Annotated in this window: 50 protein-coding genes and 4 pseudogenes (1 of these 54 running past the window's edge); 34 read left to right on the top strand and 20 right to left on the bottom strand. The window is 65.3% G+C overall.

Features of this window, described 5'->3' with window-relative positions; translation table 11 throughout:
- On the bottom strand, nucleotides 1-715 hold the 5' portion of the coding sequence (locus M3I56_RS25510; RefSeq protein ID WP_254356286.1) for a LysR family transcriptional regulator. Its footprint begins 176 nt before the window's first position; 715 of the gene's 891 nt are visible here — the first part of the coding sequence; the start codon lies at nucleotides 713-715; the stop codon falls past the left edge of the window.
- 122 nt (nucleotides 716-837) lie between these two features.
- Here M3I56_RS25510 and M3I56_RS25505 point away from each other — a divergent pair, with 122 nt between their 5' ends.
- Nucleotides 838-1,578: an SDR family oxidoreductase gene (locus M3I56_RS25505; RefSeq protein ID WP_309249183.1), complete on the top strand. Its 741-nt coding sequence runs from the start codon at nucleotides 838-840 to the stop codon at nucleotides 1,576-1,578.
- A 64-nt stretch (nucleotides 1,579-1,642) separates the two neighbouring features.
- A pseudogene (locus M3I56_RS25500) lies at nucleotides 1,643-2,049 on the top strand (NAD(P)-binding domain-containing protein).
- Nucleotides 2,050-2,147: 98 nt separating this feature from the next.
- Here M3I56_RS25500 and M3I56_RS25495 read toward each other — a convergent pair.
- Nucleotides 2,148-2,456, bottom strand: coding sequence for a hypothetical protein (locus tag M3I56_RS25495; RefSeq protein ID WP_254356284.1), 309 nt, complete (start codon nucleotides 2,454-2,456; stop codon nucleotides 2,148-2,150).
- Between the two features lie 419 nt (nucleotides 2,457-2,875).
- Complete coding sequence (locus tag M3I56_RS25490; RefSeq protein ID WP_309249182.1) at nucleotides 2,876-3,466, bottom strand: isochorismatase family cysteine hydrolase; 591 nt, start codon at nucleotides 3,464-3,466, stop codon at nucleotides 2,876-2,878.
- 131 nt (nucleotides 3,467-3,597) lie between these two features.
- Between M3I56_RS25490 and M3I56_RS25485 the strand changes: the two genes are divergently transcribed.
- On the top strand, nucleotides 3,598-4,482 hold the full coding sequence (locus tag M3I56_RS25485) for a helix-turn-helix domain-containing GNAT family N-acetyltransferase (protein ID WP_254356283.1): 885 nt from the start codon (nucleotides 3,598-3,600) through the stop codon (nucleotides 4,480-4,482).
- Nucleotides 4,483-4,550: 68 nt separating this feature from the next.
- On the opposite strand, the gene M3I56_RS25480 is transcribed toward M3I56_RS25485, so the two are convergent.
- On the bottom strand, nucleotides 4,551-5,810 hold the full coding sequence (locus tag M3I56_RS25480) for a LysR family transcriptional regulator (RefSeq protein WP_254356282.1): 1,260 nt from the start codon (nucleotides 5,808-5,810) through the stop codon (nucleotides 4,551-4,553).
- Nucleotides 5,811-5,850: 40 nt separating this feature from the next.
- Entirely contained in the window at nucleotides 5,851-6,591 is a 741-nt protein-coding gene (locus M3I56_RS25475) for a GntR family transcriptional regulator (protein ID WP_254356281.1), read from the bottom strand.
- A 373-nt stretch (nucleotides 6,592-6,964) separates the two neighbouring features.
- On the opposite strand from M3I56_RS25475, the gene M3I56_RS25470 reads away from it, so the two are divergent.
- From M3I56_RS25470 to M3I56_RS25450, 5 genes are all read left to right on the top strand, one after another.
- Nucleotides 6,965-7,810 (top strand): gallate dioxygenase, encoded by an 846-nt coding sequence (locus tag M3I56_RS25470; protein WP_254356280.1) that lies wholly within the window; start codon nucleotides 6,965-6,967, stop codon nucleotides 7,808-7,810.
- Nucleotides 7,807-8,166, top strand: coding sequence for a protocatechuate 3,4-dioxygenase (locus M3I56_RS25465; protein ID WP_028202458.1), 360 nt, complete (start codon nucleotides 7,807-7,809; stop codon nucleotides 8,164-8,166). Before M3I56_RS25470 ends, M3I56_RS25465 begins: the two co-directional genes overlap by 4 nt.
- Nucleotides 8,167-8,360: 194 nt before the next feature.
- Nucleotides 8,361-9,476, top strand: a complete 1,116-nt coding sequence (locus M3I56_RS25460) for a porin (protein ID WP_375541786.1) — start codon at nucleotides 8,361-8,363, stop codon at nucleotides 9,474-9,476.
- A 161-nt stretch (nucleotides 9,477-9,637) separates the two neighbouring features.
- Nucleotides 9,638-10,747: an NAD(P)/FAD-dependent oxidoreductase gene (locus tag M3I56_RS25455; protein WP_254356279.1), complete on the top strand. Its 1,110-nt coding sequence runs from the start codon at nucleotides 9,638-9,640 to the stop codon at nucleotides 10,745-10,747.
- 29 nt (nucleotides 10,748-10,776) lie between these two features.
- A complete protein-coding gene (locus tag M3I56_RS25450; protein ID WP_028202455.1) occupies nucleotides 10,777-11,070 on the top strand; it encodes an antibiotic biosynthesis monooxygenase in 294 nt (97 codons plus the stop codon).
- A 24-nt stretch (nucleotides 11,071-11,094) separates the two neighbouring features.
- Here the strand turns inward: M3I56_RS25450 and M3I56_RS25445 are convergent, their stop codons facing one another.
- Nucleotides 11,095-12,216, bottom strand: coding sequence for a CmpA/NrtA family ABC transporter substrate-binding protein (locus M3I56_RS25445; protein ID WP_254356278.1), 1,122 nt, complete (start codon nucleotides 12,214-12,216; stop codon nucleotides 11,095-11,097).
- Nucleotides 12,217-12,236: 20 nt separating this feature from the next.
- Nucleotides 12,237-12,821 carry an ANTAR domain-containing response regulator gene (locus tag M3I56_RS25440; protein WP_028202453.1) on the bottom strand — a complete coding sequence of 195 codons (585 nt, stop codon included), beginning with the start codon at nucleotides 12,819-12,821 and terminating at the stop codon, nucleotides 12,237-12,239.
- 408 nt (nucleotides 12,822-13,229) lie between these two features.
- On the opposite strand from M3I56_RS25440, the gene M3I56_RS25435 reads away from it, so the two are divergent.
- Nucleotides 13,230-14,996, top strand: a complete 1,767-nt coding sequence (locus M3I56_RS25435; protein WP_254356277.1) for a SulP family inorganic anion transporter — start codon at nucleotides 13,230-13,232, stop codon at nucleotides 14,994-14,996.
- A 59-nt stretch (nucleotides 14,997-15,055) separates the two neighbouring features.
- Here the strand turns inward: M3I56_RS25435 and M3I56_RS25430 are convergent, their stop codons facing one another.
- Both M3I56_RS25430 and M3I56_RS25425 read right to left on the bottom strand, forming a co-directional pair.
- Nucleotides 15,056-16,075 (bottom strand): alcohol dehydrogenase, encoded by a 1,020-nt coding sequence (locus tag M3I56_RS25430; protein WP_254356276.1) that lies wholly within the window; start codon nucleotides 16,073-16,075, stop codon nucleotides 15,056-15,058.
- 150 nt (nucleotides 16,076-16,225) lie between these two features.
- Nucleotides 16,226-17,194 (bottom strand): LysR family transcriptional regulator, encoded by a 969-nt coding sequence (locus M3I56_RS25425; RefSeq protein WP_254356275.1) that lies wholly within the window; start codon nucleotides 17,192-17,194, stop codon nucleotides 16,226-16,228.
- Between the two features lie 108 nt (nucleotides 17,195-17,302).
- On the opposite strand from M3I56_RS25425, the gene M3I56_RS25420 reads away from it, so the two are divergent.
- Together M3I56_RS25420 and M3I56_RS25415 are read left to right on the top strand one after the other, a co-directional pair.
- On the top strand, nucleotides 17,303-17,704 hold the full coding sequence (locus M3I56_RS25420) for a muconolactone Delta-isomerase family protein (protein ID WP_254356274.1): 402 nt from the start codon (nucleotides 17,303-17,305) through the stop codon (nucleotides 17,702-17,704).
- Nucleotides 17,705-17,911: 207 nt separating this feature from the next.
- A pseudogene (locus tag M3I56_RS25415) lies at nucleotides 17,912-18,267 on the top strand (LysE family transporter).
- A gap of 60 nt (nucleotides 18,268-18,327) precedes the next feature.
- On the opposite strand, the gene M3I56_RS25410 reads toward M3I56_RS25415, so the two are convergent.
- Nucleotides 18,328-19,227: a LysR family transcriptional regulator gene (locus tag M3I56_RS25410; RefSeq protein WP_254356273.1), complete on the bottom strand. Its 900-nt coding sequence runs from the start codon at nucleotides 19,225-19,227 to the stop codon at nucleotides 18,328-18,330.
- Nucleotides 19,228-19,416: 189 nt separating this feature from the next.
- Between M3I56_RS25410 and M3I56_RS25405 the strand changes: the two genes are divergently transcribed.
- Nucleotides 19,417-20,193 (top strand): SDR family NAD(P)-dependent oxidoreductase, encoded by a 777-nt coding sequence (locus M3I56_RS25405; RefSeq protein ID WP_254356272.1) that lies wholly within the window; start codon nucleotides 19,417-19,419, stop codon nucleotides 20,191-20,193.
- Here the strand turns inward: M3I56_RS25405 and M3I56_RS25400 are convergent.
- On the bottom strand, nucleotides 20,178-20,789 hold the full coding sequence (locus tag M3I56_RS25400) for a TetR/AcrR family transcriptional regulator (RefSeq protein WP_254356271.1): 612 nt from the start codon (nucleotides 20,787-20,789) through the stop codon (nucleotides 20,178-20,180). The two genes, M3I56_RS25405 and M3I56_RS25400, sit on opposite strands and share 16 nt — an antisense overlap.
- A gap of 180 nt (nucleotides 20,790-20,969) precedes the next feature.
- Here M3I56_RS25400 and M3I56_RS25395 point away from each other — a divergent pair, with 180 nt between their 5' ends.
- The 4 genes and pseudogenes from M3I56_RS25395 to M3I56_RS25380 all read left to right on the top strand — a co-directional run bounded on the left by M3I56_RS25395 (nucleotide 20,970) and on the right by M3I56_RS25380 (nucleotide 23,714).
- On the top strand, nucleotides 20,970-21,740 hold the full coding sequence (locus M3I56_RS25395) for an alpha/beta hydrolase (protein WP_254356270.1): 771 nt from the start codon (nucleotides 20,970-20,972) through the stop codon (nucleotides 21,738-21,740).
- Nucleotides 21,741-21,882: 142 nt separating this feature from the next.
- The gene (locus M3I56_RS25390; RefSeq protein WP_254356269.1) at nucleotides 21,883-22,359 is read left to right on the top strand and encodes a carboxymuconolactone decarboxylase family protein; all 477 of its coding nucleotides are present in this window, start codon (nucleotides 21,883-21,885) and stop codon (nucleotides 22,357-22,359) included.
- Nucleotides 22,356-23,213: a sigma-70 family RNA polymerase sigma factor gene (locus tag M3I56_RS25385; RefSeq protein WP_254356268.1), complete on the top strand. Its 858-nt coding sequence runs from the start codon at nucleotides 22,356-22,358 to the stop codon at nucleotides 23,211-23,213. The genes M3I56_RS25390 and M3I56_RS25385 overlap by 4 nt, the downstream gene beginning before the upstream one ends.
- A 94-nt stretch (nucleotides 23,214-23,307) precedes the next feature.
- A pseudogene (locus M3I56_RS25380) lies at nucleotides 23,308-23,714 on the top strand (DUF2000 family protein).
- A gap of 17 nt (nucleotides 23,715-23,731) precedes the next feature.
- Here M3I56_RS25380 and M3I56_RS25375 read toward each other — a convergent pair.
- The 4 genes from M3I56_RS25375 to M3I56_RS25360 all read right to left on the bottom strand — a co-directional run bounded on the left by M3I56_RS25375 (nucleotide 23,732) and on the right by M3I56_RS25360 (nucleotide 28,148).
- Entirely contained in the window at nucleotides 23,732-25,534 is a 1,803-nt protein-coding gene (locus M3I56_RS25375) for a chloride channel protein (RefSeq protein ID WP_254356267.1), read from the bottom strand.
- Nucleotides 25,535-25,539: 5 nt separating this feature from the next.
- Nucleotides 25,540-25,953: a MarR family winged helix-turn-helix transcriptional regulator gene (locus tag M3I56_RS25370; protein WP_254356266.1), complete on the bottom strand. Its 414-nt coding sequence runs from the start codon at nucleotides 25,951-25,953 to the stop codon at nucleotides 25,540-25,542.
- Between the two features lie 133 nt (nucleotides 25,954-26,086).
- The gene (locus M3I56_RS25365) at nucleotides 26,087-27,241 is read right to left on the bottom strand and encodes an HPP family protein (RefSeq protein WP_254356265.1); all 1,155 of its coding nucleotides are present in this window, start codon (nucleotides 27,239-27,241) and stop codon (nucleotides 26,087-26,089) included.
- 295 nt (nucleotides 27,242-27,536) lie between these two features.
- Nucleotides 27,537-28,148 (bottom strand): hypothetical protein, encoded by a 612-nt coding sequence (locus M3I56_RS25360; protein ID WP_254356264.1) that lies wholly within the window; start codon nucleotides 28,146-28,148, stop codon nucleotides 27,537-27,539.
- A 258-nt stretch (nucleotides 28,149-28,406) separates the two neighbouring features.
- Between M3I56_RS25360 and M3I56_RS25355 the strand changes: the two genes are divergently transcribed.
- A complete protein-coding gene (locus tag M3I56_RS25355; protein WP_254356263.1) occupies nucleotides 28,407-31,985 on the top strand; it encodes an indolepyruvate ferredoxin oxidoreductase family protein in 3,579 nt (1,192 codons plus the stop codon).
- 14 nt (nucleotides 31,986-31,999) lie between these two features.
- Here M3I56_RS25355 and M3I56_RS25350 read toward each other — a convergent pair whose 3' ends face one another.
- From M3I56_RS25350 to M3I56_RS25340, 3 genes are all read right to left on the bottom strand, one after another.
- The gene (locus M3I56_RS25350) at nucleotides 32,000-32,758 is read right to left on the bottom strand and encodes a glycosyltransferase family 2 protein (RefSeq protein WP_028202436.1); all 759 of its coding nucleotides are present in this window, start codon (nucleotides 32,756-32,758) and stop codon (nucleotides 32,000-32,002) included.
- A 240-nt stretch (nucleotides 32,759-32,998) separates the two neighbouring features.
- Nucleotides 32,999-33,715 carry a 3-oxoacyl-ACP reductase FabG gene (fabG, locus tag M3I56_RS25345; protein WP_254356262.1) on the bottom strand — a complete coding sequence of 239 codons (717 nt, stop codon included), beginning with the start codon at nucleotides 33,713-33,715 and terminating at the stop codon, nucleotides 32,999-33,001.
- Between the two features lie 71 nt (nucleotides 33,716-33,786).
- Nucleotides 33,787-34,047 carry a phosphopantetheine-binding protein gene (locus M3I56_RS25340; protein ID WP_028202434.1) on the bottom strand — a complete coding sequence of 87 codons (261 nt, stop codon included), beginning with the start codon at nucleotides 34,045-34,047 and terminating at the stop codon, nucleotides 33,787-33,789.
- Between the two features lie 527 nt (nucleotides 34,048-34,574).
- Between M3I56_RS25340 and M3I56_RS25335 the strand changes: the two genes are divergently transcribed.
- The 10 genes and pseudogenes from M3I56_RS25335 (at nucleotide 34,575) to M3I56_RS25290 (ending at nucleotide 45,089) form a co-directional block, all read left to right on the top strand.
- Nucleotides 34,575-35,231, top strand: a complete 657-nt coding sequence (locus tag M3I56_RS25335; RefSeq protein WP_254356261.1) for a hypothetical protein — start codon at nucleotides 34,575-34,577, stop codon at nucleotides 35,229-35,231.
- A gap of 68 nt (nucleotides 35,232-35,299) precedes the next feature.
- Nucleotides 35,300-37,084 carry an AMP-binding protein gene (locus tag M3I56_RS25330; protein ID WP_254356314.1) on the top strand — a complete coding sequence of 595 codons (1,785 nt, stop codon included), beginning with the start codon at nucleotides 35,300-35,302 and terminating at the stop codon, nucleotides 37,082-37,084.
- Nucleotides 37,081-38,037: pseudogene (locus tag M3I56_RS25325) on the top strand (acyl-CoA synthetase); the annotation flags it as partial. The gene M3I56_RS25330 and the pseudogene M3I56_RS25325, both read left to right, overlap by 4 nt.
- An 89-nt stretch (nucleotides 38,038-38,126) precedes the next feature.
- Complete coding sequence (locus M3I56_RS25320; RefSeq protein WP_254356260.1) at nucleotides 38,127-38,780, top strand: outer membrane lipoprotein carrier protein LolA; 654 nt, start codon at nucleotides 38,127-38,129, stop codon at nucleotides 38,778-38,780.
- Nucleotides 38,780-41,332: an MMPL family transporter gene (locus M3I56_RS25315; protein WP_254356259.1), complete on the top strand. Its 2,553-nt coding sequence runs from the start codon at nucleotides 38,780-38,782 to the stop codon at nucleotides 41,330-41,332. The genes M3I56_RS25320 and M3I56_RS25315 overlap by 1 nt, the downstream gene beginning before the upstream one ends.
- Nucleotides 41,329-42,189: a polysaccharide deacetylase family protein gene (locus M3I56_RS25310; protein WP_254356258.1), complete on the top strand. Its 861-nt coding sequence runs from the start codon at nucleotides 41,329-41,331 to the stop codon at nucleotides 42,187-42,189. The genes M3I56_RS25315 and M3I56_RS25310 overlap by 4 nt, the downstream gene beginning before the upstream one ends.
- A 30-nt stretch (nucleotides 42,190-42,219) precedes the next feature.
- A complete protein-coding gene (locus tag M3I56_RS25305; protein WP_254356257.1) occupies nucleotides 42,220-43,425 on the top strand; it encodes a beta-ketoacyl-[acyl-carrier-protein] synthase family protein in 1,206 nt (401 codons plus the stop codon).
- 5 nt (nucleotides 43,426-43,430) lie between these two features.
- A complete protein-coding gene (locus tag M3I56_RS25300) occupies nucleotides 43,431-44,258 on the top strand; it encodes a beta-ketoacyl synthase chain length factor (protein WP_254356256.1) in 828 nt (275 codons plus the stop codon).
- Nucleotides 44,255-44,773, top strand: a complete 519-nt coding sequence (locus M3I56_RS25295; protein WP_254356255.1) for a hotdog family protein — start codon at nucleotides 44,255-44,257, stop codon at nucleotides 44,771-44,773. The genes M3I56_RS25300 and M3I56_RS25295 overlap by 4 nt, the downstream gene beginning before the upstream one ends.
- Nucleotides 44,774-44,795: 22 nt before the next feature.
- Nucleotides 44,796-45,089 (top strand): hypothetical protein, encoded by a 294-nt coding sequence (locus M3I56_RS25290; RefSeq protein WP_254356313.1) that lies wholly within the window; start codon nucleotides 44,796-44,798, stop codon nucleotides 45,087-45,089.
- A 350-nt stretch (nucleotides 45,090-45,439) separates the two neighbouring features.
- On the opposite strand, the gene M3I56_RS25285 is transcribed toward M3I56_RS25290, so the two are convergent.
- Both M3I56_RS25285 and M3I56_RS25280 read right to left on the bottom strand, forming a co-directional pair.
- Nucleotides 45,440-45,934 (bottom strand): hypothetical protein, encoded by a 495-nt coding sequence (locus tag M3I56_RS25285; protein WP_254356322.1) that lies wholly within the window; start codon nucleotides 45,932-45,934, stop codon nucleotides 45,440-45,442.
- Nucleotides 45,935-45,970: 36 nt separating this feature from the next.
- Nucleotides 45,971-46,348 (bottom strand): ParB/Srx family N-terminal domain-containing protein, encoded by a 378-nt coding sequence (locus M3I56_RS25280; protein WP_254344851.1) that lies wholly within the window; start codon nucleotides 46,346-46,348, stop codon nucleotides 45,971-45,973.
- Nucleotides 46,349-46,797: 449 nt separating this feature from the next.
- Here M3I56_RS25280 and M3I56_RS25275 point away from each other — a divergent pair, with 449 nt between their 5' ends.
- The 7 genes from M3I56_RS25275 to M3I56_RS25245 all read left to right on the top strand — a co-directional run.
- Nucleotides 46,798-47,139 (top strand): hypothetical protein, encoded by a 342-nt coding sequence (locus tag M3I56_RS25275; RefSeq protein ID WP_254356254.1) that lies wholly within the window; start codon nucleotides 46,798-46,800, stop codon nucleotides 47,137-47,139.
- Between the two features lie 207 nt (nucleotides 47,140-47,346).
- Complete coding sequence (locus tag M3I56_RS25270; RefSeq protein WP_254356253.1) at nucleotides 47,347-49,716, top strand: type VI secretion system Vgr family protein; 2,370 nt, start codon at nucleotides 47,347-47,349, stop codon at nucleotides 49,714-49,716.
- Nucleotides 49,717-49,722: 6 nt separating this feature from the next.
- Complete coding sequence (locus tag M3I56_RS25265; protein ID WP_254356252.1) at nucleotides 49,723-51,957, top strand: M23 family metallopeptidase; 2,235 nt, start codon at nucleotides 49,723-49,725, stop codon at nucleotides 51,955-51,957.
- Nucleotides 51,954-52,430, top strand: a complete 477-nt coding sequence (locus tag M3I56_RS25260; RefSeq protein ID WP_254356251.1) for a hypothetical protein — start codon at nucleotides 51,954-51,956, stop codon at nucleotides 52,428-52,430. The genes M3I56_RS25265 and M3I56_RS25260 overlap by 4 nt, the downstream gene beginning before the upstream one ends.
- 10 nt (nucleotides 52,431-52,440) lie before the next feature.
- Nucleotides 52,441-52,701: a PAAR domain-containing protein gene (locus M3I56_RS25255; protein WP_254344856.1), complete on the top strand. Its 261-nt coding sequence runs from the start codon at nucleotides 52,441-52,443 to the stop codon at nucleotides 52,699-52,701.
- Nucleotides 52,701-54,020, top strand: coding sequence for a hypothetical protein (locus M3I56_RS25250; protein ID WP_254344857.1), 1,320 nt, complete (start codon nucleotides 52,701-52,703; stop codon nucleotides 54,018-54,020). The genes M3I56_RS25255 and M3I56_RS25250 overlap by 1 nt, the downstream gene beginning before the upstream one ends.
- Nucleotides 53,986-56,312 (top strand): ImcF-related family protein (locus M3I56_RS25245; RefSeq protein ID WP_254356250.1); only part of this gene is annotated, 2,327 nt, incomplete at its 3' end. The genes M3I56_RS25250 and M3I56_RS25245, both read left to right, overlap by 35 nt.

Raw genomic sequence — 56,312 nt, 5'->3', positions numbered from 1 at the left:
AGAGGCCGATTCCCACACCCGCGAGCACGGCCGACCGGATCGTCTCGACGCTATTCGACGACAGGTTGCCTCGCACCGGTACGCTGAACCGGCCTTGCGGCCCATGAAACGGCCAGTTCGCCGATTCCATCAGACCGCCGTAGACGAGGCAATTGTGCCCGGCGAGATCCGCAGGATCTTTCGGTGTGCCGTGTTGCTCGAAATAGCGGCGCGATCCCACGCAGACCAGCGGGGTGCTGGCGATTTTCCTCACGACCGAATCCGGATCGTTGACGGTTCCCACCCGAATCGCGAGATCGATTCGATCTTCCACCATATCGCGGACGAAATCCGACAACACGAGATCGACCCGAAGCCCAGGATGGCGCGACAGCAGTTCGGGAATGAGCGGAAGAACGTGCAGCCGGCCGAACGTCGAGGCGGCGGCGATGCGGACGAGTCCCGAGACATCGAGCGTGCTGCTGCTCAGCTCATTGTCGGCTACCTCGATCTCGTCCAGCAACGGCTTGGTGCGCTCGTAGTATTTCTGCCCCTGATCCGTCAGGGTCACGCTGCGTGTGCTTCGGTTCAATAGCAGCACGCCCAGGCGCTTTTCCAGCGCGCCGATCGCCTTGCTGATGGCGGACTGTGAATCGCCGGTTCTACGCGCGGCGGCGGAAAAGCCACCCGCTTCGACAACGGCGATGAAGGCGTTCAGTTCGTGAAACCGATCCATTGCATGTCTCTCGTGAGACCCATTCTCTGGAAGAATAAATCTCATGATAACTCCGCTAATTATCATTCGTGGGGGCGGCAATTACGATGTCACTACCGTTCACCAACAGGCAGAAGCTTCCCATGTCCACTCTCACAGGCAAGATTGCCGTCATTAGCGGCGCAACGACGGGTATCGGCTTGGCGATCGCCCAGCGGTTCGTCGCCGAAGGCGCTCACGTCTTTATCTTCGGCCGTCGGCGAGGCCAGCTTGACGAGGCCGTCAAACTGATCGGACGCAACGTTACCGCGATCCAGGCCGACGCTGCGAATCTCGATGACCTCGACCGCGTCGCCGCAGCAGTCAGGGACAAAACGGGTGTCGTCGACATCATCGTGTCGAACGCGGGCTTTACCGAGCAGGCTTCGATCGACACCATCACGCCGGAGCATTTCGACAAGGCATTCAACCTCATGGCGCGCGGCCCCGTATTTCTGGTGCAGAAGCTGCTGCCGATGATGACGGGGGGTGGATCGATCGTGCTGGTTTCTTCGGCCATGCACGTCATGGGCATTCCCGGGCACACCGCCTACGCGGCGACCAAGGCGGCGTTGCGTTCCTATGCGCGCACCTGGGCCGCCGAATTCAAGGATCGCGGCATTCGCGTCAACATGCTCAGCCCTGGCGTCACCGACACGCCGATTCTCGACGCCCAGTCGGCGACACGCGAGGATCTGGTGAGCATGTACCAAAGCATGGTTCCGCTCGGTCGACTTGCCCGGGCCGAGGAGATGGCCAGCGCGGCACTCTTTCTCGCCTCCGAACAGAGTTCCTATATGACGGGCGCGGATTTGATGAATGACGGCGGCATCGGCCAGGTCTGAGGCCGAGGCACGCAGTCCGTCAATGTGATTGTTCTGTTATTCAGGAAGCCGAATGAAGAGTTCAATGAGCTACGCAATCATCGGGCTTGGCAAGATCGGCACGGCCATCGCTCAGGCATTCGCCGATCAGGGCATCAAGGTAGCCGTGGCAGGCAGGCGGCCGGTCGACTCACTCGCAGCGCAGATTGGGCCGTCGCAAAGGCGTTTGCGGGCGCCAAGCTGGTGAAGGCCTTCAACCACCTGCCCGCAGCCACGCTGGCGCAGGGGCCAACGACGCCGCATGGCGGCCGGCGGGTTGTGTTCGTCGCTAGCGAAGACGACGCAGCTAGCGCTTCGGTGTCGGCCCTCGTCGACCGGCTCGGGTTCGCGCCGGTCGAACTCGGGAAGATCGGCGAGGGCGGTCTCCTCATCCAGGCACGCGGCAACACGTGGGCCCAGCTGGTTTTCCAGGATCTGGTCAAGTTCGACTGACCGGCCGCGGCTATCTCGCTTCCGACGATGGCGCTTTCGTGGCGGGCATAGCGTTGCTGGTGGACGGACGCTACCCGTTCGCCATGCGGGACCACGGCTCACTGTATCGAGTCCGGCTGGGCCCGCAGCTTGTCCTTGATTGCAGTCAGGCAGTTCGTGAACTGGGTGCGAAGCCCCACGGAGTTGCCGCTCGGTGCGGCAAGGCTGTCGGTTGTCACAGTCCATCCGTCAGCCGTACGCGAAACATCGAGTTCGAAGTACTCGGCCGATTCGCTATCGAGGACCACCGACTCGCGAAAACTGCCCTTCGCCGAACGAACCACCGCCTCGCAGCCCTGCTGGAGCCGGGCTGGGGCATGAGCGGACAAACCGGGTGAGCCGTCGCGAAAGGGGACTGCGCCGTACATGCGGAACGCCTCGAACTGCGCTGGCATTGCGGCCGTGACGAACTGGATGTCCGAATCCGAAACGGCGTCTCCGCATCCCGCCAGGATGCCGACAAAAGCTGCGAGCGTGATGCGAGCGCAATGACTCCGGAAAGTGATTGTGTGGTTCCGGGCTACCCGTGGTCTTTGCGCAAACGTTAGCGTTCTCATCTCCAACGGGCCAGTCTCGATGTAAGAATCAGTATTACGGCGTGCGTTATGCATATATTTATCGAGGTTAACCCTGGCATTGCGCGTGTCGAGTCGACGAGTGGGGCAATGCATGCGTGTATCGACGCGATTCGAATGACGTCAACGGATCGCTTTTCCGCCGTTGCGTGAACCGTGCGATCGAGGTCACTCGACTGGCCCAGATGGGTTCGAGAGCGGACGCCGAACGTCTAGGCGAGCAGCAGCAAGGCGTCCGCGAGCGAGAGTACCGTGGTGCGCGAATCGAATGCGGTGGAGAACAGATGTTCATGTACCACCGGATCTGGGTCGTAGCAGCAGTCCTTGACCGTGTACAGGCGGAAGTCCGCGTCGCTCGCATACGCGACCGACGACAGCACAACGCCGGTCGATGCAATGCCGACCATAATCAGCGAATCGACACCTTGTGCGAGAAGTCGCGCCTGCAAATCGGTGCCGAAGAACACGCTGGCCCGGTGCGCAACGATGACCGGTTCGCAAGTCCGCTGGCCCAGCTCCGGCGAGGTCTGGTCGTCGACGAAGAGACCGAGTTGCTTGATTCCCTGGCCATTCCTGTTCAATGGGCTGACTTCCGGATAGCCCGGACTGAAGCGGAGGTTGGCGAAATAAACGCCGACGCCTTTGGTCCGCGCCGCGTCGCAGAGCTTGCGCGTATTGGCAAGCAAGGCCGGCGCGACCGAGGGGAAGAGCCCGAGAATGTCGGTCTGATAGTGCATGACGAGAAGCGCGGTTTGCGCCGGCGCGATTGCCACCGCACCATCTAACGCGTTTTCCTGATTCACGGCTGCCCCCCACTCAATATCCGCTGGCAATACTACCGCCTCCATTCCATTCACGGCCGGTCGCGCGGAGAAAGAACCGCATTCCTCGGCTCGAGGTTGACGAACTCATATCTCTGACTAAAGTCAGAGATATGAGTTCGTCAGCCATTCCCCAGATTCGTCGCTTTAACCGCATCGTCGCTGAAAGCATCGGCGCTATCGACGATCATTTCCTCGGACGAGGCCGCCCGATGGGTGAATCGCGCCTGCTGTGGGAGATTGGTGTCGAAGGGGCGGATATTCGTACGCTTCGCGCGCGGCTAAGTCTTGATTCGGGTTATGTCAGCCGTACCCTGGCGTCGCTTGAGCGGCAAAAACTTGTCGCTGTCCTCACTGATTCGAACGACCGCCGGGTTCGCCGGGCCTGCCTGACCGAGGAGGGCCTCATCGAAAGGGCCGAACTCGAACGGCTCTCCGACGCGGTCGCTTTACGCGTGCTCGAACCTCTCGGCGACAAGCAGCGTCGGCGACTGATCGAAGCCATGTCTGAGGTCGAGCGTTTGCTACAGGCATCGCTCGTGCATTTTGCGCTTGAGAACCCTGATAGCGATGACGCGCGCTGGTGTTTTGAACAGTATTTCGGCGAACTCGACCAGCGCTTTGAAGCAGGATTCGACCCGTCCATGAGCCTGTCGGCAGATGCTCTCGAACTGACGGCGCCCGCAGGTGCGTTAATCGTCGCGAGACTCCATGGAGACCCGATCGGCTGCGTCGCGCTGAAGTTTCACAAGAAGTCCCCGGCCGAACTCAAGAGAATGTGGGTGAGTCCTTCCGCGCGCGGCATGGGCGTCGGCCGCCGGTTGATTGCCGAGGCGGAGAAACGTGCCCGGCAGGCCAAAGCGCGCGTTATCCGTCTAGAGACGAATCGAACTCTGCGTGAGGCGATATCGCTATACAGGCAATCAGGATTCGTCGAAGTCGATGCATTCAACGCCGAACCGTATGCCCATCACTGGTTTGAAAAGCGTCTGGCCTGAACGGCCGCAACGCTTTGCACTACGGACTTTCGATTGTCGCTGATGATCGTCTCATGCAGGTTGCGGATTCACCCCGCGCGCCGCCCCTCCACCACGCGCGTTGCGCGCGCAACATCCATCACCGCGAGCCGGATCGCGTCGATCAGCGCGCGTGCCGCAGGCGAGGGCGAGCCCTGCGCGCGCAGCGTAAGCCCGATATCGCGGCGCGTGTGCTGCAGCGGCACGTCGAGAATCACCAACTGCCCCGATTCGATTTCGTAGTGCAACTGCTGCGCCGAGAGCGCCGTGATCATGTCCGTGCCGAGCAGCAGCCCGCGAATCACGGCGAGATCGGCGGTTTCGACGGTGGGCAGGGGCGGCTTGAGCTTCACGCGGCGGAACTGCGCTTCGAGCAGCCCGCGCGAGGGCGAATGCGTGCGCGAAAGTATCCACTGCGCATCACGCAGATCGTTCAGTGTGAGGCCGTGCTTTTTCGCGAGCGGATGATCGCGCCGCGCGAGCACGATCATGTCCTCCGACATCAATCGTTCGTTGCCCAGGCCGCTTGCCGCATCGTTTTCCCGCAGCGCGCCGAGCACGAAGTCCACGTCGCCCGCGCGCAGGCCCGCCACGAGCAGTTCATAAGCGCTTTCGTCGGTCACCACGCGCACGCCCGGATGCTGCGCGGAAAGGCGCGCGATGGCGGCCGGCAGGATCAGCGTGCGGCCCAAAGGCAGCGCACCCACCGTCACCGCGCCCTGGATATTGCCGTGCAGCGCCGCGATATCGTCGGGCACGTGGCGCAGTTCGTTGAGCGCGCGCCGCACGTGCAGCAGGAAGGTCTCGCCCTCGGCCGTGAGCAGCACGCCGCGCGGCCCGCGATGGAAGAGCGTGACACCCGAGCCGCTTTCGAGCACGCGCATGGCGCTGCTCACGGCGGGCTGGCTGATGCCGAATGCATTAGCCGTGCTCGGCATATGGCGGTGCCGCGCGAGAGCAACGAATAGCTGCAGCCGCCGGGTGTTGAGCAGATACGCGGGCAGCGTGCCTTCGCTCAACGCGCGCCGGCGCGCCTGGCGCGCGGCGCACCACTGCGCGAGTTCTTCCAGTTCGCCGAAAATGCGCGCGCAGCGCTCGAGCACCACGCGGCCCACGGCCGTGGGCAGCATGCCCGAGGGCTTGCGCTCGAAGAGCGGCGCGCCCAGCGCCGTCTCCAGTTCCTGCACCGAGCGCGTGACGGCCGATTGCGCGCGATACAGGGCCGAAGCGGCGCGCGTGGCGCTGCCTGTGTCGGCAACGAGGCGAAAAGCACGCAGATGCGCGAGGTTCAGAAGTTCGGGCTGGCTCACGGCTCGATCATGTCGTTTTGGGTGGGATACGCGCCGTGTCTCATGCGGCGACCGTGGCAATCGTGCCAACTGCGGCGGCGACGTTGTCGGCCGCGCTCAGATGCAGCCGGTCGACCGAGAGATTGAGGCTCTCCTTCGAAATATGCGTGTGCTCTTTCATTAGCGCCTCGACGCGCGCGCCTTCGCCGTTCACGAGCGCGCCGACGATGGCGTGATGCTGGCGGTGCGCATACGACAGCATCATGAACTGGCGCTGCTGCGCGGCCTTGTCGAACACCACCGTGCCCGGCGAGACGAATGGAATCTTGTCGTTGAGCCCGAGCGCGGCGCTCACCGCAAGATTGTGCGCCGCTTGCACAATCAGTGCGTGGAAGCGGCCGTTCATCGCGGCGTAGCGCGTTTCCGCTTCGCTGTCGAGCACGCCGGCCGCGAAAATCGCGTCGCCTTCGCGCAGGCAGTCTTCGAGCGCGCGGGCGAGCGCCGCGTCCACGCCGCGCTCGGCAACCGTGCGTGCGGCGAGCCCTTCGAGTACGCCGCGCACGTCGATGGCGTTGAGCACGTCGGTCACCGAAAAGCGCCGCACGGTGTAGCCGCGCGCGCCCGAGCGCTCGACGAGGCCTTCGGTCGCGAGCACACTCAGCGCATAGCGCAGCGGCGTGCGCGAAATGCCGAGTCGCTCGGCGAGCTGCGCCTCGACGAGCCGCTCGCCGGGCTCGAGTTCGCCGGAGAGGATGCGCGTGCGCAGCGCCTGCACGATGGTTTGCTGGGTCGTCCCGTTCATGTCTTGCGTGAATCGCCACGGGCGAGGCGCGCGGCGTATGGCGCGCGTGGCCCTTGCGAGTTCGTTCTTTTGATATCTGTTTCGTTTATGAGGGGGGTGCCGGGCCGGATCGGCCGCAGTTCCCGCAATGGTGTTTCAGGATACCAAAAACCGTTGCGGCGCGCGGGTTTGCGCGATCGGCCGAGTGTGCGCAAGCGCGCACAAGCCTTGAATTCATGAGGGAAAGGGAAAAATTCGTGGTTAACCCTTGCTTACGGTTCGGGCGGCATTTTTGTAATTTCGTATCCCAAGTGCTGGATCGAAGGCGTCCGTCGACGCATCCGGTCCAGCGCGGCGCGAGTGCGCCGCATGAACAGCAGCAGAGGGCAAGATCATGGCAAGAATAGTGGGCGGCATCGGCACATCGCACGTGCCGACAATCGGCATGGCATACGACAAGGGCAAGCAGAACGAACCCGCGTGGGCGCCGCTCTTCCAGGGGTACGAACCGGTGGCGCAGTGGCTCGCCGGGCGCAAGCCGGACGCGCTCGTGATGTTCTACAACGACCACGCCAACAGCTTCTTCTTCGACTGCTACCCGACGTTCGCGCTGGGCGTTTCCGCCAGGCACGAGTTCGCCGACGAAGGCGCGGGCAAGCGGGCGCTGCCGGACATCGCGGGCCACCCCGATCTCGCGATCCATATCGCCGAGCAACTCGTACACGACGAGTTCGATCTCACGATCTTCCAGGACAAGCCGCTCGACCACGGCTGCAACTCGCCGCTTTCGCTCATGCTGCCGCACGAAGGCGGCTGGCCCGCGGCGCTGGTGCCGATCCAGGTGAACGTGCTCCAGTATCCGCTGCCCACGGCCAACCGCTGCTACCGGATCGGCCAGGCGCTGCGCCGCGCGATCGAATCGTTCGAGCAGGATCTCGACGTGGTGGTGGTCGGCACGGGCGGGCTTTCGCACCAGGTGCACGGCGAGCGTAGCGGCTACAACAACACCGAATGGGACATGGAGTTCCTCGACCTGATCGTCGACGATCCGGAGCGCCTCGCACGCATGAAGCACGTGGACTACGTGCGCCTCGGCGGCGCGGAAAGCGTGGAGACGATCATGTGGCTCGCCATGCGCGGGGCGCTGGGCGGCAAGCTCCGCGAAGTCCATCGCAATTACTATCTCGCGACCAGCACGGCGATGGCGGTCACGGTGTACGAGGAAGAGGGCCAGCAATGAATCCGCAACTGGTTGGCATCGAGGAACTGACGGGCACGTACCCCTTCGACATTCGCCAGAGCATGAAGGCCATGCGCCTGAATCGCTTCTTCTGGGAAATGCGCCTGCCGCAAGCGCGCGAACTGTGGCTGCGCGACCGCAAGGCCGCCTACGACGCCGCCGCGCTCACCAGCGAGGAGCGCGCGCTCGTCGACGCAACGGACTGGCTCGGCCTCATTCAATACGGCGTGTGCTTCTTCGTGCTCGAGAAGTTCGCGCGCGTGGTGAAGATCACGAATCTCGGCATGTACGCGAGTATGCGCGGCGAAACCCTCGAAGCGTTCCTGAAGACGCGCAAGGTGCCCGACGCGGTCTGAGCGTTTGCCTGACCGGTTGATGTCCTGAATCGCTTTTGCGTTCGGGCGGGCGCTTCGCCCACTCGAACGCGTTTGACCCGCGCGGCCCCACATGCCGCGCGCTTCTCGTGCGGCTCGCCGGATCTCGGGGCGGCGAGAGCGCTACCCTTCGATGCTCGAATAAACAGGTTTGTTCAAAACAGGAGACTTGGAGAATGCAGGATCATAAGCAGTACAAAAAGATTGCATTGGCGATTACGGGGGCCATCGGTGTGATGGCGTGTGCTGCACCGGCGTTCGCGCAAAGCAGCGTGACGCTCTACGGCATGATGGACACGGGCATTACCTACGTGAGCAACCAGGGCGGCAAGCACAACGTCAAGATGGACGACGGCGTGAACGGCCCGAACCTCTGGGGCATGACCGGCACGGAAGACCTGGGCGGCGGCACGAAGGCCTTCTTCCAGCTCGTCAACCAGTTCCAGGTGGACAACGGCGCCTTCATGCCGAACAAGAGTCTCTTCAGCCGTACGTCGATTCTGGGTCTGAGCAACGACAAGCTGGGCAAGCTCACGCTCGGTAACCAGTACGACTTCATGACGGACTCGCTGTATTTCGCGGGCGACGATCCGGCGGAACTCTCGGGCCACTTCTACGATTTCCGCGCGGGTCCGTTCCAGAAGCTCGCGCTGCCGAACAACCCGACCGGGTCGTTCGACTGGGACCGCATGGCTGGCGAAACCGTCAACAACTCGGTGAAGTATCTGTCGCCGACGTTCGGCGGTTTCAGCGCGGGCGCGATGTACAGCTTCGGTGGCGTGGCCGGTTCGATCGGCACGGCCAACGGCACGAGCTTCGCGCTGAACTACTCGGCGCATGAGTTCGGCGTGAACGCGGCTTATACGAACCTCAAGACGGTCGTGACGGGCGAAGGCGACGTGAGCGTGCGTAACTGGGGTATCGGCGCGCACTACCGTTTCGGCGGCTGGATCACGAACGCGCTCTTCACCACCGTGCACAACTCGGCCAACGGCGGCTCGGTGTATCAGGGCTCGGTGGGCGCGCACTACAACTTCACGCCTGCACTCAGCGCCGGCGCGTCGTACATGTACATGAAGGGCAACGACGTGGTCGACAACAATCACGCGCACCAGGTCGCGGCGATCGTCGATTACGCGCTTTCCAAGCGCACAAGCGTGTACGTGCTGGGCGTGTACCAGCGCGCCAGCTCGGGCGGTCTTGCGCAGATCAACGGCATGAACTCCTCGGATGGCGCTTCGAGCGGTCAGAGCCAGGCGGTTGCGCGCGTGGGCCTGCATACGCACTTCTAATGCACCGCTAGCTTCATCATCTCCGGTAGTTGTTTGACGCCGCCCGATCGACCGATCGGGCGGCGTTTTTTTCATGGTGCGCATCCTTTCACGAAAGGCGAGCGAATTGGGCAAAATAGCGCCAGTCGAAACAGCACTCGCGTGACGAGGAAGGAAGTTTCATGACGGATACGGTGGATTGCGTCGTGATCGGCGCGGGCGTGGTCGGTCTCGCGGTGGCGCGCGCGTGCGCGCAGCAGGGCTGGGAAACGGTCCTCGTCGAGGGCGAGAACGCCATCGGCACGGGCACCAGCTCGCGCAACAGCGAAGTGATACACGCGGGCATTTACTACCCGCAAGGCTCGCTCAAGGCGCGGCTGTGCGTGCAAGGCAAGCACAAGCTCTACGCGTATTGCGAAGAGAGGGGCGTGGAATTCAGCCGTTGCGGCAAGTTCATCGTCGCGACGCACGAAGGGCAACTCGACGCGCTGCGTGCGATTCGCGCGGCGGCGGCCGCCAACGGCGTGGACGACTTGCGCTGGCTCGACCGCGGCGAGGCGCGCTCACGGGAACCCGCGCTCGAGTGCGTGGCGGCGCTCGAATCGCCCTCCACGGGCATCGTCGACAGCCACGGGTTGATGCTCGCGCTGCAGGGCGACTTCGAAGCGGCGGGCGGCATGCTCGCGTTTTGCTCGCCGGTCACGGGCGGCCTCGCGCGGCCGGGCCAGCCGACGCTCCTGAAGGTAGGCGGCGACGAGCCGATGGAATTGCTCGCCACGCGCGTGGTGAACAGCGCGGGCCTTTACGCGCAGCCGGTCGCGGCTTGCATCGAAGGCGTGCCGGCGCAATCGATCCCGCCGGGGCGCTACGCGAAGGGCAATTACTACTCGCTTGCGGGCGCGGCGCCGTTTTCGCGGCTCATCTATCCGGTGCCGGAGGAAGGGGGGCTGGGCGTGCACCTGACGATCGACCTTGGCCACCAGGCACGCTTCGGTCCCGACGTGGAGTGGATCGACACGATCGACTACACCGTGGACCCGGGCCGCGCGGCGAAATTCTACGAGGCGATTCGCACCTACTGGCCCGCGCTGCCTGACGACGCGCTGCAACCGGGTTATGCTGGCATTCGCCCGAAGCTGGCCGCGGGCAAGCATGGCGGCGACTTCGTGATCCAGGACGCGCGCGAGCATGGCGTGAGCGGGCTCGTGAACCTCTACGGCATCGAGTCGCCGGGGCTGACGGCTTCGCTCGCGATTGCGGACGAAGTGATCGACCGGCTGAACACACACTGACTGCACTAGCGAATCACAAGGAGAACAGGATGGTCTACGAGATGGCGCACATCACGGTGAGCGCAGGCAAGAACGCCGAATTCGAGGCAAACGTGGCGCAGGCGCTGCCGCTCTTTCACCGCGCGCGCGGCTGCCGCAGCGTGGAACTGCAGCGCGGCGTGGAAGAGCCGAACCAGTATGTGCTCGTCGTGCAGTGGGATACCGTCGAGGATCACATGGTGCACTTTCGCGAGTCGGATGACTTTCAGGAATGGCGCCGCCTCGTCGGTCCGTACTTCGAGAAGCCGCCTGTCGTGGGGCACACGCAGGTCGTCGTGAAGTGACAGGCTGAGCGCGGCCAGCCGCGCTTACGCCTTGATACCGAACCCCTCCACATACCCCACCGCGTCTTCTCCGTCCCAAACGCGTCCATCGACGAACGGCGCGGTAGCCGTCCCGGCGGGCAGCGCGATTCCCATCGCCGCCGCCGCTTGCCCGTACAGCGCCGTCTGGTTCAAGCCGCGCGCGATCTCGCCGTAGTCGCTTCGGCGCGCGAGCATGCCCCATCGTTCGAACTGGGTCAGAAACCACACGCCTTCGGATTCGTGCGGATAGTTGACGCGGCCTTCCTCGAAGAACTTCATGCCCGGCGTGCGTGATGCCGCGTCCGCTTCGAGCCGCGCGGCGATCAGCGCGGCGTCTACACCCAGCATCTCCGGGCGCGCGAGCCACTGCGCAATCTCGCGCCGATTGCCTTCGCCGTCCAGCCAGCGGCACGCTTCGAGCATCGTCTGCACGAGCGCGCGAGACGTGTTCGGATGGCGTTCCACGAAATCGCGCCGGCAGGCCAGCACCTTCTCGGGATGATCCGGCCAGATCGCCCCGCTCGCGATGATCGTGCGTCCCACGCCGCGCTGCTGCGCAAGCCCTGGCCACGGCTCGCCCACGCACAGGCCGTCGAGGCGATCTTCGGCGAGCGCGGCCACCATCTGCGGCGGCGGTATCACCACGCTCTCGATATCGCGCAGCGGATGCACGCCCTGCGAAGCGAGCCAGTAGTACAGCCACATCGCGTGCGTGCCGGTGGGGAAGGTCTGCGCGAACACGGGCTTGCGCGCTAGCGTCGCGAGCGCGCGCGGCAGCGAGCCGTGTTCGGCGAGCGCATCCGCGAGACGGTTCGAGAGCGAAATTGCCTGGCCGTTGCGGTTGAGCACCATCAGCACGGCCATGTCGGTCTGCGGGCCGCCCAGGCCGAGCTGCACGCCATACACGAGCCCGTAAAGCGAATGCGCGGCGTCGAGTTCGCCGGACAGCAGCTTGTCGCGCAGCGCGGCCCACGAGGGCTGGCGCGAGAGTTCGAGCGTGAGGCCGTGCGCGTGGCCGAACTCCAGCAGCTTCGCGGCGACGAGCGGCGCGGCGTCGGCGAGCGGCACGAAGCCGATCTTCAGATGGGTCTTCTCGGGCGCGGCGAGGGTGGGGGTGGCGTTCATGGGCGGCGCTTCGTTCCTGCTCAATCGGGTCGTTCCTGGGCTTGCGCGAGCGCGACGATCTGGCGGGCGACCTCGGCGAGCTTCACGCTCTGGTTCATCGCGCGCTTGCGCAGCGCCGCGTAGGCGGCGGGCTCGGTCAGCTTCTGTTGCTCCATCAGGATGCGCTTCGCGCGGTCGATCAGCTTGCGCTCGGCCAGTTCGTTCTCGGCCTGCGTGAGACGCTCGCGCAACTGCGCTTCCTGGGCGAAGCGCGCGAGCGCGACTTCGAGGATCGGCGCGAGGCGCTCGCTCGCGAGCCCTTCCACGAGGTACGCGGTCACACCCGCGTTCACGGCCGAGCGGATGAGCTGCTGGTTGGCGTCGTGGCTGAACATCAGCACCGGGCGCGGCGCGGTGGCGTTCATCACCGCGAGCTGTTCGAGCGTGTCGCGCGAGGGCGACTCGGTATCGATGATGATGACGTCGGGCCGCTCGCGCTCGACGACGCGATGCAGCGCCTGCGGCGTCGCGGGCTCGGCGAGCATGTCGTAGCCGAGCTTGGCGAGCGCGTCGCGCAGGTCGCCGATAGGCTTGTCGGTGTCGGTTACGAGTAGTACGCGCAGCATGGGGATTCGGTGGTCGTCGGCGTGACGTCTTCGACGGTTAATCGGTGCATTGCGCGCCATCGCTGGGCGCGCATGAGGATTCAGCAAGGTGCGTGCCAGTTTGTCCGTTGGCCGCAAAGCCGTGCCGGATGGGGTTTCGGGCGCGCCGTGCGGAAATGCGGCGCGCAACGCGTTGTGCACCGCAGCAGTGCGGGAGTCGATGCGGCGCACCCGGTTGGCGCAGCGCCGGCGGGCGATGCCCGAAAAAGTGCGGCAGGACGGCCTGAATGCGCGCCCAGGATCCCGAAGTCAAGGCAGCGGAGCGCGGCTTTTGTGACACGCCTATTTCAACTATGCTTTTTAGCGCACGCCGTCGGCTCCACGATTCCCAGCGCCAGCATTCCCACGACAATTAACCGGCCAATGGAAATGGAAAGACCCGCTTCCCCCCACGCGCAGCCCGCCAGTGCAAGCGCAAGTCGGCCCTGGCTGCGCTGGCTGCCCGGCGTCACGTTGTTCAAAACCTATCAACGCGCCTGGTTGCTCAACGATCTCGCTGCGGGACTGGTGCTGACCACCATGCTCGTGCCGGTCGGCATTGCCTACGCGGCGGCGTCGGGCGTGCCCGGTGTCTACGGTCTCTACGCCACGATCATTCCGCTGCTGGCCTACGCCATTTTCGGGCCCAGCCGCATTCTCGTGCTCGGCCCCGACTCCGCGCTTGCCGCGCCGATACTCGCCGTCGTGGTGCAGGTCGCGGGCGGGGACCCCGCACGCGCCATCGGCGTGGCGAGCATGATGGCGATCGTTTCCGGGCTCGTCTGCGTCGTCATGGGGCTGTTGCGCCTCGGCTTCATCACGGAACTGCTGTCCAAGCCCATTCGATACGGCTACATGAACGGCATTGCGCTCGCCGTGCTCATCAGCCAGTTGCCGAAACTCTTCGCCGTCTCCATCGACGAGCAGGGCCCGATGAGAGACCTGCTCAGCCTCGTTCAGGGCGTCGCGCGCGGCGAGGCCAACTGGTACAGCTTTGCCGTGGGCGCGGGAAGCCTCGTGCTGATCCTCGTGCTCAAGCGCTTCGACAAGGTGCCCGGCATCCTGATCGCCGTGGTCGTGGCCACGCTCACGGTCAGTCTCTTCCATCTCGACGCCATGGGCGTGAAAGTGCTGGGCACGATTCCCCAGGGCTTGCCTGGACTCTCGCTGCCGTGGGTCGCCAACGCGGACCTGGTCAAGATCGTCCTGGGCGGCGCGGCCGTCGCGTTGATCGCCTTCGCCGATACGAGCGTGCTCTCGCGCACCTATGCGGCGCGCTTTCACGCGCGCGTCGACCCGAACCAGGAGATGGTGGGACTCGGCGTGGCGAACTTCGCGGCCGGCTTGTTCCAGGGCTTCCCGATCAGCAGTAGCTCGTCGCGCACGCCGGTTGCCGAAGCCGCAGGCGCCCGCACGCAGCTAACCGGCGTAGTGGGGGCACTCGCCGTGGCGGCGCTGCTGTTGGTCGCGCCCAATCTGTTGCGCTATTTGCCCAATAGCGCGCTCGGCGCCGTGGTGATTGCCGCCGCGCTCGGGCTGTTCGAAATCACGGATCTCAAACGTATCTACCGGATCCAGCAGTGGGAGTTCTGGCTGTCGATCGGTTGCTTCGTGGCCGTCGCGGTTTTCGGGGCGATTCCCGGCATTGGCCTCGCCGTCCTGATCGCCGTGATCGAATTCCTCTGGGACGGCTGGCGGCCCCACTTCGCGGTGCTCGGCCGCGTGGAAGGGGTGCGCGGGTATCACGACATCGAGCGCTATCCCGAAGCGGTGCGTATGCCGGGACTCGTGCTGTTTCGCTGGGACGCGCCGTTGTTCTTCGCGAATGCCGAGTTGTTCCAGCAGCGCCTGATGGAAGCGGTGGAAGCGTCGCCCACGCCGGTGCGGCGGGTCGTGGTGGCGGCGGAGCCCGTGACGAGTGTGGACGTCACGTCCGCCGACATGCTGCGCGAACTGACCCATGCGTTGCGCGAGCGCGGCATCGCGCTGCATTTCGCGGAGATGAAGGACCCGGTGCGCGACAAGCTCAAGCGCTTCGATTTGCTCGAAGACATCGGCCCGGACTGCTTCGATCCTACCGTAAGCAGTGCTGTCGATCGCTATGTCGACGAAGCCTGCCTCGCGAAGGACGAAGCCGGGCCTCAAGCGGGACGGTAGTGCAAAGCCGATGCGGCGCCGGCCTCGCAGCACCGCACCGCACTTCGCTTCGATGCCACTCAGGCGCCGGGCTTGAGCACCACGCGAAAGCGCGCCTTGCCGCTCATCATCCGCTCATAGGCTTCCGCCGCGCGCGACAGCGGATATTCCTCGATCATCGGCTTCACGCCCGAGAGTGCGCTGAATGCCAGGGTCTCCTGAGAATCGGCGGCGGTGCCCGAGGGCCAGCCCTGCACCGAGTGGCGACCCATGATGAACTGCGTGATCGGCACTTCCACGGGTTCCTGCGACACGCCGATCATGATCAGCTTGCCGTTCAGGCCGAGCCCGCCCAGCGCAGCGCTCATGGCCTTGCCGCTCGTGGCCGTGGCGAGGATCACGCGCGCGCCGCCCAGCGCGAGCAGGGCTTGCGCGACGTCCTGCGAGGAACTGTCGATGTAGTGATGCGCGCCGAGCTGTTTCGCGAGCGGCGCCTTGTCCTGCCCGCGCGCGATGGCCACGGTGACGAAGCCCATTTTGCGGGCGTACTGCACGCCGAGATGGCCGAGACCGCCAATGCCGAGAATCGCCACGACATCGCCCGCGCGTGCGCCGCTGTGGCGCAGCGCGTTGAAGGTGGTGATGCCGGCGCACAGGAGCGGCGCGGCATCGACGTCGGAGAGGTCGTCGGGCATGCGTGCGAGCGCTTCCTGCGGCGCCACCATGTAGTCGGCGTAGCCGCCGTCGTAGCTGATGCCGGGAATCTGGCCGTTCTTGCAGAGCACGAAGTCGCCGTGGCGGCAGTGTTCGCAATGGCCGCAGTGGCCGCCGTGCCAGCCCACGCCGACGCGCTGCCCGACCTTCCATTCGTCGACGCGCGCACCGACCTTTTCGATCACGCCTGCGATCTCGTGGCCGGGCACGCGAGGAAACTGCAGGCCGGGCCACTGGCCTTCCTTCGTGAGCGAATCGCTATGGCAGATCCCGCAGGCCTGCACCTTGACGAGGACGTGTCCCTCGGGGGGCTCGGGAATATCGCGCTCGACCAGCTCGAGAGGGGCGCCCGGGTTTGCTACCTGCACTACGTGCATCTTTGGCATCGTCTGCTCCTGGGAAAGTGAGGTTTCCGCCGATGATGTCGTGGCGACGTGTGGCGACTGCGTCATTGTAGGACGATGCTGCAGGCGCATCGCGCTGCGCGGCGTGGGAGATGTTTGTTAGCGTTTGGCGTTTGTGAAGGCTTTGCGGAATCAGCCTTCTTGTTGCGTCCCCGCGCGTTTCGCGTCAGCTTGTACGCGGACTTTTCCATCGGCCGCCGTGCGGCTCTTCATATGATCGATGAATGCGCGCAGTTTCGGCATGACCTGCCGGCGGCCCGGATAGCAGAGAAACACCCCCGGCCTCACCGGCGCGTAGGCCTCTAGCACCTCGATCAGTTCTCCCGATCTCAATCCGCCAGCGGCCAGAGGCTCGGGTACCTGGGCGAGGCCCAGGCCTTCTAACGCAGCGCCAAGGACGGTGGGAAAGTCACTGGCAATGAGGGGGCCGGATACGGCGATCTCGATCGGCTGGTTGTCGTCGTCGAACGACCATAGGGCGAGCGCGCCGTTGGACCGCCGCCATCGCAAGCAGGCATGCTGGCGCAGGTCGTTCGGGTGGGTGGGCGGACTGAACCCGGCGAAGTAGACAGGGCTGCCGACGACGATGAGACGGAATGGCGGCGTCATTGGCACCGCGACCATATCGGGAGCAACGAGATGCCCCTGCCGGACGGCGGCGTCGAATCCTTCGGCAGCAAGGTCGGTCACCTCCTTGCTCGCAGCAAGCTCCACCTCGACCTCGGGATAAGCCCGGCAGAACGATGTGACTAGTTCCAGCAGAGTGGGGATCACCGCGCGCGGCGCCGAGAGACGCAGCAATCCAGCCGGTCGCTGGCCGAGTCCACGCGCCACCTCACTGGCGGCGACCAGTTCCTCGAAGGCGGGCTTGGCGCGCGCGAAAAACTTTTCGCCGGCTTCGGTCAAGCCGACACTGCGCGAGTTGCGGATGAAGAGCGCCGCGCCAATGCGCGCTTCGAGTACGCGCACCGTCTGACTGATAGCCGAGGGCGTCACACCGAGCTCCGCGGCCGCCTTGCGAAAACTGCGATGCTGGGCAACGCGCAGGAACACCTCCACGCCGTCCAGCGCGCCCTGCCTGACTGTGAAGTTCTGCTTCATGGCCCGTCAACCATGTGATGAATAGCCGCTTGCGAATAGCGATGATACCTTGGCACCAGCCATTGGGCCGGAGCATCAGCGGCTCACACCACGGTAACGGGACGCTGAATGAAACGCCTTCTCCTTAATTTGACCATAGCCGCTGTGCTGGTCGCTTTTGCTGGAGTTTCCATGTCGCAAACCACGCCTATGCCTGCCACGCCAATCACGAAGATTCTGGCGATTGGCACTTTCCCGCCGGGCACGGACATGCAACTTGTCCAACGCATTCTTCCGACCGAAGTGCGCGAGACGGCGCAGCTCTACCTCGAGGGCAAGATTGACCAGTGGTATTCACTGCAAGACCGGACTGGGGTGGTGTTCATCCTGAACGTGACGGACGTCAATCAAGCGCATGAAATGCTCGAGGCGCTGCCCTTGGGGAAAACGCACTTGATGACATTCTCGCTCCTCCCAATAGGCCCGCTGAAGCCGTTGAGCAAACTCTTGAATCCGCCTTCCCCCCAGTAGCAAGCGCTCGATCGTGCCGGGCTGCAGCGCCGTTGGTTGATGAATAAACTCGTTGTCGGGATCGAACATGAAGCTTTATTACTCGCCGGGAGCATGCTCGTTTGCGTCGCATATCGTTGCACGCGAAGCGGATATCGCGATTGAACTCGAAAAGGTGGACATGGCGTCGCGACGCACCAGCCATGGTTGCTGGGACATCTTCCGATCATGACTGGAAACGCCTTCTTCTCGACCAACCTGCTGCTTGCCGATGCAGCGTATTTCGTCGGCACCGCGAGTCCCGGGCCGAGCAACCTTGCAGTCTTGTCCATCGCGGCCAGTCACGGCCGTAAAGCGGCGATGATGTTCGCACTCGGTGTTATCTCGGGATCGATGTTTTGGGCGACAGTGGCCACGCCAGGCGTGTCGGCTGCCCTGATCGCCTGGTCCCAGTTGGTTATGCCGTCCTCTTTTCGACGGATTCGGCTCGCAGGATGTACGTGCGGACCCGTCGCGCGCTGGAAGGATGCCTGGCCGTCGTATTCGGTATCGCCGGGATCAGACTGCTGGCGACGCGTGTCTAGTCTGGTTTCAGTATTCGCTTTCGTGTTGAGCTGACGTTCGTTCTTCAGGGCGCGCGCCAGCTACTCACGCAACGTTGCCACGGGAAGTCTGGCGACCAGCTCGTCGAATACGACACGAATTCGCCTCGATACCGGGCCGCGTTGGGGACGGTAAACGTATAGCTTCCAGGGCTCGGGATCGAAGCGGGGTAGAAGCCGGACGAGTTGACCTCGCTGAACGTAAGGCCGAATCAGATATTCGGTACATTGGCTGAAGCCAATTCCCGCGCACGCCGCTTCGACTTCCACAGAAGTGTCATTGGTTACGAATGCGGGCGCAGCAGGCTGGAAGTGACGTTCTCCGCGGAACATCCATGGCCACGGACGACCGCTTGCGGAGTCGATCAGGCACGTAACAGGCAGCGCTTCGAGGTCCTTCAGGTTCCGTGGTTCTCCTACTCTCTGGATCAATGCCGGTGAGGCGACTGTCCATACCGGTAGTGGACCGATAGCACGCGCGACAAACCGGTTGTCGCCAATTGCGCCCACGCGCACGCCTACGTCGATCTGCTCGTCCACGACGGCCGAGGGGGCGTCCGAGAGTCTGAGGTCGGCAATCAGACCGGGATGACGGGCCATCAATTCCATCAGGATCGGCTGTACGTAGTAGCGACCCAGGGCTGACGGCGCGGTAATGCGCACAACGCCCATTGCGTCGTCACTCATGCTTGCCTGGCCAAACAGACTGTCGACGCCCGTGAGCGCAGCCTGAGCATGGGCGGCGAACGACTGGCCGAACGTCGTGATCTGCACGCGTCGCGTATTCCGATGGAACAGGGTTTCTCTCAGTTGCTCCTCCAGCTCACGCACCGCGCGCGTGACCACTTGCGGCGAAACGCCAAGTCGCGCGGCGGCTTCGCGAAAGCTCGTACATGACGAGGCGGCCAGGAAGATCCTCAGGAGATCAAGGCGATTGAGCATGATTGTTCCTGCACTGAGAGTGATGAGCCATTGTGGTGGAAAATTCCCAAATGAGGAATTGTGAATGCACGATTATTCCATTCATATTCGAGCGCCGGCTGTCCATACTTCGTTCCAGGCGTGAGGCAAGGTAGCCGTGAACAGCGCGCCAGACCCTGCGCAATCTCCACTGGAACAAAGGACGACATCATGAACATGACCAATACACAACGGCAGCTCGAAGGCAAGATTGCGCTCGTGACCGGCGCAAGCTCAGGTATCGGCCGCGCTTCGGCTGTCGAACTCGCCCGCCGCGGCGTAAAGGTCGTCGTGGCGGCTCGCCGCAAGGACGAACTCGACCAGCTCGTGCAGCAAATTTCGGCCGAGGGTGGCGAAGCGTCGGCCTTCGTGGCGGACGTTTCGAAAGAAGCCGACATCAAGCACCTCGTCGACTACACGGTGCAGACCTATGGGCGCCTTGACATCGCCTTCAACAATGCGGGAACCGAGGGCGTATTTGCACCGCTCATCGAACAGGACTCCGAAAGGTTCGACATGGTCTTCGAGCTGAACGTGCGCGGCGTGCTGAACTCGATGAAATACGAAGCGCGGGTCATGCTCGAGCAAGGCTCGGGCAGCATCATCAACAACGCCTCAATGGGCGGGCTGATCGGCTTCGGGAACGCGTCGGTGTATATCGCCAGCAAGCACGCGGTAGTCGGCATGACCAAAACGGCGTCGATCGAATGGTTCCGCAAAGGCATCCGCGTGAACGCACTGTGCCCGGGGTTGATCGAGACGCCGTTCCATCATCGCGGCATCTGGCCATCGGCCGAAGTGCAGCAGCAGTTCGCCGCCGGCACGCCGGCCGGCCGCTGGGGCTCGGCGCAAGAGATGGCGACGATCGTGGCGTTCCTCGCGTCCGACGACTCGAGCTACGTTTCGGGCCACGCTCTGGTCGCCGACGGCGGCTACTCGATCGCCTGACGCGTGCGTTTGCGAGGCTTCACCAGTCTTTCGACCGCGCCCTCGGTCACCTGCTTGAACAGCTCGACGTTCGCATACGCCCGCGCAGCGAGCATGGCGCCGTAGACCAGCGAGACGAGCGTGGCCGCTTCGGCGTGAACCGACGAATCCAGTTTGAGGAGATCGCCGTTCACGCCGGCTTCGAGCACCCGTTCAAGCCACGCAGTCAGGTGATCGAAGAACGTCTTCACCCCTTGAGCCACTTCGTCGGGCAGCGAAGGGAGCTCGGCGCCCAGCATGCCCGCGACACAGAACGGAGCCGTGTCGTCCGCAATGCAGCGCTCCCAATGGCCGATGTAGGCTCGCAGCTGTGCGATGGCGTCGGCGCCGCTCGCCTCCAGCGCCGCCACATCGGCGTCGAGCGCTTCCTGCCACTCGTTCAGCACGGCGACGACGAGATCTGTCTTGGCCGGGAAATGGTGGTGAATGCTGGCCTTGCGAATGTCGATCGCATCCGCGATGTCGGCATAACTAAACCCGTTGTAGCCGCGCCGCATGATGAGTTGCCGTCCCGCCACAATGATCCTGTCGGCCGTCAGTTCTCCACTTACTGTCATTTTGCCTACCATCTAGTCGGTTGAATTACCGATAGCTTACGCGGAGCCGGGACCCATTGCCACCCCCAAGCCACTCCAACAATTTTCTTGCCTTTATACCATCCTACTAGTAGGATTGCTACGTCGAACAGGCAATGCCCTGTCGAGTTCTCAAATCACCTCACTCCCCGGAGCATCAAAATGAAGATTTCCTCATACGTAACCCGCATCGCCGCCGCTGTTGCCCTTTCCGCCGCCGCGCTCGGCGCGCAGGCCGCCACGGCCGCGCCGGTCAGGAACATCGTGCTCGTGCACGGCTACTTCGCCGACGGCTCGGGCTGGCAGGCCGTGTCGAAGATCCTCACGCGCGACGGCTACAAGGTCTCCGTGGTGCAGGAGCCGGAAACGTCGTTCGACGACGACGTGAAGGCGACGACCCGTGTCGTCGATGCCCAGGACGGCCCGAGCATCCTCGTCGGCCATAGCTACGGCGGCGCGGTCGTGACCGAGGCCGGCAACGACGACAAGGTCGCAGGTCTCGTCTACGTGGCCGCGTTCCAGCCGGATACGGGAGAATCGCCGCTCGAACTGACGAAGAAGACGCCGCCGGCCACCCAGGCGATCAAGGCCACTGCCGACGGCCACCTGTATATCGACCCGGCGAATTTCCACGCGGATTTCGCCGCCGACCTGCCCGCCACCGAGGCCCGCTTCATGGCCATCTCGCAGGTGACGCCCGCCGCACAATCGTTCGGCGTTCCGATCGCGCACGCCGCCTGGAGAACGAAGCCGAGCTGGGCCGTCGTGGCGACGGCGGACCGCGCGATCAATCCCGATCTGGAACGCTTCATGACCCAGCGTGCGGGCAGCAAGACGGTCGAGATCAACTCGAGCCATGTGGTCTACATGTCGCATCCGGCGGAAGTGGCCAGGGTCATCGAGCAAGCCGCGGCGCAGTCCGGCAAAGAGTGATGCAGCGTGATTCGCCGCCTCCGGCCGCGCTCCCGGTCGAGGCGGCACAATTGCCGCGCCGAAACTTTTTTCGCCCCAATGTCACACGCGGCCCAGGCTGTCTCGTCATGTCATGGCAACCCAACCGAAAGGAGATGAAACCATGACTGCCAAGCTCGACCTGTTCGCCGCCGCCCCGACCCTGATGAAGTCCTGGATGGGCACTTCGCTCGCCGTGTCCGGGAGCCTCGAGCCGAGCCTCATTGCGCTGGTGGAGGTGCGCGCGTCGCAAATCAACGGCTGCGCGAATTGTCTTAACATGCATACCGCCCACGCACGCGAGGAAGGCGAGACCGAACAGCGTCTCTACCTGCTATCCGCGTGGAAAGATGCGCCGTGCTACACCGACCGCGAACGCGCGGCGCTCGGCTGGACCGAGGCCCTCACGCGCCTTTGCGAAGGTCATGCGCTGGAAGAGGCGCGCGCGGCGCTCGCCGGCCACTTTACCGAGGAGGAGCAGGTGAAGCTCACGCTGATGATCAATGTGATCAACGGCTGGAACCGCCTTGCGGTCGGCTTCGGCCTGTGGGTCGATCCGGCGGCGGCGAAGGCCATGGCCAAAAAGATGGTCGCCGCATGACGGACCCGGGCCTGAGGGACGCCGCAGCGAGTTTCGATCCGCTGCGGCGCAAGCTGATCCGCGTGGCGTACCGCATGCTCGGCTCGGTCGCCGACGCCGAGGACATCGTGCAGGATGCGTTCATCCGCTGGGCGGACGTGGAGCGCGACGAGGTGCGCGTGCCCGAGGCCTTCCTGCGCCGCATGGTGATGCGCATGTGTCTTGACCAGCTCAAGTCGGCGCGGCATCAGCGCGAAACGTATGTCGGTCCGTGGCTGCCCGACCCGGTCGTCGAAGAGGACGAGCAGGAGGACGTCACGCTGCCGCTCATGCTCGCGCTTGAGCGCCTTTCGCCGCTCGAGCGCGCGGCGTTCCTGCTGCACGACGTGTTCGGGCTGGAGTTCGACGAAGTCGCGGCCACGATCGGGCGGGAGAGCGCCGCATGCCGCCAGCTCGCGGCGCGCGCCCGCGCTCACGTGAGAGAAGCGCGCCCGCGTTTTCATGTGGAGAAAGCGCGCGGGCTCGAACTGGCGCAGGCGTTCTTCGCGGCGTCGCGCAGCGGCGACATGAGCGCGCTGGGCGCCATGCTCGCCGACGACGTGAGCCTGCATGCGGACGGAGGCGGCAAGCGCCCGGCGCTCGGCCACCCGGTGTTCGGCTTCGAGAGTGTGATGAAGCTGCACGCGCAGCTAGCCGACCTGTTTCGCAAGAATGGCTCGACGTTCGTGCGCGCGGGTTTCATCAACGGACTGCCCGGCTTTGTCACGCGCGAGGCCGATGGCGAGTTGCAGACCACCGCGCTCGAGATCGAAGGCGGCAAGGTCACGGCCATCTACGTGATGCGCAATCCGGACAAGCTGCGGCATCTGCACTGAGACGCGCGCTTTCCGGGCGCCGCCGCCGTGCACAAACGTTCCAGACTCGCAGCCGCGTCTCGCGGATCATGACTGCCTCGAAAAAGGAGGCAGCATGTTCGATACGAAAGTCGCGCTGGTCGTGCGGGAAAACCTCGCGGTCTGGCAGAAGCTCAATGTGACCGCGTTTCTCGCCACGGGCATTGCGGCGGCAGTGCCCGAAGCGCTTGGCGAGCCCTACGAAGACGCGCGCGGGCAACGTTACGGCAGGATGCTGGGCCAGCCGATGATGATCTATGGTGCGGACGTGGGGGGCTGCAGGCGGCGCTGCGGCGCGGCGTGTCGCGCGAACTCACGATCGTGCCGTATGTGCACGCCATGTTTTCGACGGGCCACGACGCGGCGAACCGCGAGGTCTTTCGCGCCGAGGACCCGGAGAATCCCGATCTGGTGGGAATCGCGCTATACGGTCCGAAAAACGCGGTGGACAAGGCCGTGAAGGGGTTGGCGCTGCATCAGTAGACGCGCGCGCGTCTGCCTCACCCAGCCTTGCGTACCGGCGGAAAGCGCCGCTTGCTGTTGCCCATGGGAATGCGGCGGAAGCGCTCCTTCTTGTGCTCTTCCTCGAAGTGCGAGAGCGAGAGCTTGACGAGGTCGCTGCGCGAGACGATGCCCACGAGTTGCCGCGATTCGCGGTCGGCCACCACGGGCAGGCGTTCGAGCCCATGAATCGCGAGGCGCGTGGCAATCTGGCGGCAGGTCTCCGCGGGCAGCGCCATGTCGGGGGAACGTTGCGCGAGCAACGAGCCGAGCGGCGTGTCGAGTTCCTCGATCGCGGCGCTCGCGCGCACGGCGTCGAGCATCGCGCGATCCACCACGCCGAGCACGGCGCCGTCGCGCAGCACCGGGAAGGCGCGGCGCTGCTGCGTCGAACCGAAATAGCGGTCGAGGGCTTCGCGCACAGTGACGTTCGCGTCGATCGTATCGACGGTGCGGGTCATCACTTCATCGACGTAATGGCGTTCGAGCGGATCGACGCCGTACTCGCGATAGATGTGATAACCGCGGCGCGCGATCTTCTCGGTCATGATCGAGCGCTTCATGACGACCGTCGCGAAGCCGTGCGCGACCAGCGTGGCCGTGAGCAGAGGCAGCAGCGCATTGGTGTCGTGGGTGAGGCCGAATGCGAACACGATGGCCGTGAGCGGCGCGCCGAGCGTGGCGCCGAGCGTCGCCGCCATGCACACGAGCGGCCACAGCGCCGGGTCGGTGCCGGGCAGCACGTGGCTGAGCACCGAGCCGAGCCCCGCGCCGAGCATGAGCAGCGGCGCGAGCACGCCGCCCGAGGTGCCGGAGCCGAGCGCCACGACCCAGATCACGGCTTTCACCACCAGAATCGCAATGGCGACCTGAAGAATGATGTGCTGATGCAGCAGATCGCCGATCACGTCGTAGCCCACGCCGAGCGCGCGCGGCTCGATGAAGCCGCCGATGCCCACCACGAGTCCGCCGATGGCCGGCCACCACGACCAGTGCAGCGGCAGATGGCCGAACAGGTCCTCGACCTTGTAGAGCGCCGCCGACAGCCCCGACGCGAGCGCGCCCGCCAGCAGCCCGGCGATGATGCACGAAAAGAGCGCCACCGCGTGCGGCGGCAGGGTCTGCATGGGGAAGAGCGGCGCCGTGCCGAAGAACACGGAGCGTGCGAAGCCGGCCACCGCGCACGCCAGCGCCACGGGCAGGAAACTGCGCGGGCGCCATTCGAACAGCAGCAGTTCCACGGCGAGCAACACGGCTGCGACCGGCGTGCCGAACACGGCGGTCATACCCGCGGCCGCGCCCGCCACGAGCAGCGTCTTGCGCTCGGCGGAGGTCACGCGCACGCACTGCGCGAGCAGCGAGCCGAGCGCGCCGCCCGTCATGATGATCGGACCTTCCGCGCCGAACGGGCCGCCGCTGCCGATCACGATGCCCGACGAAAGCGGCTTGAGCACGGCCACCTTCGGCGACATCTTGCTCTTGCCGAACAGAATGGCTTCGATGGCTTCGGGAATGCCGTGGCCGCGAATTTTCTCGGAACCGAAGCGCGCCATCATCCCGACGATCAGCCCGCCGATCACAGGCACGACGATGACCCACGGTCCCAGCGTGTTGAGCGCCGGCGAGCGGTCGGCGAACGAGAACTGGCCGAAGAAGAACAGGTTCGTGAACCAGTGGATCAGGCTCAGCAGCACGAACGCCGCGAGCGTGGCCAATGCGCCGATCACGGCGGCCAGCACGCTGATGCCGGGCAGGCGTGCGTTCGCCGAAAAGTCGCGCTTGTGGGAATCGTCGGAATGCATGGTCTTTAAAGATCGATATGCGGAATGGTGAATGCGCCGTCGAGCGATCTCAACTCGGCGCGATGCAGTTCGGCCAGGCGCGCGAGCAGCTTTTCGCCGGCGGGGAGCAGATGCACTTCCACCTGGCGGCGGTCACGCTCGCTCACGCGGCGCTCGACGAGTTCGATCGCCTCGCAGCGCGAGACGAGCGCCACCACGCCGTGATGCTGCGCCTGCAAACGCTCGGCCAGCTCGCCGATGGTCGCCCACATGCGGCCGGGGTAGCCCTTCACATGCAGCAGCAGCAGGTATTGCAGCGGCGTGATGCCCTCGGCCTGAGCGGCCTGCTCCGAAAAGCGCTCGAAGCGGCGCATCTGGTAGCGAAATTCGGACAGCTGTTCAAAGTCGACCTTGTCGAGGTCGCGCACGCTTTTTTTCATCGGGAGTCCCTGGAACGGTTTAGTCTCCGAATATATCACGATGTGACATTTCTTCCCGACAACGCCCGCCACATCAGCATCGCGGCCAGGTGTATGGCCGCGAAGCCGGCCACAAGTCCGGCCGCTAGTCGGCTCAGGCCGGCGCCTGCTGCGGTGTCTTCGCCTGGTGATAGAGCCCCGAGATCAAGTCGGCCTGCGTGATGATGCCCGCGAGCCTGCGTTCGTGATCGACCACCGGCACATGATGGTGCCCGCGGCCCGCAAAAATACGCACGAGTTCGACGATCGGCGTCGTGTTCGCGACGGTCAGCACATGCGTGGTCATCAGCGTGCCGACGTTCTGGCCGGACTCGGCGTGCGGCCGGAACAGGCGCGCGATCGCATAAAGCATGAGACGCAGCGGATGCCGTTCGCGTCCGTCGGCGGCGAGGTCGGCGCGCGTGACGATGCCCTTCACCTGATGATGCGCGTCCACCACGGGCAGCGCCTTCACGTCGTGGCGCTTGAGCAGCGAGCGCGCTTCGCCCACGGTCGTCGCGGGCGTGATGCTCACCACATTGGCCGACATGACATCGGCGCACGTCAGTTCGCCGAAGCTGCGCGCGTACGCGCGGATTTCGGCGTCCTGGAGCACGGCTTCGAGGTCCTCGGTGTCGATGTCGAGCATTTCGTCGCGCTCGCGCAGCACGGCTTCGAGGTCGGCGCGCGTGAAGCCGGCTTGCGCGGGGGCGGGACCTGCTACCCGCGGCCGCGCGGCGTGCGGGTAGCGATGCCCCGTGGCGGCGTGATAGACGAGCGCGCCGCCGAGCAGCAGGAACGACTGGAGCGCGACGGGCACGAACACGAATTCATAGCCGAGCGCATGTACGGCCGGGCCGCCCAGCACCGCGGTCAGCGCGACCGCGCCCGAAGGCGGATGCACGCAGCGCAGCGTAAACATCGCGATGATCGCTATGGCAATCGCCACGGCGGCGGCTGGCACGGGGTCATGTATCCACATCGCCGCGGTCACGCCCACGGTGGCGGAAACGAGGTTGCCGCCGATGATCGACCAGGGCTGCGCGAGCGGGCTGGCGGGCACGCCGAACAGCAGCACGGCGGAGGCGCCCATGGGGGCGATCAGGTACGGGATGGCCGGATCGCCGCCAAGCAGCCGGTGCGCGAGCGCGCCCGTCAGAGCGATGCCGACCAGCGCGCCGCCGCCCGAGCGCAGGCGCTCGCGCCATGTGATGGTGACCCTGGAGGGGGTGAAGCGGGTGAGCCAGCGAAGGACCTTGAAGCGTGACACGATTCGGAACGGATTTGAAACGGATGGGGAGCGCAGACGGCTCGGCGCCGCCCAAAGAAAGCGGATTATATCGCGATGTGATATATATCGCGACACTTAGTCGCGGCGGTGTTGTACCGAGGATGCGCGTCAGGCGGGAATTTTGGGGCCGCAACTGTAACCGTGCAGCGGGTGGTGGCAGGGGAGGGAAGAGAGGGAGCGCCGCCACAGGGGAGCGGCGACGCCTTTAAGGCCGACCAGCGAACGGTGGCCGACGGTTCGAACTACAGCCGGTCTTGGCTGGCACTAGCCAGCATCAGCCAGCATGCGGCGGCTGGCCCGCGAAACGCGGCGCAGGCGCGCCGTTGGGATGGCCATCGGGGTGGCGGTGATGGCCGGCATTCGCATTCGCATTGGCGTTGGCGTTCGCGTTGCGGTTCGGCGCGGGCGGCGGACGATGGGCAGCGGTGTGCGCCGGCGGATGCCCGCCCGGCTGCGGCCGGTAGCCATGGGGCGGCGCGCCGTGCGGCTGCATCGTCACGCGCACGCGCTGGGGCTCGGGCATGCGCGCGTGCTGCATCGGCAGATGGCCTTCGTTGTGCGCCATCACCACGCGCAGTTCCGCGCGGCGATGCAGGACTTCGCCGCGCAGGTCGCCGCGGCCATAGTAGCGGCGCTGGCGGTGGCCGTCCGGTCCCGCGATCCAGATATACGTGCTGCCGCCGGCGTAGACCACGTCGCGGTCGAGCACGACCGAAACATAAGCGTCGTAAGGCTGCGGCACATAGACGGGTTGCGCGACGACGACAGGCGGGGGCGGCGGCGGGGGAGCGACGACCACGGTCGTGGGGCGCGCGGGTGCGGTGGCGACGCGGGGGCTTGAGACGCAGCCGCTGATCAGCACGGTTGCGGCCAGGGTTCCGAACAAGACAGATGCAGATGGCAGAGCGCGTGGTTTCGCGTGCAAGCGGGACTCCGGAATGAGGGGTTGCTGGTCCCGTGTGTTAACGGCAAATGCCCGAGGCGCTTGAGCAAGCGCCCCTTCGGTGCGCGACCCCATCGCGTTCAGCCATCCGTTTTTCGCATACCAGCGTTGCCAATTTGTGATTTTACGATGGCATATCGGCTTCCTATACTCGCCCGGAAAACGTACCGATGAAGTACCGATTCCGGAGACAGCCCCGCCATGAACGCCCCAGACCGTGCCGCCGTAGACGCCGCATCGCTAGCCGCATCCGTTTCGCTCGACGATAAATACACGCTGGAAAAAGGCCGCGTGTACATCAGCGGCACCCAGGCGCTGGTGCGCCTGCCCATGCTGCAACAGGCGCGCGACCGCAAGGCCGGCCTGAATACCGCGGGCTTCGTCTCCGGCTATCGCGGCTCGCCGCTCGGCGCGCTCGACCAGTCGCTCTGGAAGGCGAAAAAGCATCTCCAGGCCCACGACGTCGTGTTCCAGCCCGGCGTGAACGAGGACCTCGCCGCGACCGCCGTGTGGGGCACGCAGCAGATCAACCTCTGGCCCGGCGCACAGCGCGACGGCGTGTTCGGCATGTGGTACGGCAAGGGCCCCGGCGTCGACCGCACCGGCGACGTGTTCAAGCACGCCAACTCCGCGGGCAGCGACGCGCGCGGCGGCGTGCTCGTGCTCGCGGGCGACGACCACGCGGCCAAGTCGTCCTCGGTCGCGCACCAGTCCGAGCACGCGCTTATCGCGGCGGGCATTCCCGTGCTCTATCCCGCGAACGTGCAGGAGTATCTCGACTACGGGTTGCACGGCTGGGCCATGAGCCGCTACTCGGGCTTGTGGGTCGCCATGAAGTGCGTGACCGACGTGATCGAATCGACCGCCTCGATCGATCTCGACCCGGACCGCGTGGAAATCGTCACGCCGGCCGACTACACCATGCCCGAAGGCGGCCTCAATATCCGCTGGCCCGACACGCCGCTCGCTCAGGAAGCGCGCCTGCTCGACGAGAAGTGGTATGCCGCGCTCGCCTATGTGCGCGCGAACCGGCTGAACCGCGTGGTGATCGATTCGCCGCGCGCACGCTTTGGCATCATGACCGCGGGCAAGGCGTATCTCGACGTGCGCCAGGCGCTCACCGACCTCGGCCTCGACGACGAAACCTGCGCGCAGATCGGCGTGCGCGTGCTCAAGGTGGGCTGTGTGTGGCCGCTCGACGCGCAGGACGCGCGCGGCTTCGCCACCGGGCTCGAAGAAATTCTCGTGGTGGAGGAAAAGCGCCAGATTCTCGAATACGCGCTCAAGGAAGAGCTATACAACTGGCGCGAAGACGTGCGCCCCAAGATCTACGGCAAATTCGACGAGCGCGACAACGAAGGCGGCGAATGGTCGGTGCCGCGCGGCAACTGGCTGCTGCCCGCGCACTACGAACTCTCGCCCGCGCTGATCGCCAAGGCGATTGCGCGGCGTCTCGCGCGCGCCGACGTGCCCGAGGAGGTGCGTGCGCGCATGCTCGCGCGCGTGGCGATCATCGAGGCGAAGGAGCGCGAGGCAGCGAAGCCGCGCGTGACGGTGGAGCGCAAGCCATGGTTCTGCTCGGGCTGTCCGCACAATACCTCGACGAACGTGCCTGAAGGCTCGCGTGCGCTGGCGGGCATTGGCTGCCACTACATGTCGATGTGGATGGACCGCAAGACCGAAACGTTCAGCCAGATGGGCGGCGAGGGCGTGGCGTGGCTCGGCCAGATGCACTTCTCGGGCGACCAGCACGTGTTCGTGAACCTCGGCGACGGCACCTACTTTCACTCAGGACTGCTGGCGATTCGCGCGGCCATCGCATCGAACGCCAACATCACCTACAAGATTCTCTACAACGACGCGGTGGCGATGACGGGCGGCCAGCCCGTGGACGGCGTGCTCACCGTGCCGCAGATCGCGCATCAGGTGCATGCCGAAGGGGCGAAGCGCATCGTCATCGTCACGGACGAGCCGCAAAAATACGACGCGAAGATCGTATTACCGCCTGGCGTGGACGTTCACCATCGCGACCAGCTCGATAGCGTGCAGCGCACGTTGCGCGAAATCGCCGGCACCACCGTGCTGATCTACGACCAGACCTGCGCCACCGAAAAGCGCCGCCGCCGCAAGCGCGGCGCCTATCCCGACCCGGCGCGCCGCGCGTTCATCAACGACGCCGTGTGCGAGGGCTGCGGCGACTGCTCGGTGCAGTCGAACTGCCTTTCCGTCGAGCCGCTCGATACGCCGCTCGGCACGAAGCGCAAGATCAACCAGTCGTCGTGCAACAAGGACTTTTCGTGCGTGAAGGGCTTTTGCCCGAGCTTCGTGACGGCCGAGGGCGCGCAGTTGCGCAAGCCGCGCGCGGCGAACGTGTCCAGCGCCGCATCGATCGATTTCGACGCGTTGCCCATGCCGGTGCTCCCGCAACTGGCGAAGCCTTACGGCATTCTCGTGACGGGCGTGGGCGGCACGGGTGTCGTGACGATCGGCGGCCTGATCGGCATGGCCGCGCATCTTGCGGGCAAGGGCGTGACCGTGCTCGACATGGCCGGGCTCGCGCAAAAGGGCGGCGCCGTGCTGAGCCACGTGCAGGTGGCGGCGACGCCAGCCGCCTTGCACGCCACGCGCATAGCCACGGGCGAGGCGCGCCTCGTGATCGGCTGCGACGCGATCGTCTCAGCTTCTGGCGACGTGCTCTCGCGCACCCAGCATGGCGTGACAGTCGCGGCGATCAACAGTGGTGCGACGCCGACTGCGGAGTTCGTCAAGAACCCCAAGTGGACGTTCCCGGGCGCACAAACCGAGGCTGAACTGCGCGCGAGCATCGGCGAGGGCTGTTCGTTCGTGGACGCCAATGCGCTCGCGCTGGCCTTGCTCGGCGACACGATCTACAGCAACCCGCTGCTGCTGGGCTACGCGTGGCAAAAGGGCTGGCTGCCGCTCGAACTCGCGCATCTGCGTCGCGCGATCGAACTCAACGCCGTGGCCGTGGAGAAGAACCAGCAGGCGTTCAACTGGGGGCGCTACGTCGCGCATCATGGTGAGGCGGTCGTGCGCGCGCTCACCAAAACACCGGCAGAAGCGCAAACCATCGTTCTGCGCATGCCCGAATCGCTCGACAAGCTGATTGCCGCGCGCGAAGCGTTGCTCACCACGTATCAGAACGCCGCCTATGCGGAGCAATATCGCCACGTCGTCGAGCGCATTCGCGTGAAGGAGACGGCGCTCGGCGGCGACGTGAAGCTGCCGCTCACGCGCGCCGTGGCCGTGAATCTCGCGAAGCTCATGGCCTACAAGGACGAATACGAGGTTGCGCGTCTGTATGCCGATCCTGCGTATCTGCAGAAGCTGCGCGAGCAGTTCGAAGGCGAGCCGGGACGCGACTACAAGCTGAACTTCTGGCTCGCGCCGCCGCTGTTCGCGAAGCGCGACGAGCACGGTCATCTCGTGAAGCGCCGTTTCGGTCCGTGGGTGCTGCCGGTGTTGCGCACGCTGGCCCGCATGAAGGGGCTGCGCGGCACGGCGTTCGACGTGTTCGGCAAGACCGAAGAGCGTCGCGACGAACGCCGCTCGATTGCGCAATACGTGGCGCTCGTGGACGAATTCTGCGCGAGCCTCGACGCGCAGCGCCTGCCCGCCGCGCTGCAGCTGGCGGCGCTGCCCGACGAGATTCGCGGCTTCGGCCACGTCAAGGCGCGCAATCTCGCTGCGGCCGGGAAAAAGCAGGAGCGCTTGCTGGCCGACTACCGCACGAGCGCCACGCAGCGCGCCACGGCGTAACCCGCCAACAAGGATCAGGGCAGCAGGCGCCTGCCGATCAAGCGCGGCAGGCGCAGCGCCAACCCGCTCACGAGTCGAAGATGCATGCCCGCGAGCAGCAGGTTGTCGCGCACGTAATTGAAATGCGAAACGCCGCCTTCATCGGCGCCGAAGTAGCGCACCGGTGCTTCGATCTGGATCGGCCGCACGCCGGCCCAGCACAGGCGCACGGCGGCCTCGGGATCGAAGTCGAAGCGGCGCATCCACGTCTGGCTGTGCATGATCGCCTTGAGCGGCGCGATCGGATACACGCGAAAGCCGTAAAGCGAATCGCCGATACCGGCCCACAGCGTCTCGAAGTCGGCAAAGAGGTTCGAGAGGCGTCGTCCCTGCACGCGCAGTTGCGGCGCGCTCGCGTCGAATTTCGGCAGGCCCAGCACCATGGCTTCGGGCGCGGCCTGCGAGGCGGCCATGAATTCGGGAATCAGCGCGGCGGGGTGCTGGCCGTCGGAGTCCATCGTCAGCACGTGCGTGAATCCGCGCGCCGCGGCGGCTTCGAGCCCCGCGAGCACCGCGCCGCCCTTGCCCCGGTTGTCGGGCAGCACGATGACGTGCAGGCCGGGGTCGTCGTTGGCCATGGCCTGCAGGCGCGCGGCGCTGCCGTCCGTGCTGCCGTCCACCACGACCCACACGGGGTTCCATTGCGCGCGTGCGCCGCGCACGGTCTCGTCGAGCTTGGCGCCCGGGTTGTAGCTCGGGATCAGGACGAGATGCGTGGACGAAGGCGTGGACATGGCAGCGGGCGCTTCCACCGCGTGAGACCCTGAAAAAATTTTAGGTCGCGCCGCTGCGCGCGCATAACCGCCGGGGCGGAGGTCCGGCGCATCGTGCGCGGGGACTTCGTATCCGGATGCTTCGGCGCTCGCGCCCGTGCTCGTGCCGGGCGCGGAGCGCGACTGCCGCTTTGCGTCGAAGGGTTGCACAGACACTCGTATTTCCTCAGAGGATGCAGCAGCGGAAAACGCGCCGCGTGTTCAGGCCAGGCCGCCGTTGATCGAGAGCACTTGCCCTGTCACGTAGGCGGCCGCGTCGGACACCAGGTACGCCACCATGGCCGCGACTTCCGCGGGCTGGCCGGCGCGCCGCGCGGGCACGAGCTGCTTGATGCGCTCGGCGGGAAACGCGTGCTCCGACATCGGCGTGGCAATAATGCCGGGCGCCACGGCGTTCACGGTAATGCCGCGCGAAGCCAGCTCCAGCGAGAGCGATTTCGTCGCGCCGATCAGGCCGGCCTTCGCCGCCGCGTAGTTCGCCTGGCCGCGATTGCCCATTACACCCGCGAGCGAGGCGATGTTGACGATGCGTCCGCGGCGTGTGCGGATCATCGGCATGAGAAGCGGCTGCGTCACGTTGAAAAAGCCGTTGAGCGAGACGTCGATCACGCGATGCCATTGCTCCCGCCGCATGCCGACTAGCGGGGCGTCGTCGTGAATGCCCGCGTTGTTCACCAGGATCTGCACGGGCGCGTCTTCCACGAGCCGTGCGAGCGCGGCTTCGGCCGCGTCGGCGTCGGTCACGTCGAAGGCAATGGCGTGCGCGCTGCCGCCCGCCGCGACGATGCGCTGCACGATGGCCTCGGCCTCCGCCAGCCGCCGGTTCGCGTGCACCCAGACCTCGTGGCCCGCCTGCGCGAGCGCAACGCTGATGGCCTGCCCGAGTGCGCCGCTGCCGCCTGTCACGAGTGCACGCATGGGGTTTCCTCCCTCAATCCTGGCCAGGTCCTGGCCAGCGCCGGCAGTCATGGCACCGCGCGCCGCGCACGTCAGCGCACGCGGTGCGCCGCGACATAGGCGGCCAGCGTGCCGAGCGTCGCGAAGATCTTTTCGTTTTCCGGATTGTCCGAGCGCAGTTCGAAGCCGTACTTCTTCGAGATCAGCAGCGCGATTTCCAGAATGTCGATCGAGTCGAGCCCGAAGCCTTCGCCGTAGAGCGGGGTGTCGGCGCTCACTTCGTCGAGCGAGACATCTTCGAGATTCAGCTCTTTCACGATCTGCGTGGCGAGCTCTTGTTCCAGTGCGTTCATCATGCGTGGGCTCTCCGGGCGTGCAGGCCGAAAGCGCCGGCCGCCCGTTTTTAGGGTTCGTTTGATGTAAAAGTTACCAGGATTCTAAGTGAAGGGTATCGGTGCGTATACCGTGCTCCCAGACGAAAGGGTTACAGAGGGTCGGTGCCAGGCGGCGCGCATTTTTGGGATCGGAACGCGCGAGACGCTTGCACGGCTTCGGGCCTGTCTGGATCGGACAAAAGCCCTGCCTGGCGCGATTCCGAACATTCAGTTACAAACCGGCGTCTGGCGGGACAGGTGATCGGGTCCCGCCAATCTTAAAATGTGCGTGCCCGAACAGGCTTGCAAGAAACCGGCCCGATACTTGCATTTCTTATGATGTTTCGTGGCGCTTGCCACACCCTACGATTCACTTACGACTTCATTTGCGATATTTGCCAGATGCCTTCTTCGCTCAGCCAGACCGCCCTGGGGCACACCGGGGCCATACGCCCCCCGGTGCCGTGCGCACGGCAGGCTGGCGCGCGCGTACGCGGAGGCGGGCGGTGAGCGCCGTGGCTGCGGCGGCGCGCGCGGCGCTTGGCGTGGCGGCGGTGGTCGCCTGGCAAGTCGGGGCGCACTACGCGGTGGCGACGCCGGGCGCGCACGGCTTCGGCCTTGCCATGGCGCTCGTGCCCCCGCTCGCGATCGCGCTGGCCGCCGTCGCGCGCTCGCCGCGCCGGGCGTGGCTGCTGCCGCTCTGGACGCTCGTGGTGCTCGCGCTATGGTTCATGCGCACGCCGCTTGCTTTGCACTTTGAATGGGGACTGTATCTGGAGCATGTCAGCTTCAACCTCGCGATGGCGCTGCTGTTCGGGCGCACGCTCGCGGCGGGGCGCGTGCCGCTTTGCACGCAGTTCGCGTCGATGATCCACGGCGGCACGCTGACGCCGGCCGTCGCGCGCTATACGCGCCAGATCACGCTCGCGTGGACGCTCTTTTTTGTCGCGATTGCCGGCGTTTCGACGCTGATGTTCGCGGTTGCACCGATCGTCGCGTGGTCGACGTTCGCCAACTATCTGGCCTTGCCGCTCGTGGCGGTGATGTTCGTCGCCGAGCACGCATGCAGGCGTTTCGTGCTGCCTGGCGAGCCGAATGCCGGCATGCTCGACGCGATCCGCGCATACCGGCAGACGACCCAGGCGCACGCGGAGCAATCCTGATCATGGATGCCGCTCGCCAGCCTGAATCAAAGCAGGGAACAACGCAGGAATCCGTATTGACTGAAGTTATGCAGACTCATCCGCTCGTTTTTCATACGTCGCCCGACCAGGTCATTGCCTGGCGCGACGGCGCGCCCGTCACGGTGCGCGCGTTCCTCGCCGATGTCACGCGTGTGGCCGCGGCGCTGCCGGCGGGCGGCCACGTGTTCAACGTCTGCCGCGACCGCTACCGCTTTACCGTCGGCCTGTGCGCGGCGCTCGTGTCCGGGCGCATCAGCCTGCTGCCCTCCACGCAGACGCCGGAAACGGTGCGCCAGCTGGCCTCGTTTGCACCCGACGCGTTCTGCCTGCACGACGCGCCCGATTGCGCGATCGATCTGCCGCGTTTCGCGTATCCCGAAGCCCAGCAGGAAGCCGACGAGCACGTGCCCTTCGTCGTCCCGCAGATCGACGCCTCGCGCGTCGTGGCTTACGTGTTCACGTCGGGGTCCACCGGCGCGCCGGTGCCGCATGGCAAGACGTGGGGCGTGCTGGTGGCGGGCGTGCGCGCGGCGGCCGAGCGGCACGGCCTTGTGGGCGCGCACGACTGCACGATCGTCGGCACGGTGCCGCCGCAGCACATGTACGGCTTCGAAGTGACCGTGCTGCTCCCGCTGATCGGCGGCTTCGCGTTCAGCAACCGGCTGCCGTTCTATCCCGTCGATATCCGCGATGAACTCGAAGCGGTGCCGCACCCGCGCGTGCTCGTGACCTCGCCGATCCATCTGCGTGCGCTGCTCGCCACCGATCACGCGCTGCCGCAGGCCGAGCTGGTGCTCTCCGCCACCGCGCCGCTCTCGGAAAAGCTCGCGCTCGAAGCGGAAGCGCGCCTGAAGGCGCCGCTGGTCGAAATCTACGGCAGCACCGAAACCGGCCAGATTGCCACGCGCCGCACCGCGAAGGGGGCGACGTGGCAACTGTTTCCGAAGGTTCGTTTCGAAGCGCGCGAAAGCGCGGCTCCGGACGATGAAGGCCCGACGATGTGGGTCTCGGGCGGCCACGTGGAAGCGCCGGTGCCGATGGGCGACGCCATCGAACTGCTCGATGCGCAGCGTTTCCTGTTGCACGGGCGTAAGGCTGACCTCATCAACATCGCGGGCAAACGGACCTCGCTCGCCTACCTCAACCATCAGCTCAACGCGATTCCGGGCGTGGTGGACGGCGTGTTCTTCATGCCTGACCACCTCGAGCACGACGCGCACACGGGCCACGACGTCGTGCAGCGCCTCGTCGCGCTCGTGGTCGCGCCGACGCTTGCGCTCGCCGGGCTGCAGCGCGCGCTGCGCGAGCGCATCGATCGCGCGTTTCTGCCGCGTCCGCTCCTGTTCGTCGATGCGCTGCCGCGCAACGACACCGGCAAGCTGTCGCACGACCTGCTCGCGGCGTTCGTCGCGCGGCAGATGCGCGGCGGCCTCGCGCCGGCCGCGAAGGACGCGGGCGACCGTTTGTCCACACCCGCGTCCACGCTTTCGTTCACGATTCCCGCCGATCATCCCGCGCTGCCCGGCCACTTCCCGGGGCACCCGATCGTGCCCGGCGTCGTGCTGCTCGATCACGCCATCGACGCGATCGGCGACGCGCTGAACCGGCCGTTCACCACGTTCAAGCTCAGCACCGCGAAATTCCTGAGCCCGGCCGCGCCCGGCGAAACGCTCGACCTCGCCTGGGACGCGGCGGCGAGCGGCGCGGTCCGCTTCACGCTGCGCGCGGGCGCGCGCGATGTCGCGAGCGGCGTCATCAGCGACGAACCCGCCGACGCACCCGGCGCCGAGCCGCTCACGCGCGCGAGCGCGCAAACCGGAGCGCAGCCATGACGAAGCGCACCGACTGGGCGAACCAGCAGGAGCGCAGCAACACGCTGCTCCTGCGCGTCATGACGTGGCTCTCGCTGCGCCTCGGCCGCCGCGCGGGCCGCGCGCTGCTGCATTTGATCGCGCTGTATTTCGTGCTGTTTTCGCCGCGCGCGTGCGCGTCCTCGCGCGACTACCTGCGCCGCGTGCTGGGCCGCCCGGCGCACTGGCGCGACGTGTACCGCCACGTGTTCACGTTTGCCTCGACGATCCACGACCGCATCTATCTGGCCAACGCGCGCTTCGACATGTTCGATATCCGCCCGCACGGCCATACGCTCGTGGACGAGACGCTTGCCAAGGGGCGCGGCGTGTTCCTGATGGGCGCGCATCTCGGCAGCTTCGAGATCGTGCGCGCGCTCGGCCGCACGCGGCCCGACCTGCGCGTGGTCGTGACGATGTACGAAGAGAACGCGCAGAAGATCAACGCGACGCTCGCCGCCGTGAATCCCGCGGCGAAGCCCGAAGTGATCGGGCTCGGCCAGGTCGGCTCGATGCTGAAGGTGCACGAGCGTCTTGACCAGAACTGCATGGTGGGCATGCTCGCGGACCGCACGCTGCTCGCCGGCGACAGCGCCACCATGCGGCGCATGGCGTTTCTCGGCGAGCCGGCGGCGTTCCCGCTCGGGCCGCTCTACATGGCGGCGATGCTCAAGCGCCCGGTGCTCTTCATGACGGGCCTGTATCGCGGCGGCAACCGCTACGACGTGCATTTCGAAACGCTGGCGGACTTCACCGACGTGCCGCGCGAATCTCGCCAGCGCGCCATCGACGCGGCGCTCGTGCGCTACGTCACGCTGCTCGACCGCTATTGCCGCATGGCGCCGTACAACTGGTTCAACTACTACGACTTCTGGCAGGGCGGCATGCAGGGCGCGAAGGCTGGCGCACCGGCACCCGCGCCGGCACCGGCAAGCGTTGCGCCCCGTGCGCCGGCGCCGGCCCCGCTGCGCCGCCGCGAGACGCGCCCCCATGCCGAGCTTCCCGTGCGCGAGGTGACCGACGCATGAGCGCGAACCGCCGTTTCGCAACCTTGCGCGCGCGCTGCCTGCGTGTGCTGGCGAGCGCCGCTTTCATCGCCGCTTCCATCATGATGGCGGCCGCGCCTGTCGTGCCGGCACAGGCTGCCGAAACCGCGCAGCCCGCCTGGACGCTCGACCGCCTGATGTCCACGCTCGCGCAGCACAAGTCCGGCCGCGCGAGCTTCACCGAGACGAAGTACCTCTCGATCGCCACGCGGCCCGTGGAGTCGTCGGGCGAACTCGTGTTCGTCGCGCCCGATCATCTGGAAAAGATTACGCAGAATCCGAAGCCCGAGCACCTCGTGGTGGACGGCGACATGCTGACCGTGCAGCGCGAGAACCACAAATACACGCTGGCGCTCGCGCGCTATCCGGAGCTGGGCGCGTTCATCGAGAGCATCCGTGCGACGCTCGCGGGCAACCGCTTCGCGCTGGAGCAGGTGTACAAGGTCGCGCTCACGGGTGAGGGCGATGACTGGACGCTCACGCTCACGCCGCTCGACTCGCGCATGCGCAAGGTGGTGAGCACGATCACGATAGACGGCACGCGCGACGCGATGCGCAGCGTCGCGATCCAGCAGGCAGACGGCGATCATTCGGTGATGCGCCTGCACGCCCTTACCGCGGACGCGAACTGATGGACCCGCGCGCCCATCCGGTCCTTGCGCGCGGCTTCGCGCTCGTGCAGCGCCGCGCCGTTGCGGTGTGGCTGCTGTGCCTCGTCGCGTGCGCGGTGGCGATCGGCCGCGCGAACTTCACCGCCGATCTCTCGGCGTTTCTGCCGCGCTCGCCGAGCCCCACGCAGCAAGTGCTCGTCGATCAACTGCGCGACGGGCTGGCTTCCCGGCTCATTCTCATCGGTATCGACGGCGGCTACGAGAGCACGCGCGCGGAGCTTTCGCGCCGCGTGGCGGCGAACTTGCGCGCCGACCCGCAATTCGTGGCGATTCACAACGGCTCGGGCCAGAACGACGCGCGCGACGAGCAGTTCATGTTCGCGCACCGCTATGTGCTGAGCCCCGCGGTCACGCCGCAACACTTCACGGAGCAGGGGCTGCACGAGGCGCTGGGCGAGAGCCTCGATCTGCTGACTTCGTCGGCGGGGCTGGTTGCCAAGGACCTGCTGCCGCGCGACCCGACGGGCGAAGTGGCGGCGATGGTCGGCCAGCTCGACAGCGCGGCGCAGCCTGAGAGCCGCGGCGGCGTATGGGCCTCGCGCGACGGCCGGCGCGCCGTGCTCGTGGCGCAAACGGCGGCGTCCGGCTCCGACACCGACGCGCAGGCCCGCGCCATCGACGCCGTGCGAGCCGCCTTTGCCGCCGCCACGCGTACCTTGCCCAATGCTTCGGCCTACCAGGTATCGCTGACGGGGCCAGGCGTGTTCGGAGTCGACACGCGCGACGCCATTCGCCACGACGTGGAGCGCCTCTCCACCCTGAGCCTCGTGCTGATCGTCGCGCTGCTGCTCACGCTGTACCGTTCGCCGCGCACGCTGGGGCTCGGGCTCTTGCCGGTGTTCTCGGGCGTGGCGGCGGGCATTGCCACGGTTTCGCTCGTGTTCGGCACGGTGCATGGCTTGACGCTCGGCTTCGGCACGACGCTGATGGGCGAGGCGGTGGACTACTCGATCTATCTGTTCGTGCAGTCGTCGCAGGGCGGCCCGCGCGGCGCACCTCAGGGCCGCGAGACGATGCGCGCCTGGCTCGCCGCTTACTGGCCGACCATCCGCCTTGGCGTGCTCACCTCGGTGTGCGGCTTCGCGACGATGCTGTTCTCGGGCTTCCCCGGCCTCGTGCAACTCGGGCTCTATTCGATTGCGGGCCTCGTAAGCGCCGCGCTCGTCACGCGCTTCGTGCTGCCGCAACTGTGTGGCGGCGCAGTCGCGATCCGCGATGTGTCGCGCATCGGCGCGGCGCTCGCGCGCCTGGCTCACGCCGCGCCGCGTCTGCGCTGGCCGCTCGCGGCGCTCGTGCTCGCCGCGGTGGCGTCGCTCTGGCTGCATCGCGACGACCTCTGGAGCCACGAGCTTTCCTCCTTGAGCCCCGTGCCCGCTGCGAGCCAGGCGCTCGACACGCGCCTGCGCGCGGACGTGGGCGCGCCCGACGTGCGCTATCTCGTGGTGATTCCGGCCGCGAGCGAGCAGGCCGCGCTCGAAGGCGCGGAGAAGGTCGGCGCGCAGTTGCAGCCGCTGGTCGAGCGTGGCGTGCTGGGCGGCTTTGAGAGCCCTGCGCGCTACCTGCCGAGCGACGCCACCCAGCGTGCGCGTCTCGCGAGCCTGCCCGGCAAGGACGTGCTCGCGGCGCGCCTGCAGGCGGCGATCAGGAACCAGCCGGTGGACGTGAGGCCCGACGCCTTCACGTCGTTCCTCGCCGACGTCGAGGCGGCGCGCAACGCGCCGCTCATCACGCGCGCGGACCTCAAGGGCACGTCGATGGCGCTCGCCGTCGATGCGCTCCTGACCCAGCGCGACGGCCAATGGAGCGCCATGCTCGCCTTGCGCGCGCCGCGCCACTCACAAAGCGCACAGGCCGCACAGGCCGTGAATACGCCGAGCCTCAACGCCAGGTCCGTGAGCGACGCCGTCGCCCGTGCGGACGTGCCGGGCGCACTCTTCGTCGACATGAAGGCCGAAGCCGACCGCATGTACGTCGACTATGTGCACGAAGACATTCGCCTTTCGCTCGCGGGTTTCGTCGTCATCGTCGCGCTGCTGGTCTTCGCACTGCGCTCGGTCTCGCGCGCGGCGCGTGCGCTCGCGCCGCTCGTCGCGGCGGTGCTGGTCGTGGCGGCGGGATTCGCGCTGGCGGGCGTATCGCTCACCATTCTGCATCTGGTCGGCATGCTGCTCATCGTCGCGGTGGGCTCGAACTATGCGCTGTTCTTCTGCAAGCGCGACGGCGAAGCGGGCATCACGCCGCGCACGCTCGTCTCGCTGCTCGTCGCCAATCTCGCGACGGTGGCGGGCTTCGGTCTGCTCTCGCTGTCTCATGTGCCGCTGCTCGAAACGTTCGGGCTGACGGTCGGGCCGGGCGCGATGCTCGCGCTCGTGTTCGCGGCGATTCTCGCGCCGCCGCTCGTGCGCAGCAGCGCTGAGGTGCACGTGGCTGCCGATACCCCTGAGCAGCAGCGGCCTGCGCGCCCGCGCACCGAACGCGCACAGATGACCCACCCGCACGGAGGCCGCGCATGAACTCGGCTTCGTTGCCCGCTACGCGTGTGACGCCCGCGTCCGCCACGGCGCGCCGCTGGAAGCCGTCGCCCTTCATTGGCGGCGCGGCGGCGCTGCATGCGGGCGCCGCCGCCGCCCTGGTCGCGCAGCCGCACGCGTGGCCGTGGGCCGCGGGCAGCGTGGTGGCCTCGCATCTCGCACTGACCGCCGCGGGGCTGTGGCCGCGCAGCGCGCTGCTCGGCCCGAACTGGACGCGCCTGCCCGAACACGCGGGGCAGCGCATCGCGCTCACCATCGACGATGGTCCGGACCCCGAAGTGACGCCGCACGTGCTCGACCTGCTTGACCATTTCGATGTGCGCGCAACGTTCTTCTGTATCGGCGAGCTGGCGCAACGCTACCCGCATCTGGTCGAAGCGATCGTGGCGCGCGGCCACGCCGTGGAGAACCATAGCCAGCGCCATCGGCATACGTTTTCGCTTTCGGGGCCGCTCGTGATGAAGCGCGAGATCGCGGCGGCGCAGCGCACGCTCACCGAAATCGCGGGTACGCCGCCGCGCTTTTTCCGCGCACCGGCGGGCCTGCGCAATCCGTTCCTCGAGCCGGTGCTGTGCGGCCTCGGCCTGCACCTCGCGAGCTGGACGCGGCGCGGCTTCGACACCTGCGCGAAAGAGGCCGGCACGGTCACGCACCGCTTGCTCGATGGCCTCGCTGCGCGCGATATCCTGCTCGTGCACGACGGCCACGCGGCGCGCGACGCGCGCGGCAAGCCGCTCGTGCTCGACGTGCTGCCGCCGCTCCTGCGCGCCACCGCCGAACGCCAGCTGCAGTGGACCACACTGCGCGCGTGCCTCGACGGCGAAGCCGGTCAACCCTGATTCCACCGCTGCGCCAACGGAACGACTGACGTGAAACCACTGATCCTTTCGCATTTCACCGCTACCAGCTGCCTGGGGCGCGGGCTCGACGCGACGCTCGACGCGCTGCGCGGCAAGCGCGGTGGGCTCGCGCGCTGCGACTTCGCGCGCGCGGACCTCGATACGTGGATAGGCGAGGTGGCGGGCCTCGAAAGCGAGACGCTGCGCCCCGATCTGGAGGACTACGCGTGCCGCAACCACCGTCTCGCGCAGATCGGCTTCACGCAGGACGGTTTCGCCGAACACATTGAGGCCGCCGTCGCGCGTTATGGCGCCGAGCGCGTGGGTGTGTTCGTCGGCACCAGCACCTCGGGCATTCTCGAAACCGAGAACGCCTACCGGCAGCGCGACCTGGAAAGCGGCGCGCTCAAGCCGGGCTTTCATTACGCGCAGACGCACAACCCGTTCGCGCTGGCCTCGTTCGTGCGCGCATACTTCGGCCTGCGCGGGCCGGCCACTTCGATTTCTTCCGCGTGTTCTTCGGGCGCGAAGGTGTTCGGCTCCGCGCGCCGCATGATCGAAGCGGGGCTGATCGATGCGGCCGTGGTGGGCGGCGTCGATTCGCTCTGCTTGACGACGCTGTACGGTTTCAACTCGCTCGAACTGCTTTCGCGCGATCCGTGCCGCCCGTTCGACGTGAACCGCAACGGCATTTCGATTGGCGAGGCCGCGGCGTTCGCCTTCCTCGAGCGCACGCCCGATACGCTGGACGACGACGCCATCCTGCTGCTCGGCGTGGGCGAATCGAGCGACGCGCATCACATGTCGTCGCCGCATCCCGAAGGGCTCGGCGCGCGCGCCGCGATGGCGCAGGCACTTTCTACCGCGGGCGTGGCCGCAAGCGAAATCGGCTACATCAATCTGCATGGCACGGCCACGCCGAGCAACGACGCGGCCGAAAGCCGCGCGATCAACGCACTGTTCGGGCGCACGCCGTGCAGTTCGACCAAGGGCGCGACGGGGCATACGCTTGGCGCGGCGGGCGCGCTCGAAGCCGTGATCGCGGCGCTCGCGCTGCGCCATCGATTCGTACCCGCCGGCGTCAACACCACGCAGCCCGACGCCGCGCTCGGCCTCGACTACGTGCTGGAGAGCCGCGAGGCGCAAGTGGGCGCCGCGCTCAGCAATTCATTCGGTTTTGGCGGGACGAATTGCAGCCTCCTGTTCGGCCGCGCGGACCGCGCACATCACGGATGACCGCCATGAAACTTTCCGCATTCATCGAAAGCGTTGGCGTGATTGGCCCGGGTCTCGCCAACTGGCCGCAGACGGCCGACGTGCTCGCCGCGCGCACGCCCTACGCGAGCGCACGCACGGTGCTGCCGCCGCCGGAGGGACTGCCGGCGGCCGAGCGCCGCCGCACCGGGGCCGTCGTCAAGACCGCGCTCGCCGTGGGCCACGAAGCCGTTGCGGCGAGCGGCCGCGACGCGACGACGCTTGCCGCCGTGTTCGCGGCCTCGGGTGGGGATGGTCAGAACTGCCACATAATCTGCGACGCGCTTGCCGGCGACGACCGCCTGCTTTCGCCCACGCGTTTTCACAACTCGGTGCATAACGCGCCTGCGGGTTACTGGAGCATCGCGACGCGCGACCGCGCCACGTCGAACGTGCTGTGCGCGCACGACGGCAGCTTCGCAGCGGGGCTGCTCGAAAGCGCGTGCCAGGTGGCCGTGGATGGCGTGCCCACCTTGCTGATCGCCTACGACGCCGACTATCCCGAGCCGCTGCACGCGTTGCGTCCCGTGGCCGATGCATTCGGCGTCGCGCTCGTGCTCGCGCCGCAGGCGAGCGCGACGACGCTCGCGCGCCTCGACGTGACGCTCACCGAAGCGCTCGCGACGCCGCTCGCTTCGCCCGAACTCGAAGCGCTGCGCACCAACAATCCCGCCGCGCGCGTGCTGCCGCTGCTCGAAGCGCTCGCGTGCGTGGACGAATCCGGCCAGCCTGCTAGCGTGGTGATCGACTACATGCCCGAGTTGCGCGTGCAAATCGACGTCACGCCCGTGGACGCGTCTGGAGAGGGCGCATGACGACGCAAGCCACCCTCCCGGCTACGCTTGCGGACGTCATCGCGAACGCCGCGCCGAGCGCGCCGCTCGACCGCGCATGGATCGCCGCGCGCATCCCGCACAGCGGCGCGATGTGCCTGCTCGACGCGGTACAGGCGTGGGACGAAACGCGTATCCGCTGCGTGGCGACCAGCCATCGCAATCCGCACAACCCGCTGCGCTCGCGCGGCCGCCTTGCGGCGGTGTGTGGCGTGGAGTACGCGGCGCAGGCGATGGCGGTGCATGGCGCATTGCTCGGCGCGCTGGATGGCGCAGCGGCGGGCCGCCCGCGCGCGGGTTTTCTTGCGAGCGTGCGCAACGTGGTGGCGCATATCGAGCGCCTCGACACGCTCGCCGCGCCGCTCGCGATCGAAGCCGAGCGCGTGAGCGGCAGCGGCAACACGATCCTCTATGGTTTTACGGTGCGCGGCGAGGGCCGCGTGCTGCTTACGGGACGCGCGGCAGTCATGCTCGACGCGTCCGCAATCATTCGATGACACTACAAAAGGGAGCCCGATGATGAAATCCAAACGGTTCATACTTGCCGCGCTTGTGCTGGGCATGGCCAGTTCGATGGCGCACGCCGACCTTCACGAAGTGAAGGAGAACATCAAGCACGACTCGAAGGAAGCGGCCACGAAAACCGGCCACGCCGCGCGCGACTTCGGCCACGCCACCGCGCACGCGGCGAAGACGGTGGGCCACGGCATCGCGCATGCGTCGCGCGAAGGTTACGAGGCCACCAAGCGCGCGACCAAGCGCGTGTTCCACAAGGATGGCAGCGGCGAAAGCAGCGAAAAGAGCCAGGCGTAAGGCGGTATTTACCGCGTGGCGGCTCGCGTAGGCGTTTACCCTCGCGAGTGCCAACGCGCCGCGCACCCACGTCCACCCGCCGCACCTTCCCGTCCGCGCCCGTTATCCGGCTCGCCGCCGGCCCCGCGCCTTTCCCTCCCAACGCTTCAAGATAGCGCCGCCCTTGCCGTTAATGCAGGGGCGGCGTAGTGGCTCGCCTGGCGGCGGGCGGTTTGCCGCGCACCACACTTGAGATCAAGACGGCCGCGGGCGCTACGTTGCACCACACGCGCCGCGGCAACAAGAGGGGAAGAAGGTATGGCCTATTCCCACGCGGCGGGAGCGTTCGGCGCAGCGGGATCACGGGGCGGTCAGTCGGAGGTGTCGAAAGAATCGGACGGGGCAACAAACGGGGCCGATGAAGCGCTCGCACAGGAGCGCAGCGTATTGCGGCTGGTGTCGCGCAGCATGCCGCTGCCGGAACTGCTGGCGGAGGTCTGCGGCCGCGCCGGGCGGCTGCTGGGCGCGGGCGCCAACTGCGCGATCCTGCGACTGGACGGCGACGGCCGGCGCCTGCGCATCGGCAGCGCGCCGTCCTTCGTCTCGCTCGCCTTGACCGTTTCGACCGTTTGCTCCGCTTGTTCGAGGGCGACGGCGTTTTTCTGATCGAGAACCGCCTTTACGGCGCTCGCGGCTTTCTTCGTCGCCGGGACCGATTGAACGGCCTTGGTCGTTTTTGTTGCGGCAACGGTACGCGTCGCGTGCTTGTTCGCGGCCTTCTTTGCCGGGGCCTTGCTGGCGGGCTTGTTCGCAGCAGCGTTACGGATTGCGTTAGCGGTTTTTGCGGTGGTCTTGGTCGTTGCCATTTGTTTCGTACTCCAGATAATTAACTTGAGGAGTCGCTACTTTGAGGTGGACCACCCGGAGAGTTCGGCGAGACGGTTGTCGGCGATCAGGTAGGCGCGACGCTGCGCGTCGCTCCAACCTGTACAGTCGATAACGGGAATCGTCCTCTCGGGGATCGGCGTACCGTCGGGCAGGCGTATCGTTTGTCCTGCCTCGTAGAGCTTGCGTACGCCGAGGACGCGTCCGTGACCGGCAACGACGCCCTGCGCGTCGGCGAGGACGGGACTCGTAAAGCCCCACTCGGCAATGGACGCCGCGATACGCGCGACGTTCGCCTCGTCGTGCAGGCGTGGATTGATCGCGCTCGGGATCAGCGTATCGAGCGGAACGAAGGCGATCTGCCGTCCCGCCGCCTCGGTGCGTGAGTGACGCATGCCACACCTCACGGGTCGGACGAAGCGATGCGCGCGCGAGACGCGCGGGCATGGCAACAGGCGTAATGGTAGTCCGTTCGGCGCGCCGATTCACTACGCATAGAGTGATTGCGGCTTGACACTTGTTAACGATGCGATGTCGCGTAATGGAGCGACCATGCGGTAAATTCGGACGTGCCGCCAGCAGTACGGCGGCTTGGCTTTGGCAGCCTGAGAGTCGTGTTCCGCTCATCCGCAAGGGTAGGTGGTGACCGGTGCGCGTCCTTCGTGAAAACGACGGACGAGCGGCTGCCTTTGCGCGTCTATGGTTGTTCTTCCATAGGCGGGCCCTGGCGGGGAGACCTTCGGGTCTGCCGGTTCGTCACGACACCGGCTCGCCAACCCCGTTATGTGCCCGCGCACTGCGCTTTGTCGCTCAGTGCGCGGGCCTGTCTCCAGGACCCGCCTCCATGATCGACGACGATCTCGCCGTGCCCGTTCCGGGCGCGACCCGGCATAACCTCCTCCGCGATCACGATCATCTTCAGAGCCTGGCCATGCTGGCGGTCAGTCATGCCGATACGCGCTTGCAGGACATTCAACGGCTGCGGTGTCTGATGCGCCTCGCGATCCGGCCCGGTCCGAACGAAACGCGGGAGGACGTGCTCGCCATGCTTGAGCAGATTGCCGAACGCCTGGAGGCGCGCGCCCGCGATGACGCGGCACTCCTTACCACCGCCTTGCGCCATCACGAGCAGCGGAGCTGGCCGTTTCCTGCGCGCGATCCTCTCGCACCTCTCCAGCGTCACTAGATTCGCTGAGCCCAATACCACTAAATTTCATCGCGAAAAATAGGATAAATCTGATTTGTCATTTGTTGACAAAATCCGTTGATAAATACAGACATTCCAGTTCGATTCGATTGACGTATTTTCGTTGCCAACCCCTAAATTTCGGAACCGATAGCTGCGAACGCAACGATCTCACCTCTTGCCTTTCAACCGGACAGGGATACGTGAATGAATGCTGTGACCAAGAGCTTTACCGATGCGCTACGTCATCCGAGCGTACGCCTGACCCAGCATCTCCGGATATGGATCGGCAAGGAGGCACTCGATCTTGATGTGCTCGACTTCAAGGTGCGCGGCGGTCTCTGCAAGGACTACGTCGTCGACGTGACGGTCACGTCCCCCCGTCTCGATATCGACGGCAAGGACTACGTCGGGCGGCGTGCGGGCCTGCACGTCGACGAGCGCGCCGCAGTGCCCTCGGCGAGCTGGACAACGCCCGTCGACCATGCGGCGGCCACCTTCAACGGGATAGCGACGCGCTGGAAGCGCATCCGCACAAGCCGCGACGAGGCCGCGTACAAGGTACGTATTGAGCCGCGCTTTGCCGCGCTCGGCAAGCGCATGGTCCACTCTGATGTGCTCGACGACGTCACGTTCGAGGAGATGGTCCGCAAGAAGCTGGTCGACGGGAAAAATTTCGACGCCTTTGACGTCGAGTTCCATCTCGAAGGGCCGCAGGAAAAGATGCAGCAGATCGTCATGTACGAGGAGTCCGTCTGGGATTTCATCGCACGTCACGCGAAGCGCAAGGGGATTTTCTGGTTCTACCGGCAGGAGCGCGGCGAGAACGGGCTGCTCGATATCCTCGTGTTCGCGAACAATCCGCGAGCCTATATCCGCTCGGTCAACCTGCCGCTGCTGGCCAGTTCGGGCCTGCATAGCAATTCGCACGAAGCGGCGCAGGAGGTTCACGAACAGCGCGCCCTCGTACCGGCGACGATTGAGCTATGGGAGCGAAATTACCGGACGCCGGAGGACCCGCTACGGGCGACGGCGAACGTTTCCGACGACGCGGACGACCGCTCGGTATTCGGGCAGATCAGCCGCAGCGCCGAGTTCCATCTGACGCAGCAGCAGGGCGAGACGCTTGCGCAGACGCGATGCGACGAGCAGATTGCGCGTCAGGTGACGCTCGCTGGCGCGAGCGACGCGAAGGGCATCGCACCCGGCGTCGTTATCAAGCTGACCAATACGAAGATGCCGAGCGCCGAATACGGCTTCGTGGTGACTTCGTTCAGGATGAAGGGGAGCCGCACGAAGGCGGCCTATACGCGATTCAAGGCAATGCCGGCGCACCTGACCTACCGGCCCAAATTTGACTACGAGCGGGATTGGAGATTTCTGTCCGGTCCCGTCGTTGGCGTTGTCGGAACGTTGGATTCCGCGCCATACGCGTACGTTGACGAGTTCGGGCGTTATCCCGTTTGGCCGAAGTTCCTGCAAGGTTCGGCCAATACCAACAACAAGCTGCTGAACCTGCGCTTGGTGCGTCCTTCGTCGTCCTACCAGGGCGGTTTCCATTCGCCTCTGCTACCGGACACCGAGGTTTTGATCGACGGGGCGCATGGCGATGTGGATCGCCTTCATTTAACCGGAGCCCTTCACGATTTTTCGCACCCTGACGTAGTCCGAAGCACCGATGCGCTCTTTAGCTATGCAATTTGGCGCTCGCCGCTCCTCGGGGCCGAGATCGTTTTCAACGACCTGAAGGGTAAGGAAAGCGCGCGTATCGCGACAGTCTACAGCCAGTCTGCGATCAATCAAGGATACCTGCTCAACAGTAAAAAGCTCCCTCGCGGTACGGGGACCGAAATTACGACCCGGGACTGGGCGACGATGCGCGCGGCGAAGGGGCTGTTCTTCACGGCGGACGCGGCGGCTGGACCCGATACGCCGCACCTTGAGATGCCCGCCGCCGTCGCGCAATTGAAGGCCGCGCTACAGCGCGTAACGGACCTCGCGGCGGCGACGACGCAGGCCGGGGCCGATCCTGCCGACCGGGCGACGCAGGCGACGCTCCAGGGCGGCCTGAACCAGCTTCGCGACGCGGGGCTGCTCGCGAGCGCCCCCGGCGGCATGGCGTTCGTGACACCGAAGTCGGTGCAGCACTCGGCGGGCGAGAACCTGATCGCGACCGCCCGGGATATGGACGTCAGCATAGCGAAACGTCTGCGCATGGCGGCGGGCGAGCTGATCTCGCTCTGCGCGCACAAGCTCGGTATCAACCTGACCGCCGCGAAGGGGAAGTTTACGGCCTCGGCGCTCACGGACGGCATGGACCTGTTCGCGCAGAAGCAGCTCCGCATCGCGAGCGAGAGTGCGGACGTCCAGGTCTCGGCGAAGTCGAAAATCACGCTCAACAGCGGCGGAGCCTCGCTCGTCATCGAGGGCGGCAACATGACCTTCCTCTGTCCCGGCGCGTTCACCATCAAGGCTGGCTCGTTCACGTTCGTCGGACCCGACAACGTACCGGCCCAGCTACCCGTCCTGCCGAAAAGCGACCTGAACCTCGACGACCAGCCCCCCCATACGAACTGATACGCCATGATCATCAGCCCTCCCTTTCTGCCCAAATCGGGCCTTACGTCTGACGACAAATCGAAGACGGACCCCATGATGGACGCTGTCGACGAGTTTGAACTCGCGCACGGCATCTATCCGGTTGCGGCTGACCGGAGCTGGCATTGCGGCGTCCATCTGGCGCCGGACATGCACGGTGCGGTGTATGCAATCGCCGATGGCGAGGTCGTCGCGTACCGGGTCTGCCAGCACGCCATTAATTCTGGCAGTGGTAACGCGGGCTTCATTCTGCTCAAGCATTCGACCGAAACGGGCGATGGTCGCACGCTAACGTTCTATTCGCTCTATATGCACCTGATGTCGCTCGCCGAGGCCCATAAGCTCGGGCATAACGGATCGGGCCTCGCCGACTTCCTGCAGAAGCCGTCCGGTGCGGATGCCAAAGGACAGGTGACGCCTGCCGCGAAGGGAAGCGGCCAGAGGGTCCGGCGCAAGGATATCTTGGGTTATGTCGGGCAGTATCAGGGGGTCAAGTATCTGCATTTCGAGACCTTCATGCTGCCGGGCGATTTCGAGGCGTACTTCGGACATACGCAGCTCGGCAATGCTGCGCCCGTGACGCCGACAACTTCGGACTGCTGGGGGCATACGTACTACACGATCCCGAAGCGACAGACATTTCTTGCGCTGCCGCTGCAAACCGGAGCGGACCACAAGCTACACGGCATCGAGTTTAACCCGGGACAGCCTGGACCGAATGAGCTGCCGCTCGCAGTCGAGACGTATTTCAGCAAGGGTACGAAGTACACGAACGTGTGGAGTGTTGCCGACGACGGGACGCGTACGCTGCTGACGCCAGAGCCGGTACCCGAGGCCGATTACGAGTACGACCTGTACAAGCGCGCGACGGCGCTCTATTCAGCCTGTCCGAGTGACGGTTACGAGATGCTGCGTTTCGGGCGCGTCCTGTCTTCGAATACAACACAGCCGACCTGGGTAAAGGTGACCTACGCCGTCGGGAAACAAGGGTATATCGACATCAGCAAGGCGGCTATCCAGAAACTGTCCGACGCGGATTTCCCGTCGTTCATGGGCTGGCAGAAGATTACGGACGGCAATACGCCTTTCGGCAGCGATGGATTGTGCGATATCGACGCACTCAGGAAGCTCCTAAAGGATGAAGCGGACAGCCCACATGAGCAGACGGTAGTGAAGGAAACGGCGGAGGTATGGAAGGCGAACGAGCTTTCGGCCTACGTGCGGGGCCACGAACAGGTACGCAAAGCGCTGCGCGGGTTCATCTGCAACGCGCCTAGCGAATGGGATAGCACGGACAATGAGACGCGCTGGGCGAAACTGCTCGACAAGGATGGGTTCTACGAGGGCAATGAGCCGGGTTATCAGGACTTCCTCAAGTACCTCAAGGAAATCCAGTTCTGGGACGTGACTGGTCTGCCCGCCGGGCAGAAGCTCTGGTTCTTCCATCCGCTCGCGTTTATCCGGCAGTTCAGGAGGTGCGGATGGTTGAACAAGGGGGAGTTGTCACAAATCTATGATGAGTCAAATTACACGGCCTTGGGTAAGACGGGGGAGGAATATCGCGAACACTATCGCAATGCCATCAATATGGTTTTTAGAAAATATAGAATTTGCGACCCGATACGCAGTGCTCATTTTTTTGGGCAAAGCGCAATCGAATCGGCCCATATGATGGTTGTGCGAGAATGTTCGGTTGCCATCTCTACGGCAATTAAGACGAATCATGTCTCAATTATGCCGGAGCTAAATGGTTATTTGCGCTCGCCCCCTGCGGCTGCGAAAGATGTTGCGTATTTTGCGAAATATGATGGCAACATTGGGTTGGGTAATACCGATGCAGGCGATGGCGTTAAATTCCGTGGGAGAGGCTTTAAGCAACTTACCGGGCGATATAACTATGCAGAATACTGGGTGTATCGGGGGTGGCTTGATAGAAATTCGTATGATCATGCTTGGTTCAAGAAAAAGGAGGGCGGGCATTTCAAGGCTGGTCCCAAGGTGGATAATCCTGAGATTCTCGGGAATGATGCCTATTCCTGCGTAGATGCAGCAGGTTTTTTCTGCGTGCATACTGCGCTCGAAAAGGCGGCGGATAAGGGGGTTTCTGAGAGTTCGTCTCGCGCGGTGACCAAGATAGTCAACCCGTACGATGTAAAAAGTCCGCCGTTGCGTTGGAATGAGACGAAAAAAGCATATCAAGTATTGGGCGATCAGTTATGAAAAAGTACTTGCTTCTGGCTTTGATGGCCATGTTCATTGGCGATGTGCGAGCGGCAGTTGTTAGTTCTTGCGATGGAGGTTATTCAGCAAAAACTGATGGTCGCGGCCAAATGATAGTGGAGCATGACGGGCGAAATATCGGCTCGGCGCATATTGATCATGCTATTGATGGCGGCGTGTTTAGTCTAGATGATTCTATTTTGATTTTGTTTGGGCTGCCGAAAAAAATTGAAGCGCGCTACCCTCAGGTAACACATCTTTCAGTGTATCTTGTAAAGCCAAAAATTCGCCTTGTTGAAAGTGAGGTGTATGGTGGGGGGGTATATGATGCAGCCTTTAGCGATGATCAGAAATTTATTGTTGTGGATAATCAATTTGGGGTCGACGTGATAAATCTTAAGGAGCGGAAAGCTCAATCGTTTGAAGCGACGTATGTCCCACAGTTCAAGACACAGCAATGTGGAAAAAAGTAGCTGTAAAAATATGAAATCCCCTATCCGAAAAGGCGACAAACTCGAAAACGGCGGCGAAGTGACTGGCGGCTCCGAATGGTTCAACTTCATGGGTCGCCCGCTTGCCCGCAAGGGCGACGAAGCCATTTGCGACGAGCACGGCCCAACCGTTATCGACGAGGGCTACGCGAAGTTCCCCGACCGCGATGGCAAATGGGTTGCCTTCCATCACTACCGCTGCGCGTGTGGTTGCCGCCTGATTTCGTCGCTCCAGAACGTCAATATTGAGTAATGCCGGTCGATCTTTCTCCCGCTGGACGCCCGAGCGCCTATCCACGCCGCCCCCGCATCTGGCCGTGGTGGTTCTGCATCTGGCTCGCCTGCAATGTCTTTGGCGTTGCCATCGCGATGCTGCTCTGGCCCAAAGGACAGGCCGCAAGCGGGGGATGGTTCTGGCTCTGTTTCATTGGCTTTCCTAACGGTGCGTTCCTGATCCTCTTTGCTATCGAGCGCGCAGGCTACGAGGGCCTCTGGTACCGGGCGTACTGGCGCAACTATCATCGGGGCCGGTGGCTCGCGGAGCGGCTTCGCACCGCGCAGAGGCCGCTCCAGGTACTCGGTTTCGGCTGCTGCCTGCCGCTTGGCGAGCAGACGCTTGCCGGTGCGATTGCCGCGAAGAAGCGCGTGCCTGCTTCGCAGATGCCCCGCGCAGGCATGCAGTTCGTCGAGCATGCTCGCTTCGAGGATACAGACTGGCTGGCGGACGAACCGGTTAGCGTCGATCCCTTCGCCGACGACGAAACAATGGCTGGACAGGGACCAGCGAAGCAGGTTCCGCTGCTGACGCTCAAGATCGCGAAGGCGCTGGAGCCACTGGAGGCGAGCCTGCGGGCGCTGACGGTATATGAGCGGCAATGGTGGCCGCAGGTTCGCGTACTAAGCGAGCCAGGCCGGGACCAGGCAGACGTGGCGATGGTCACCGACGCCCTGCGCATCGGGGGCCTGCCGCCGCTCGCGGTTCAGGCGGTAGCGGCTACGGACGGCCTGATGGTTGCCGATGCGTGGCTCGACGCAAAGGATGCGCGTCCGCTGCTCGTCGTCGCGACCGCATGGCACGAGGCGGAACCGCCCGAAGGCAGCACCGAGGGGTGCGTCGCCGTACTCATGACGGCGGGATACTTCCGGCTGCCGGATACGGTCAAGGTCGCCGCGCTACTGCACAGGCCCGTCACCGGGCTCGCTGGCGAGGTCGAATACGGCTTCGCCAACGCTGCGGTATGGGGCAAGGCTGACTTCGCCTCAATCGTTCGAGCGTGGATAACGCGTCCTGTCGACGGAAGCGACAAGGCGTTACGCGCAGCCAATATGGATTCCATTTCAAAAGACGAGGCGCAACGACGCCCCGACCGCATCGCTGGCGACCTCGGCGACGCTAACGGCTGGCTGTCCATCATAGCGGCGATCGAATCAGGCGCGGCAGACGGCCCGCAGCTCATCATTGACGGCTTACAGTCCGCAGTCCTGCGCGTAACGCCCGCAACAACAGATTCAGCTTTAGATAACAACCGGAATACCGATGAACGACCCCAGGCTTTCCCTGCGCTCGCTTGAGCTAACTACCGCGAAGGAGGAATCCGCGCCGTCAAGCCGTCTGGCGATCTGGGGAATACCCGTCGCGGCGCTCGTCGTCGCCCTGCTCGCAATCGGCATCGTATCGCTGCGCGGCGACATGGTCGGCGTCTCGCCCGGTGAGTCTCACCTGAAAGCGATCATCGTCATCCTCTCAACCTTCGCGGTCGTTGTCGTCGTTCACCTCGTCCTCTTCGCGACCGGCGCTTACGGCTTCACGGCGCGACTCTTTCGCAGTGAGACCGGAGACCGCACCAAGGCGGCGAAGCCGCTCAAGCGCGACGCGAGGCTCCAACGCATGGCCGAGGAGCTGCGCGTCGCGCATGGCTGGTTCTGGCGTAACCGTCTGCGCTGGCTGATGATCGACGGCAACGACGAGCGGGTCGATCAGGTTGCGCCAGGGCTCAAGCAGGCAGGCGTCATGCACGTCGGCGAAACCGTCCTTGTTCACGTCGCGCCGGACGGTATCGAGAAAGAAAAGTGGCTCGGCCAGATCCGCAAATTGCGCAGTCGTCGCCCGGTCGATGGTCTGGTCCACGTCGCACGCGCCGACGAGACCGGTACGGACCTACCCCGCGCGCTCTCGATGACCGCGACCGCGCTCGGCTGGGCCGCACCCGTTACGTTCCTTCACCCGGTCGAGGCAAAGGGTAGGCCGTCCGAAAGCTTCGACGCGGTCGGCGCCTTCATGCCCAACGAGCCGCGCAGGAAGGCGCAGGAATCCGCCGCAAGACTGCCGGAGCTGTTCAACGAGGTCGAGCGGTGGACAGCAGACTCGGGCGTACACCTTTATACCCAGGAGAAGGCGACCTGGCTGATGGAAGTCTCGAAGTATGTCGGCGACCATGCCGGGCGGATCGCTACCAGCCTGGGCGCGCTTGCCGCGTCGAACTGGCTGCGTGCGCCGCTCGCGGGTGTCATGTTCGCGCCGGTTTTTCCGGGGCCGACCATCGTACCGGTGCCGGTCGTCGACGCAGACGCGACGCCAGGCCAGCCCGCTGAAACGCCGCATGTGGTGACGGTTACGCGCGAGCAACCCGCCGCGCTGCTTCCGGTCTGGAAAGAGATCGCTGGCGGGGCGTCCCGCCATCGGGGCAGACGCGCGGGCTTCTACTGGCCCGATGCCCTCGCGATAGCTGTCCTCGTTGGGGCCATCGCCTGGATCGTCCTGCTGGTAATCTCGGGCCTCGGTAACCACGCACTTGTCAAGGATGCCGAAACAACCGCTGCGGTTGCCCTGAAGGCCACGCCAGGTTCGCCGCAGGCGATGCGCTCGCAGCTCGCCCTGCAGCAGCAGATAGAGACGCTCGAATACCGCCGGGACCATGGTGTACCGTGGTATCTGCGCGCGGGTCTCTCGCACAACGACGAACTGCTCGACGCACTCTGGCGGCCCTATGAGGCCGTGGCTATCCGCAACCTGCGCCAGCCGGTCGTGCTGGCGCTCGAAGGGCAACTTGGCGCATTCTCGCAGGTCCGTGCAGACGAACAGCAGAGCCATGACGCGCAGCAGCTCGCCTACAACCGCCTGAAGGCGTACCTGATGCTCGCCACCCCGGCGCGTACCGACGCAACCTTTCTCAGGAAACAACTGCTCGACGTCTGGCCCGCGCCCACCGGCATGCGCGCGGGCGAATGGCTCGACGTTTCGCAGCGGCTCGCGGGCTTCTGGTCCGACCATCTGAAGGCACATCCCGGCTGGCGGATCAATCCGTCGATCCCGCTGGTCACGCAGATGCGCTCGACGCTCGTCAACCAGATCGGCCTGGCCGCGAGCGACGATGTGCTCTACCAGCACGTGCTTGATGAGGCACGCGGCAAGTACGCCGACGTGTCGCTTGCAACGCTGCTCGTCGGCGCTGACGCGCACGGTCTCTTCACGACCACACAGACGGTGCCGGGCATCTTCACGCGCGCAGCGTGGGAGGGCGTCGTCGAGAAAACCATCGACGATGCGGTGAAAGGGCAGCATGTCGAGGGTGACTGGGTGCTGACTGGCGACCAGCCGACCGCCCGGATCAGCGCGACCGCCGTGGAGGGTGCGGTTGACGCGACGCAGGCTGCAGTCGAAGCAAGGAGGAGCGCCGACGAGCTGAAAAAGCGCCTGCGCGAACGGTATTTCGCGGACTACACGGCAGCCTGGGCGACCATGCTCAACAGCTTCCAGTGGCTCGCGGCGACCAGCTTCTCGGGGGTGATCGACCAGCTCACGCGTCTGACCGATGCGCAGACCTCGCCGCTGCTCGCGGTCATGAAGTCGGTGCAGTACCAGGG

Source organism: Paraburkholderia sp. CNPSo 3281 (assembly GCF_024206515.1).
Taxonomy (GTDB): Bacteria; Pseudomonadota; Gammaproteobacteria; order Burkholderiales; family Burkholderiaceae; genus Paraburkholderia; species Paraburkholderia nodosa.
Note: the sequence above shows the minus strand (reverse complement) of the source record. Positions and strands in the feature narration are given on the sequence as shown.

Excerpts from the sequence above, each read along its gene's own strand:
- M3I56_RS25485 (WP_254356283.1), top strand. The coding sequence starts at position 3,598 with ATGAGTTCGTCAGCCATTCCCCAGATTCGTCGCTTTAACCGCATCGTC.
- M3I56_RS25340 (WP_028202434.1), bottom strand. The coding sequence starts at position 34,047 with ATGAACGCACTGGAACAAGAGCTCGCCACGCAGATCGTGAAAGAGCTG.
- M3I56_RS25330 (WP_254356314.1), top strand. The coding sequence starts at position 35,300 with ATGCAGACTCATCCGCTCGTTTTTCATACGTCGCCCGACCAGGTCATT.
- M3I56_RS25475 (WP_254356281.1), bottom strand. The coding sequence starts at position 6,591 with ATGAACGGGACGACCCAGCAAACCATCGTGCAGGCGCTGCGCACGCGC.
- M3I56_RS25470 (WP_254356280.1), top strand. The coding sequence starts at position 6,965 with ATGGCAAGAATAGTGGGCGGCATCGGCACATCGCACGTGCCGACAATC.
- M3I56_RS25405 (WP_254356272.1), top strand. The coding sequence starts at position 19,417 with ATGAACATGACCAATACACAACGGCAGCTCGAAGGCAAGATTGCGCTC.
- M3I56_RS25300 (WP_254356256.1), top strand. The coding sequence starts at position 43,431 with ATGAAACTTTCCGCATTCATCGAAAGCGTTGGCGTGATTGGCCCGGGT.
- M3I56_RS25370 (WP_254356266.1), bottom strand. The coding sequence starts at position 25,953 with ATGAAAAAAAGCGTGCGCGACCTCGACAAGGTCGACTTTGAACAGCTG.
- M3I56_RS25420 (WP_254356274.1), top strand. The coding sequence starts at position 17,303 with ATGAAACGCCTTCTCCTTAATTTGACCATAGCCGCTGTGCTGGTCGCT.
- fabG (WP_254356262.1), bottom strand. The coding sequence starts at position 33,715 with ATGCGTGCACTCGTGACAGGCGGCAGCGGCGCACTCGGGCAGGCCATC.
- M3I56_RS25285 (WP_254356322.1), bottom strand. The coding sequence starts at position 45,934 with ATGGCAACGACCAAGACCACCGCAAAAACCGCTAACGCAATCCGTAAC.
- M3I56_RS25460 (WP_375541786.1), top strand. The coding sequence starts at position 8,361 with ATGCAGGATCATAAGCAGTACAAAAAGATTGCATTGGCGATTACGGGG.
- M3I56_RS25290 (WP_254356313.1), top strand. The coding sequence starts at position 44,796 with ATGAAATCCAAACGGTTCATACTTGCCGCGCTTGTGCTGGGCATGGCC.
- M3I56_RS25270 (WP_254356253.1), top strand. The coding sequence starts at position 47,347 with ATGAATGCTGTGACCAAGAGCTTTACCGATGCGCTACGTCATCCGAGC.
- M3I56_RS25260 (WP_254356251.1), top strand. The coding sequence starts at position 51,954 with ATGAAAAAGTACTTGCTTCTGGCTTTGATGGCCATGTTCATTGGCGAT.
- M3I56_RS25295 (WP_254356255.1), top strand. The coding sequence starts at position 44,255 with ATGACGACGCAAGCCACCCTCCCGGCTACGCTTGCGGACGTCATCGCG.
- M3I56_RS25505 (WP_309249183.1), top strand. The coding sequence starts at position 838 with ATGTCCACTCTCACAGGCAAGATTGCCGTCATTAGCGGCGCAACGACG.
- M3I56_RS25385 (WP_254356268.1), top strand. The coding sequence starts at position 22,356 with ATGACGGACCCGGGCCTGAGGGACGCCGCAGCGAGTTTCGATCCGCTG.
- M3I56_RS25445 (WP_254356278.1), bottom strand. The coding sequence starts at position 12,216 with ATGAACGCCACCCCCACCCTCGCCGCGCCCGAGAAGACCCATCTGAAG.
- M3I56_RS25310 (WP_254356258.1), top strand. The coding sequence starts at position 41,329 with ATGAACTCGGCTTCGTTGCCCGCTACGCGTGTGACGCCCGCGTCCGCC.
- M3I56_RS25435 (WP_254356277.1), top strand. The coding sequence starts at position 13,230 with ATGGAAAGACCCGCTTCCCCCCACGCGCAGCCCGCCAGTGCAAGCGCA.
- M3I56_RS25390 (WP_254356269.1), top strand. The coding sequence starts at position 21,883 with ATGACTGCCAAGCTCGACCTGTTCGCCGCCGCCCCGACCCTGATGAAG.
- M3I56_RS25280 (WP_254344851.1), bottom strand. The coding sequence starts at position 46,348 with ATGCGTCACTCACGCACCGAGGCGGCGGGACGGCAGATCGCCTTCGTT.
- M3I56_RS25395 (WP_254356270.1), top strand. The coding sequence starts at position 20,970 with ATGAAGATTTCCTCATACGTAACCCGCATCGCCGCCGCTGTTGCCCTT.
- M3I56_RS25350 (WP_028202436.1), bottom strand. The coding sequence starts at position 32,758 with ATGTCCACGCCTTCGTCCACGCATCTCGTCCTGATCCCGAGCTACAAC.
- M3I56_RS25255 (WP_254344856.1), top strand. The coding sequence starts at position 52,441 with ATGAAATCCCCTATCCGAAAAGGCGACAAACTCGAAAACGGCGGCGAA.
- M3I56_RS25275 (WP_254356254.1), top strand. The coding sequence starts at position 46,798 with ATGATCGACGACGATCTCGCCGTGCCCGTTCCGGGCGCGACCCGGCAT.
- M3I56_RS25410 (WP_254356273.1), bottom strand. The coding sequence starts at position 19,227 with ATGCTCAATCGCCTTGATCTCCTGAGGATCTTCCTGGCCGCCTCGTCA.
- M3I56_RS25320 (WP_254356260.1), top strand. The coding sequence starts at position 38,127 with ATGAGCGCGAACCGCCGTTTCGCAACCTTGCGCGCGCGCTGCCTGCGT.
- M3I56_RS25430 (WP_254356276.1), bottom strand. The coding sequence starts at position 16,075 with ATGCCAAAGATGCACGTAGTGCAGGTAGCAAACCCGGGCGCCCCTCTC.
- M3I56_RS25265 (WP_254356252.1), top strand. The coding sequence starts at position 49,723 with ATGATCATCAGCCCTCCCTTTCTGCCCAAATCGGGCCTTACGTCTGAC.
- M3I56_RS25425 (WP_254356275.1), bottom strand. The coding sequence starts at position 17,194 with ATGAAGCAGAACTTCACAGTCAGGCAGGGCGCGCTGGACGGCGTGGAG.
- M3I56_RS25355 (WP_254356263.1), top strand. The coding sequence starts at position 28,407 with ATGAACGCCCCAGACCGTGCCGCCGTAGACGCCGCATCGCTAGCCGCA.
- M3I56_RS25250 (WP_254344857.1), top strand. The coding sequence starts at position 52,701 with ATGCCGGTCGATCTTTCTCCCGCTGGACGCCCGAGCGCCTATCCACGC.
- M3I56_RS25450 (WP_028202455.1), top strand. The coding sequence starts at position 10,777 with ATGGTCTACGAGATGGCGCACATCACGGTGAGCGCAGGCAAGAACGCC.
- M3I56_RS25375 (WP_254356267.1), bottom strand. The coding sequence starts at position 25,534 with ATGCATTCCGACGATTCCCACAAGCGCGACTTTTCGGCGAACGCACGC.
- M3I56_RS25455 (WP_254356279.1), top strand. The coding sequence starts at position 9,638 with ATGACGGATACGGTGGATTGCGTCGTGATCGGCGCGGGCGTGGTCGGT.
- M3I56_RS25440 (WP_028202453.1), bottom strand. The coding sequence starts at position 12,821 with ATGCTGCGCGTACTACTCGTAACCGACACCGACAAGCCTATCGGCGAC.
- M3I56_RS25315 (WP_254356259.1), top strand. The coding sequence starts at position 38,780 with ATGGACCCGCGCGCCCATCCGGTCCTTGCGCGCGGCTTCGCGCTCGTG.
- M3I56_RS25400 (WP_254356271.1), bottom strand. The coding sequence starts at position 20,789 with ATGACAGTAAGTGGAGAACTGACGGCCGACAGGATCATTGTGGCGGGA.
- M3I56_RS25495 (WP_254356284.1), bottom strand. The coding sequence starts at position 2,456 with ATGTACGGCGCAGTCCCCTTTCGCGACGGCTCACCCGGTTTGTCCGCT.
- M3I56_RS25465 (WP_028202458.1), top strand. The coding sequence starts at position 7,807 with ATGAATCCGCAACTGGTTGGCATCGAGGAACTGACGGGCACGTACCCC.